Raw genomic sequence first — 55,069 nt, 5'->3', positions numbered from 1 at the left:
CCGAGGCCCTGACCGAACTGCTGCGCATTGCACGACCCGGGGCGCAGTTTGCCCTGTCGATCAACGCCAAGCATTTCGCGACCAAGGGGTTTGCCGAAAAGCTGGACACGCTGGTGCAGGACGCACGGATCGCACAGCCCTCGCTGGTCGAGGTTCGCATCTTCGGCGATCTGGCCACCGGCGAGAACAAGGACGACACCGCGTTCATCGCATTGTTCGAAAAAGCCTAACGCCCCTTCCAGACCGGATCGCGTTTCTCGGCAAAGGCGCGGGCGCCTTCCATCTGGTCTTCGGAGGCATAAAGCGTATCGACACTGCGTAGCTGCCGCTGGGTGATTCGGTTCATGGCGTCCTGAAACTTCGCGTCTTCGGCATCGCGCACGATCTCTTTTATCGCGGCGTAAACCAGCGGCGGGCCACTGGCGAGCAGTTGCGCCAGTTCGCGGGCCCGATCCATCAGCTGATCGGCGGCGGTGATTTCATTCACCAGACCCCAGCGATGCGCCTCTTCCACGTCGAACCAACGCCCGGTCAGCAGCAACTCCATCGCGATGTGATAGGGGATGCGCTTGGGCAGTTTCACGCTGGCGGCATCCGCGACGGTTCCGGACCGGATTTCGGGCAAGGCAAAGCTGGCGTGATCCGCCGCCAGTATCATGTCGGCGCTCAGCGCCAGTTCCAGACCGCCGCCGCAGGCAATACCGTTGACCGCCGCGATCACCGGCTTGTTCATGTCGCGCAGTTCCTGCAACCCGCCAAAGCCGCCGACGCCATAGTCGCCATCGACCGCATCGCCATCGGCAGCCGCCTTCAGATCCCAACCGGGGCAGAAAAACTTGTCACCGCCGCCGGTCAGGATGGCGACCCGCAGGTCGGGGTCGTCGCGGAAATCGCGAAACACCTCGCCCATGATCCGGCTGGTCGCAAGGTCGATCGCATTGGCCTTGGGGCGGTCCAGCGTAACCTCGAGAACAGGGCCATCGCGCTGTGTTTTGACCGGTGTATCACTCATCCTTCACTCCTTCTGCCGCAGCAAAATATCCGCCGCTACTGCATCGTCCGGCGTGCAGATCAACGGATTGACCTCGATCTCTTCCAGATCATTCTGGTGGCACTCGACATACTCACAAATCGCGTGAATTGCCTGTATCAGAGCCTGTTTATCAGCACCTGCCTGCCCGCGATAGCCTGCGATCACCTGGCTGATGCACAACCTGTCCAGCGCTGCCACAATCATGTCGTCACTTGCAGGCAGAAGCAGTGTCACGCTGTCTTGCAGCAGCTCGGTCAGCACACCGCCCGCCGCCAGCGTCAGGACAAAGCCATGCGCCGGGTCGCGCAGCACACCAACCAGCAGTTCGGCAACGCCTCCGGTGATCATTTCCTCGACCAGAAAGCGCGTGGCGGGCATCTGGGCTGCGGTTTCTGCAACCGCATCGGGGGCTCCGAGGTTCAGTGCCACGGCGCCCGCTTCGGTCTTATGCGCCACGCCTTCGCCCTTCAGAACTACCGGAAAGCCAATGCGTTCTGCGGCTAGTATTGTGGCGGCCGCACTATCACAGCGTTCTGATCCCGGCACGCGCAACCCGTGCTGTGCCAGCCGATGCTTGGCCTCGGCTTCGGGGATCAGGACCACGTCCCGCGCCGGGCCGGGCAGCAGGATAGGCGCAGGTTTTGTCGGGCGCGGACGGCTGGCAGCCTCGCACGCGGCGAGCGCCTCATCCAACCCGTGAAACGCGACGATTTCATGCGCTCTCAGGCGTTCGGCAACCTCCTCGGGCATCAGCTCGGGCAGGGTCGCCACCATGGCAATCGGCAGGCCGCTCCGACCCTGCGCGCCGATCACCGCCTCGATGGCACAGTCCCAGTCCCGAGCCGAGCAGCGATCATCGCGAGGGAAGTCCACGACCAGCAGCGTCATCGCCAGACCGGGGTCCAGCATCGCCGCAAAGGCTGCCGTCATTGCCGGGACGTCGCGCCAGACATAGGTGTGATAATCCAGCGGATTGGCCAGCGCCACCATTGGCCCAAGCGCGGCCCGTAGATCGCAGCGCTGACGGTCGTTGAGCGGCGGGAACACCAGATCGCGGCCAAGCGCACTGTCAGCGGCAAGGCTCGCCTCGCCCCCCGAGCAACTGATGGTCGCGATGGTATTAGAGGGCAGCCAGCCGGTCACGTGCAGCAGCTTCAACGTTTCCAGAAACTCGGGCAGAGAGTTCAGGCGCGGGATACCAAGACGCGCCAGCAAAGCCGCCGCCCCCGCATCACCACCTGCCAGCGACGCTGTGTGGGACACCGTCGCGGCACGCGCCTGCGCCGACTTTCCAACCTTGAGCGCCACAACGGGTTTGCCCAATTCCACCGCGCGTGCGGCCATCGCCTCGAACCCGCGCAGATCACCGAAACCTTCGATATGCAGGCCCAGCGCGGTCACCCGGTCGTCTTCCAGCAACGCCGTGGCCATCTCGGCCAATCCGGTCTGCGCCTGATTGCCCGCCGTGACCATATAAGCCAGCGGCAACCCGCGTTTCTGCATGGTCAGGTTGATCGCGATGTTCGAACTTTGGGTCAGGATCGCGACGCCCCGATCCACCGGCTGCATCCCGTGCTGGTCGGGCCAAATGGCCACACGATCCAGCGCGTTGACGAAGCCATAGCAATTCGGCCCGAGGATCGGCATGCCTCCCGCAGCCTTGACCAGCGCGGATTGCAGGTCGGAACCCGACCGATCTTCCGCCACCGCTTCGGTAAAGCCGGATGCGAAACAGATGGCACCCCCCGCACCGCGCGCGTTGAGCGCACTCACGATGTCGATCGTCGCGTGGCGATTGACACCCACAAAGGCCGCATCAATCGGGCCAGGATAGTCTTCAATCCGGCGATAGGAGGGCAACCCCGCAATCTCTTTGCCCGAAGGATGCACGGGAAAGACATCGCCCTCGAAACCGATCCGGCGGGCAGCCTCGACGATCGACGCGCACCACGCACCGCCGCCGATCACCGCAATCGAGGACGGGTTGAGCAAACGGGACAGGTCGCGCACCATCTCCGCCTCTAGGTCCTGTCGAGGTGACCCAGATCGCGCTCGGGTGCGATCCTGTCGCGCAGGCGAGACTTAAGCTCGCGCGCATCCGGGAAGCCGCCATCGCGCTTGCGCTTCCACAGCAGGTGGTCATCGACGCTGATCTCGAACGCACCGCCCGAGGCGTCGGGGATCAGCGTGACCGAACCCAGATCATCACCGAAAGTCGAGAGCAGTTCCTGCGCCATCCAGGACGCGCGCAGCATCCAGTTGCAGCCGGTGCAATAGGTGATGCGGATGTTTGGTTTGGCCATTATGCCCCCAGAGGCCGCAACAGATCGCGGCTGATAATGTGGCGTTGAATTTCCGAGGTACCATCCCAGATCCGCTCGACCCGCGCATCGCGCCAGAACCGTTCGATCGGGAAATCATCCATCAATCCCATGCCACCGAAGATCTGCAATGTCGTGTCGGTCACCCGCGCCAGCGCTTCCGAGGCGTAAAGCTTGGCCGAGGCGATCTCTCGGTTCGAGGGCAGGTCCTGATCCAGCCGCCAGGCGGCGGCCAGCGTCAGCCAGTCCGCCGCGTCAATTTCGGTGATCATGTCGGCGATCTGGAAACCCACGCCCTGAAACTTGCCGATGGGTTGGCCGAACTGCTTGCGCTCGGCGGCATAGTTCAGCGCATAATCGAAACAGCGCCGCGCCCGTCCCACGCTGAAGGCCGCAACCGTCAATCGCGTTGCGTAGAGCCACTTATTCATCACCGCAAAGCCACCATCGACCTCGCCCAAAACCTGCGCGTCCGGCAGTCGGCAATTGTCGAAATAGAGGATGTAGTTCTTGTAGCCCTTGTGGCTGACAGAGTTATACCCCTCGCGCACCTCGAACCCAGGCGTGCCACGATCCACAAGGAATGTGGTGATCCGTTTTTTTGGCCCTTTGGGAGTCTCATCCACCCCGGTGGCGATGAAGACGATGAAGAAATCGGCGTGCTCCGCCCCCGAGATGAAGTGTTTCGAGCCGTTGATCACCCAGTCACCACCATCGCGCTGCGCCTGACATTTCATGCCGCGCACATCCGATCCTGCATCGGGTTCGGTCATGGCAAGCGCATCCATCCGCTCGCCCCGCACGGCGGGCAGCAGGTAGCGGTCGCGCTGTTCACTGTTGCAGGCCATCAGGATGTTCTGCGGGCGGCCAAAGAAATGCGTCAGCGCCATCGACCCGCGGCCCAGCTCGCGTTCCACCAGCGTGAAATCCAGATGACTCAGCCCGGCACCGCCGACCTCTTCGGGGAAATTGCAGGCGTAAAAGCCCAGATCGATGACTTTCTGCTTGATCGCCTCGCCGAGCGCGTGGGGCACCTGTCCGGTGCGTTCGACCTCGGCCTCATGCGGGTAAATCTCGTTTTCCACAAAGCTGCGGACGGTCGAGACGATCATTTCCTGCTCGTCACTCAGGCCAAACTGCATAACACGCTCCGAAAATCCGTTTAGGGGATGGTCGCGTGTCTTGCTGTTGGCATCATGCAGAGTTAGACGTTTTCCATGCAGGAATGGCAAAAATCATCACCACGTTGTCAATCTTTCGGTGTTCTGCTGTTTGATGGCTTTTCCAACCATTGTCTGGCGAACAGTATCGAGCCGTTGCGCGCGGCGAACATGCTGTCGGGCAAGCCGCTTTATGAGTGGCGGTTCCTGTCATTGGATGCCGGACCGGTGACCTCCTCCAGCGGGTTGCGCGTCGCGCCGCATGCGCGGTTGCGCGATGAGGGCGGCGATATGCTGATGGTGATGCCGTCATACGGGTTTCGGAACTACCTGAACTGGCCCATCGGGGCGGCCCTACGCAGCGCGGCAGGCCGGTATTCCGTGCTGGCCGGTCTGGACACGGGCAGCTGGCTATTGGCCGAGGCGGGCCTGCTGAGCGATTGCAAGGCCACCATTCACTGGGAAGAACTGACCGGTTTCGCCGAGCGGTTTCCGGAGACCGCCGTGCTGCGCGAGCGCTTTGTGATTGATGGTAACCGCATCACCTGTTCCGGCGCGATGGCGGCTTTTGATCTGGTCATGCATCTGATCGGGCGTGATCACGGGCAGGCGCTGGCGCTGGAAGTGGCGCAGCTGTTCATGACCCGCGACTCGGCGCGGTCTCATGCGGGCAGCGGCACCAGTGGGCCGGTCAATCGGGCGTTGGCCGCGATGCAGGCCAATCTGGAGCACCCTTTGTCGATCCCGGTCATCGCCGACGCAGCGCAGCTGACGCAGAAAGCGCTTGAGACGCGCATGAAGGCCGAACTGGGCGCAGGACCGGCGCAGGTCTATCGCCGGATGCGGCTGAATCTGGCACGCAAACTGGTCGGCGAAACCGATCTGCCGGTGTCCGAGATTGCTGTGCGCGCGGGTTATGAGAATGCCAGCGCCATGACTCGGGCATTTGGCGGCGAGTTTGGTCAATCGCCGAGCGAGATGCGCAAGATTAGGCACTAATAATGCTATTCAGCCAAACATCCGCTTCTTGCGGGCGCGGGTTTCGGCAGTGGCTTCGGGCGAGCCATTGTGGAAGGTGCCGAACCAGCGGTCCCAGGGCATTTCCTGATTGCCGTAATTGCACTCGTAGTAGCGGTGGTGCAGTTGATGATAGAACGTGCCCAGCGCCAGCCTCCGCTTGTCCCTGATCAGCAGGTCCTCATAGCCGGTGTGGGTCATCGCCGCGCCCGGCCCCTGAAACACGATATGGAAATAGAGGTGAATGGGGTGGCTGGGTACAATCCAATGAATGCACAGCGTGGTGAGATACAGCAGATGCTCGATAGGATGCATCGAAAATCCTGACCACGGGCCGATATTGACGTTGCGGTGATGCAAGGAGTGGACGCGGGCGTAAAGGAAGGGCTGATGCAGCAGTCGATGCACCCAGTAGAAATGAAAGGCCGACCAGATCGGCAGCAGGATCAACCACAGCACGAACCAGATCGGATGCTCGGCAAAGGTGATCACGGGCGCATAGCCGTTGGCCATCATCCACATGGTCACAACCTGAAACCCGGTCAGCTGCAGCACGCCTGACCCCAGCGACCAGAACATGTTGTCATGCACCTGATCGTTGAAATCCCACAGCTTGTTCTTCGTACCCATCGCGCGCCGTTCGAACCTGAGCTTTTTGCCTTGCGCCTTGCGCATGTAGAAATACCAGTGCAGCCCGCCCGAGACGGCAAAGATCATCGCGAAATTCACCAGCCAGACCTTAAAGACCCAACCGAACGCAAATGTGCGGGCAGTTTCGAGCGACGGATAGAAGAACGCCCAAAGCGCAACGGCCAGGGCCAGCATCAGTACGCGCTCGCTGAGCGTCAGCCAGTTCTTGACCAGCCAGCGCGCCAGAAAATCGGGATCAAGTGGCCAGCGAAAGATCGAGGGGTTATGCAGCGGCAAGTCCGGGTGGTAGTTCCACTCGCGGCTCATCTCTTCTTGCTGTGGCGTGCCCGTCATGGCGGTCAACTCGCGTAGGTGGAGCTTTCGCTATCAAGGATGGCCTTGATCTCGCGCAGATGCGCCTCGGCCTGATTGGGATAATCCTCCAGCTCTTGCGCGGTCTTCTCGGCAATCTCGTCGGACAGCACGCGCAGCGTCTGACCGGTTTGCAGCGCACGGATATAGGTTTCTGCCGCGCGTTCGAAATAGTAGAGCCTGTTAAAGGCGTCTGCCACGTCGCGCCCGATCACCAGCACGCCATGATTGCCCATGATCATGACCTGCTTTTTCGGATCGCCGAGCATCGAGGCACAGCGTTCGCCTTCGCTTTCGAAGGCCAGCCCACCAAATTCCTCATCCACCACGTAACGGTTATAGAAGGTAGCGGTATTCTGGTCGATCGGCGGCAGGGAACTGTCGGCCATCGAAGCCAGAACAGTGGCAAAGATCGAATGCACATGCATCACGCAGCGTGCATGTGGGCAGTGGCGGTGGATCGACCCGTGCAGCCCCCAGGCGGTCGGGTCCGGCGCGCCGGGCAGCGCCATCGTCTCGGGATCATTGGCATCCAGCAGCAGCAGGTCCGAGGCTCGGATGCGTCCGAAATGCATCTGGTTGGGGTTCATCAGGAATTGTGTGCCGTCCTCGTTCACCGCAAGGCTGAAATGGTTGGCCACGCCCTCATGCATGTTCAGCCGCACGGTCCAGCGGAATGCGGCGGCCAGATCCACGCGCTCGGGCCAATGATCCATGTTTGGTCGCAGATTGGTAACGCTCATGTCGGTTCTCCCTGTCTTGTCAGAAAGCCTGACCGCGGCGCACAGGTTTGACCAACGAAAAAATCGAACCTATGGCAGTAGCAAAACTTATGGCAAGATTATGCGATGAAGACCGCCCTCCCCCCGCTCGGCTGGCTGCGCACGTTCGAGGCGGCGGCCCGACACCTGTCTTTTACCGGCGCCGCGCGCGATCTGAACATGACCCAAAGCGCGGTCAGCCAGCAGATCAAATCGCTGGAAGGGTATCTGGGCCAGCCGCTGTTTCACCGCAGGCCGCGCGCGCTGGAACTGACCGAAGCAGGCATTACCTATCTGCCCGTGGTGCGCGAGGCGTTTCGCACTTTGCTGCAAGGAACCCGCGCGGTCACCGGCGATCAGCACAACACGGTGCAGGTGCAGAGCAACATCACCTTCGCGGCCAATTGGCTGGCCCCGCGCCTGCCCGATTTTCGCGCCCGCCACCCGCAGGTCCGGCTGAACATCTTCACCGAGTTGTGGGAGCCACGCGAAATGGCCGAGGGTGCCTCGGTCGAGATCAGGTATTCCCTGCGCCCGGCCGATACCGTGCGCACCGAGTTGCTGCGCACCGATCACTATTATCCGGTCTGTGCGCCGGGCTATCCGGTGACGCTGGATACCCTGGCGGATCAGCCGCTGTATGATTGTTCAAATCTGCTGTCGAACTGGGCAAGCTGGGCCGAGGCGAGCGGGCTGCCCTGGCCCGACCCGCCCATCACCTATGCCACCACCTATCTGGTCAGCCTGTCGGTTGCCATGGCAGGCGGAGGTCTATGCATCGCCCATGACACGATCGTCCGGCACCTGATCGACGAGGGCCGCCTTGTTACCCCGTTTGAACACCGCGAACCAATGCCCGAGGCCTATTACCTGCTGCTTTCGCCACAAGCCGAAGAAACGCCGGGCGCACTTGCTTTCGCCGATTGGATACGCCAGGAAATCGCTGCGGAAGCTGGGTGAAAGATCAATCCTTGGGGCGGCTCGGCACCCAGGCATAGCCGTTTTCGCACAGGATATAGGCCTCGCGCAGGCCATGCGGTTTGTCGGCGGGGGGTTGCAGCACCATCGCGCCCTGCGCCTCGGCCCGGCGGGTCGCCGCGTCAGGATCGCTGTCATACAGGTGAATCTCCACCCCCGCACCGCGCGGCGGAGATTCCGGCAAAAGCCCGAGCAGCGGGTGCGCATGATAGGTGCCGTCGCTATGCAGCTGAAACACCTGATTGCCATAGGTGACGATGGCAAAATCGGCGGTTACCTGATGGGAGGCCATGCCAAAAACGGTCTCTAAAAAGGCGCATTCCGCTTTCACGTCGCGCACAAGAAGGTTCAGGCCGATACCGCGCAGCGACCGTCCGAACCCGTCAGCATCTATCGTGTCATAGTCCATATCCCCACCCTCATCACGCACCCTGCACTGGTCAAGCACGATCTGGCACCGTGAAACTTTGGTGACGCGCCCGGTGTGGGGGTTGCGCAGGTCGGGGCTTTGGGAAAGTGTAGCTTATGCAGACCTGTCTTGCCGCACCCCTGTTCCGATCCCGTTCGACGCACGCGCCCGTTTGCGCCGCGCCCTCCGGGATCAGAACGCGCGAGTTGACAGGCAAGCCGAAGACCCCCTGAAAGCGACCAGATGACAAGAACAATAACACCGGACGCCCCCAAGCCCGAAGAATTCACCGACCCCGCCGCCGCCGTGCAACGGCTGGAGGAGCTATACGATCTGGCGACCACTTTCCTGTGCGAACGCTTTGCCGATGTGATGCGCAATGGCGCGACCGGCATTCACCATCGCGCCTTTTACCCCGAGATCCGCATCAGGACCCGCAGCTATGCGCAGGTGGACAGCCGGCTCAGCTATGGTCATGTCTCGCATCCCGGCACGCATGCCACGTCGATCACCCGACCGGACCTGTTCCGGTCTTACCTGACGCAGCAGATCGGTCTGCTGATCCGCAATCACGGGCAACCCGTGACCATCGGCAGTTCGGACACGCCAATGCCGGTTCATTTCGCGGTTGCCAACCGATCCGATATGGTGGTGCCGCAGGAAGGCGCCGCTGGCTTTACCCTGCGCGACGTGTTCGATGTGCCGGATCTGGCGACCACCAATGACGACATCGTAAACGGCACCTATGCTGCGCCCGACGGCACCGGCCCGCTGGCATTGTTCACCGCGCAGCGGGTCGACTACTCGCTGGCGCGGCTGGCCCATTACACAGCGACCGATGCCGAGCATTTCCAGAACCACGTTCTGTTCACCAACTACCAGTTCTATGTGTCCGAGTTCGAGGCTTATGCGCGGGCACAGCTTGCGGACCCGGACAGCGGGTATACCAGCTTCGTCAGCACCGGGAACACCGAGATCACGCAGGCCGACGAACCGCTGGAACAGGTCGCGAAACTGCCGCAGATGCCGACCTATCACCTGAAACGCCCGGACGGGGCGGGGGTCACGCTGGTCAATATCGGCGTCGGGCCCTCGAATGCAAAAACCGCTACCGATCACATCGCTGTGCTGCGCCCGCATGCCTGGCTGATGGTCGGTCACTGCGCGGGCTTGCGCAATACGCAGGCACTGGGCGATTTCGTGCTGGCGCATGGTTATCTGCGCGAGGATCACGTGCTGGATGACGACCTGCCGGTCTGGGTTCCGATCCCAGCACTGGCCGAGGTTCAGATCGCGCTGGAACAGGCGGTGGCCGAGGTCACCCAGCTTGAGGGCTACGACCTGAAACGCATCATGCGCACCGGCACTGTGGCCACGATCGACAACCGCAACTGGGAGCTTCGCGATCAATCCGGCCCGGTGCAGCGGCTTAGCCAGTCCCGCGCCATCGCACTGGATATGGAAAGCGCCACCATCGCCGCAAACGGCTATCGGTTCCGGGTGCCCTATGGCACGCTGCTCTGTGTGTCCGACAAACCGTTGCATGGCGAATTGAAGTTGCCCGGCATGGCGTCAGAGTTCTATACGACCCAGGTTCAACGCCATCTGGCGATCGGAATCCGGGCCATGGAAATGGTGCGCGGGATGCCTCTGGAGCGTCTGCACAGCCGGAAATTGCGCTCATTTGACGAAACAGCCTTTCTGTGATGCAAAAAAGCCCCAGAATTCGCCTGTTTTTATGGTTTTCTACGCTACTATTCGTTGTGTTGTCCCACTAGATGCCGTTATTGTTACGCAGTGAGGCCCAAGAGTTCGGGCACTGTAAGGAGACCAAGAAATGGCAAAGCCTATGACCAAAACCCAGCTCGTCACAGCACTTGCTGAAGAAATGGGTACTGACAAGAAATCCGCCGGCGCCGCGCTGGAGGCCATCACCGGCCTGATCACCCGCGAAGTGTCGGGCGGTGGCGCCGTGACCCTGCCGGGCGTCGGCAAGATCTACTGCCGCGAACGCCCCGAGCGTCAGGTCCGCAACCCGGCCACTGGTGAAACCTTCACCAAAGAAGCCGACAAGGTTGTCAAGATGACCATCGCAAAAGCGCTGAAAGACAGCGTGAACGGCTGATATCCTTCAGCACGTGGTATCGAGGGCTGCCATCCGGCGGCCCTTTTTCTTTGGATTGATGAGAGTCCGGTTCTCGGCATAACAGACTGCCGGGGTTGTTTGCGGGAGAATCTCCAACCCACAAAGAGAGGTGAATGGCGGCAATGAGCCCAAAATCACAAATGCTGCGCATTGTTCGAACGGCTGCTTTATGAGATAGGCCTCGACAGTCATCAGCCACTGTTATACCGGCTGAGTTTCTGGAATTTGCAAGAAAGCTCGTTTTAGACCATTGGCACGGCGTCTTCGTAACCCACCCAAAATAAGCAAACCAAGAATTGGTGAGTTTCCAACTCTTTGGTCAAAGGCTGTGGGGATTAAATGCCCGGAATGTGGTCGCTCGCAATCACCAAGAAAGATGGCTTCAACCAATCCTCATCGCGGATACAATCGGACTGACTTCCTCAAGTGCGGTGGCTGCGGCTCACTGCTCTATTTGACTGGCGAGCGACGTCTCAGGAGGTTCTTCTTGCTGGCTTTGCCAACATTTCTTTTAGTCGGCAACTTTGGATTTGCTCTTCTTAGAAATGTCGATGGACTAAACATATACCGTGAAGCTAGGGAAACCTACGAACCTAATTTCGTGGGTTTTCTACTGATCTGCGCTGCCATCTACATTAGCGTGAGTTTGCTGGGGCGATTTGAAATCGTCCGCATCGCGGCCTCATCAGACATGGAAGAAAAAGAAGCGGAATCCAGCTCCTGAACGCAGTCGCGCTGTAGGTCAACAAACTGCTGCAAACTCTTGCCCATCGTTATGGTATCGGAACGCATAACCGACCTTCGCGCAGCCGCAGCGAAAGCTCGCTAAGTCCCGCATTGCCGTCGCTCAAAACCTCGGGTCGAAGGCCAGCTTGCGCAATTCTTGGGTGCCGCTCTCGCACATAGGTGTTCTGTTCCATCAAGTGTGAAACAAGCTCTCCTTCTGCAAGATCATCTTTGCAGACACGCGGCGCTCGCCTATACATCCCTCATGGCGAAACAGGCAGCCCGCAAGTCAGGCAAAAAATCGAGCAAATCGCGCCAGAAAACACGCAAACCCCTCCTCAAGCGACTGGGGTCTTATGTGGTTCGTGGCTGTCTTATCGTGGTCGCGCTGGTCACGGCGTTGATCTTTCTCTTTGCCTTCGTGAACCCGCCCGTCACCCACACGATCTGGTCGGAATGGCGGCGGCTGGGGTCCGTGGATCGCGAATGGGTGGCGTTCGAACAAATCTCACCGGTCATGGCCCGCTCGGTCGTGGCCGCCGAAGATGCCAATTTCTGCCAGCACTGGGGCTTCGACGTCGAGGCAATCCGGGACGCGATTGAAGATGGCAGCACCCGGGGCGCCTCGACCCTGTCGCAGCAAGTGGTCAAGAACGTCTTTCTCTGGCAGGGCCGCAGCTGGGTCCGCAAGGCGATGGAAACCGCGCTCACACCCGCGGTCGAGGCGATCTGGTCAAAGCAGCGTATCGTCGAGGTCTATTTGAATGTGGCCGAGATGGATGAGGGCGTGTTCGGTGTGCAGGCGGCGGCGCAAGCCTATTTCAAGGTAGATGCGCAGGATTTGACCCCGCTGCAGGCCGCGCGGATCGCGGCAGTGCTGCCCGCGCCCAAGACACGTTCAGCCTCGAAGCCGACCAGTTTTGTGCGCCGCCGCACCGCCTCGATCATGGATGGGGCGGCCACGATTCGCGCAGACGGGCGCGCCGTGTGTTTCGAGGATTGAAAAACTCTTCGCGGCAAGGCATCTCTGGACCACCCTGTTATCTTTGAAATTGGAATATCATGGCGCGTCTGTTTCATGTTCCCCTCTCGCCCTTTTGTCGGAAAGTCCGCCTGTCGCTGGCGGAAAAGAAGATTGAGGTCGAGCTGATCGAAGAGCGCTATTGGGAGCGTGATCCCGATTTCATGCGTCGCAACCCGGCGGGCAAGGTTCCGGTGCTGAAACTGGATGGCCGGATGATGGCTGAAAGTGCGGCGATCTGCGAGTACATCGAGGAAACCCGCCCGGAACCGCCGTTGATGCCAAAAACCGCCGAGGGCCGCTATGAGGTCCGGCGGCTGATCAACTGGTTCGACGACAAGTTTCATCACGAGGTGACCGCCAAACTGCTTTATGAACGGGTAAACAAGAAAGTCACCAAGGCAGGCTATCCCGACAGCCGCAATGTCAAGGATGGTGCCAAGGCGATCAAATATCACCTCGACTACATGACCTGGTTGCTGGATCACCGCCGCTGGCTGGCTGGCGACGCCATGTCACTGGCCGATTTTGCCGCCGCTGCACATCTGTCGTCGCTGGATTATATCTCGGATGTGGACTGGCACCGCAGCCAGCCGGTCAAGGACTGGTACGCCAAGATCAAATCGCGTCCCGCCTTCCGGTCAATCCTGGCCGATCAGATCCCCGGTTTCCGCCCGCCCGCCCATTACGCCGATCTGGATTTCTGAAAGTAGACGGCAATAGGGACCGCCTGCGCCTTTATCTGAAGTGGTGACAGCATGGGCTGTTCAACCCTTTCGCCTTGGGCCCAAATTTTGCATTGTGTCGCTCGATGCGCATACCCGCTCGACATGCCAGGACAGGATTTCTCTGAATCGATCTGCCGCTTCGTTGGGCTTGTGGGTCTTCGGCAACAACAAGCCAAATGTCATCCACCTCTCGGGCTCAATGGGAACTGCAGCGATCCGGTCGCGGAATTGATGGGCGACCATCTCGTCTGCAATCGTGATCCCCGCGCCCTCGGCGACCAGAGCACAGGCCAATTGCGACGATGACACTTCGTGCGTTTTGTGCGGTGTCACGCCGACCGAGTTGAACGTGTCGTCAAGTTGATCGCGCAGCAGCAGCCCGTGCATCAGACGGATGATCGTGTCATTGGCGAGCTGATCGGCGGTCACATGATCCGCGTCTGACAATGGATGGCTTTTAGGCAGAAGCACCAAGGCCCTGACACGGACAAGAGGAGCCGTCCGAATATCCGGATGGCTGACCGGCAGGGCTGCGATGCCGATATCATATTCCTGCCCGGCCAGCCATTTTCCCGCCTCGCGACGGGCCCGCACATCGAGGGTCACGTTGACGTCTGGCTGGTCTTGGATGAATTGCGCGACGGCAGGGGCCGACAGGAACTGGGCGATCCTTGGCATCGTCACGATTCTGAGGCTCTCGGTTCGACCTGCCCGGATTTCCCCTGCAATCCGGGGAATCTCGTCGAGATTGTCGAGGATGCGACCGGCTTCCCGGTAGAATGCGATCCCCTCAGTCGTAGGAGAGAGGCTGCGCCCGCTGCGATCGAAGAGCTTGAGCTTCAGCGCGGCCTCCAAACCGCCGATCAATCTGCTGATGGCAGGCTGACTTAGATGCATGACTTCGGAAGCCGCGGCAACAGAGCCTTCGGAAAAGACATGACGAAAGGCCCGAAGAGCTTTGATGTTCATGGTCACGACTCTTTACTATTTTGCATCATTAGATGCTATATTTGCAGAAACCACAATCTCATCACCTGCTAGAAAGGCTGCGTCACTATTTTGGAGGAGCCCAAATGAAACGCAGAGCATTCCTTGGTGCAATAACGGCGGCAGCTGCGCTGGTTGCGACGACGGCCACCGGTTACGCGGCTGATTGGCCCAAACGCCCCATCAACCTGGTCGTGCCTTATAAAGCCGGGGGCGGAACTGACGCCTATGCGCGCGCGATCTCCGCCGCCGCAGAAGGTGTGTTGGACGTGCCGGTCGTCGTCGTGAACAAGCCCGGTTCGGGTGGCCTCAACGGCGCCAATGCCGTGGTCGGGGCCCGGCCCGACGGATACACGATGATGATGACCTCGGGGGGATCATTCCTGCTTTCGACCATGACACGCGACACCAAGATCGACGCGCTGGACAGCTTCGACTTCGTCGCGCAGGTCGGTCAGTTGCGTACCTCGCTGATGGTGCCGGTCAACAGCCCCTATCAGTCCGTGCAAGATGTCATTGACGCGGCAAAAGCCGACCCCGGTTCGCTGCGTTGGGCCCATTCCGGTCGGGGCGGGTTCCATCACGTGGGCGGTCTGGGATTTCTGGCCAACAATGGGATCGAGGCGCAGGATGTCCCCTTCAAGGGTGGCGGCCCGACCCGCGCCGCGCTGATCGGTGAACAGGCCGATTTCGGGTTCCTCGGTGTTCAGCAGCTTCGGGGCTTTGAAGAGCAGCTGCGCGCCTTGGCCGTCAACAGTGCCGACCGTGATACCATCATGTCCGATGTTCCGTCCTTCGGAGAATTGGGCGTTCCCTTCGCTGCTGTTTCGTCGCCGGTGATCGTATTCGCGCCCAAGGGAACACCGGCCGAGGTCATTTCTGCCATGGAAACGGCGCTGGCCGAGATCGCCGCAAAACCCGAGTTTGCAGAGCTTTTGGCCGAACGCGGCACCGGGCCGATCTTTGCCAACGGGGCTGATGCAAGGGCCGCATTGAACGCGATGCAAGCGGATGCCGCGCCGTTGGTTCAGAACCTGAACAACTGAACCGAATGATGGGTGGGCCGGTTTCAGACCCCGGCCAACCCAACTCATCGCACTTATTTCCCAGGGAGGACGCCATGCGGGATGTGGTCGAAGGAATCGTACTCGCCTTTTTGTCTTTAGCCGCGATCTGGGGTGCCTGGCAGGTGCCAGCTGCAAGCCCCGGCGACACGTGGGCTGGGATTGTGCCTTTCGCAGCCTCGGTTGCCTTGCTGGCACTGTCAGGCTTACTCCTGCTGGGTGGGTTGCGCGCCTCGGATACAGGACACGATCTCGCCGAAGGAGGTGACACTGGTACCCTGGATATCCTGGTCCTGTTTGCAATTGCACTGATCTATCAGCAATCCTTCCGATGGTTTGGCTATGTCCTGCCCACGGCCATCGTTGCGCCGGTGGTCCTTTATATCTTCGGCGTCCGCAACTGGATCGGGCTGGCTGTATCCGTGATCGCCTGCCCGCTTATCTTCCACATCATTTTCTTCGAGCTGCTCGGTGTCTTCCCGCCTTATGGCGAAGTGTTCGACCTGCTCGACTGGTTCCGGGGGTAAATTCCATGGAGATCTTTCCCGCCCTGCTGTCGGTCATCACCGATCCGACGCTTCTGTTCGCCATCGTCCTGGCTGCCGCTGTCGGCATGATCGTTGGTGCCACGCCCGGGCTGACCGCATCCGCCGCCATTGCGATGCTGCTGCCCATCACGTTCTACATGCCACCCCTTTTTGCGCTGGCATTTCTATACGTGATCGGAAAATCCGGGCGTTACGGCGGTTCGGTTGCCGCGATCCTGTTCAACACGCCGGGAACGGCGGCAAGTGCTGCAACGCAGATCGACGGCTATCCGCTGGCCCGCGCCGGCAAGGCCGGAAAGGCGATGAAGGTGGCGACGATCTCGTCGGTCATCGGCGACTTCATGGGTGACATCATGCTTGTGGTCGGCGTCGGATTCATCGCCTCCATCGCGTTGAAGCTTGGCCCGCCCGAGACTTTCGCCATCTATTTCGCGGCTTTCGTTGTGATCGGGTCGGTGATCGGCAAATCCATCACCAAAGGCCTGATCTCGGCCCTGCTCGGCATCCTTGTGGCGATGGTCGGCCTCGACCCGATCTCGAGCGAGGAACGCTACACATTCGGGTCATTCGAATTGTCCAACGGCATCGGACTGGTGCCTTTGATGATTGGTGTTTTCGTTCTGGGCGAGGTTTTTGCGCAACTCGAAGAACGTAAGAAAGCCAAGGGCGAGGTCAGGGAAAACGAAAGCGATCCAAGCGGTCACACCCTCACGTACGAGGAATACAAACCCTGCATTCCGCATGCCATCCGGGGCGGGTTCATCGGTGCCGGTATCGGCGTTCTGCCGGGGCTCGGCTCTGCCATCGCGGCGTTCATCTCCTACGGCGAGGGCAAGCGGCGCGCCAAGAACCCCGAACAATGGGGCAAGGGCGCTTTGGAAGGCGTTGCCGCGCCCGAGGCCGCCAACAACGCGGTTTCAGGCCCGTCGATGGCACCGCTTCTGACCCTCGGCATCCCGGGCTCGACCATCGGAGCCATCCTGCTTGGAGTCTTTCTGATCCACGGCATTCAGGTCGGCCCCACCCTGTTCCTCACGGACAAGGAACTGGTCTATCAACTCTTTGCCTGCGGGATGCTGGGTATCTTCGCCTATGGGATCATCGGCTATTTCGGCGCCACGCAGGTCGCGCGCCTGATCCTGAAAGTTCCGGTGAACGTGTTGTACCCGTTGATCTTCCTGACCGCCTTTGTCGCTGCATATTCCGCCCGAGGGTCGATGTTCGACGTCACCGTCATGACTGTGGCCGGGTTCGTCGGCTGGCTGATGCGCAAGTTCGACTTCAATGTCGCGGCCTTCGTGATCTCGTTCGTGCTGGCCAAAGGGGCCGAGGAAACATTCCGTCAGTCCTTGCTGATGTCCGATGGCGGCGCGCTGATCTTCGTTGAACGCCCCATCGCCGCCGGTTTCCTGCTGCTCGGACTTGCCGCCATGGGCTTTCGCATCCGATCGATCATGAAAGAACGCCGGATCGCCGAGGGAGGGCTGGGCGATGCTTGACTACCGTATCTACCGAAACTGCTTCTCTTCCGCAGAGATGCGGATGATCTGGTCCGAACACGCAACCCTCTCCGCCTGGCTGAAAGTCGAACAGACCCTTGCCCGCTGTCAGGCCGATCTGGCTCTGATCCCATCGGATGCGGCGGCCGCCGTCGAAACGGTCAGCATCTCTGATCTGGACATAGACGCGCTGGCCGCCGAGATGGTGCTTGTCGGGCGGCCCATCGTTGGACTGGTGAAACAGCTTCGGGCACTGGTGGGAGAGCATGGATGCCACGTGCACCACAAGGCGACCACGCAGGACATCATGGACACCGCGATGGTCATGCAGATGAACCTCGGCCTGACCGATATAGGGACCTGCACGGGTCAATTGATCGGTCTGCTGGACAGCCATATGCGCGCCCACCCGTCGACCATGCTAATCGGGCGCACGAATGGACAGCACGCTGTCCCCATGCAACTGACAACCAAACTGGCTGTGTGGCGTTCGGAACTGGTACGGCGCGTTGAGGCCTTGGAACAGGCGGCCAACCGTGGTCTTAACGTTCAGGTCGGCGGCCCGGTGGGTGATCTGCGTGGCTATGAGGACGGGTCAGGAGAACGGGTCAAAGCCGCAATTGCGGCACGGCTCGGGCTTGGTGTTGTCGCGCCCCATTGGCAAAATGCGCGGGACGGTATTGCAGATGTAGTGACTGCTTTGGGTGCCCTGTGCGCCACACTCTGCAAGATCGCCCACAACGTGAATCTGTTGTCGTCATCCGATATTGCCGAAGCTTCGGAGAAGCCCGCAAACGGCAAGGGCGCGTCCTCGTCCATGCACCACAAACGCAATCAGCGCGCCTCTGAGTTCATGGAAGCGGTTTCCCGTCTTGGTCGACAGAAAGCCGAACAGATCGGAGAGTTCACCTTGCATGAACACGAAAGGTCCGGCGGCGCATGGATCGGAGAATGGGTGATCATACCCGAGGTGTTCCTGCTGACCTCCGGAGCCTTGCACTGGGCGCAGATTTTGTTCGAGGGGCTGACCTTTCATCCCCAAAAAATGGCAGAGCGCTGCGATGCTTCCGTGACAGCGGCAGCCAGCTAGGTGTGCTGGTGCAGTGCGTGCCTTTCAAGCAATAAACTGTCGCTATTGACAATCAATATGTGTATGCCTAAATGCTGTCATGGTTGACAACTTAAGGTGACTTGATGCGATCTTTCAAACTCCACTCACTCACGGCTCTTGCCGCTGCTGCCGGGTGCGCAGCCTTCGCCCAAGCAGTTGAAACCGCGCCGCTTTCGGTAACCGTTGACGGGATTCGCAATGGGGATGGCGCGGTGATCGTGGCGGCCTTTGATCAGGCCGCCGCCTTTGAGGCGATGGACGTGAGCAAAGCTGTCGCGCTGGCCCAAATTCCGGCTGCCGGCACGAAGGTTTCGGTCACCTTTCACGACCTGCCCCACGGAACTTATGCCTTTGCCGCCCTGCATGACGAAGATCTGGACGGCGATCTGGGTATGAATGGCGAGGTGCCGACCGAGGGCTATGCCTTTGCCGCTATGGGCCGCCGTGGTCTGCCGTCAAAATTCGAGGACGCGGCTGTCGCCAACGGTGAGACGGCTGGGTCGACGTTGCGGCTGAAATACTGGAACTGAGATGGCTGGGCGTCCTTCAAACCGTGATGAACGCTATGCGCAAGTGATGCAGGCATTGGTTCGATGTGTGGCGCGCTTTGGGTTGGAGGGCGCCTCTCTGACCCAGATTGCGGCCGAGGCCGGGCTGACCCGGCCATTGATCCGGCATCATCTGGGCAACCGGGAAGACATGATCGCGGCGCTGCAGGATCATGTTCTGCACAGCTTTGCCGAACAGACCGAGGCGTTGATCGCCGCCTTGCCCGGGGACGCGCCCGCAGCGGCCTTGGTGGAATATCTGTTTGCAGACACGACCGGGTCGTCACCGGACATGGTGCTGGCCTTCGCGGCGCTGACGGCACGTGCTGCCGAAGACGCGGACCTGCGCACCGCTTGTCGCGAGTCCCTGCTGGGGTTCGAGGCGGCAATCGCCAGAGTTCTGCGTCAAGACAACCCGCAAGCCGACGATCACGCCGTCAATGCCGCGGCCCATGGCATCGTAGCGCTTTATCTGAATGTGGCGTCTCTTGCGCCATTGGATATGCCGCAAGGCTGGACCCAAACCGCGCAAACCATCGCGCATAAGCTGCTGGAAGGATTGGACGGTGGGTCATGACGCAGGCCCGTTCTCTCAACTACTTGACCTTCGCGGCGCTGATGATCGCTACGGCGTTGGGCTATCAGTCGCTCTGGGGGCTTCTGTTCCTCTACTGGACGATCCCGAACTTCCGCTCGGGCCATGCCTTCCTGATTTCCGACGTGACACGCGGCGAGGACCCGATCCTGTTCTGGCTGATCCAGATCGCCTGGATCGTGCTGGGCCTGATGCTTGTCACCCTTGATTTCTTTCCAGTTCCGGCCTGATCCGGCCACCTGAGGAGCACCCAAATGACCCGAATGCTGCATCTGCTGCCTGTCGAGGCCTATACCTCGCAGCAGTGGTTCGATCACGAAATGCGCGACATCTTCTCGAAAACCTGGCGCTATGCGGGTTTTATGGAGGACATCAGCGAACCCGGACAGTTCATCACCGTTCAGGCCGGGTTGAACAACATCTTCATCGTGATGGGCCGCGACCGCCGCCTGCGCGCCTTCCACAACATCTGCCGCCACCGGGGCACGCAGTTGATCCGCGCCGTCGGCAAGACGCAAAAGGCACTGACCTGCCCTTATCACGACTGGACCTATGATCTGGAAGGCAACCTGATCTCGGTGCCCGAAGAGCATGAAGAGTTTGGTCGGATCGACAAATCCTGTCTGGGCCTGAAACCCGCCAAGGTCGACATATGGAAATCGATGATTTTTGTTCACCCTGACCCCGATGCCCCGGCCATCACTGAATGGTTCGGGCCGGTGGAACCGCATATCGGTCCGCATGTTCCCGAAGACCTGATCGAATACGAAGAGCTGAACAACAGCTACGAAATCAAGGCCAACTGGAAGGTGGTGGTCGAGAACTATATCGACGTCTACCACCTGAGCCACCTGCATTCGAACACGCTGCAGATGTATGATCACAAGGCGGCAAAATACCATTGGGAAGGTCCCCACTATGTGTTTTGGGAACCACCAGTGGGCGCATTTCTGAAGGATCAGGAAAGCAAGCTGATTGCGCCACGGGTGATCCCCAAGGATATGAACGGCGCCTGGGTGCCGATGCTGTTCCCCGGCATCGGGCTGGCCGGATCAGAGGACGGCTGGAACATTTTCATCATCGAACCGCTTGGCCCGGAACTGACCCGTGTCAGCAACCGGGGGCGGGTCTCGAACAGGTCCGGCTGGGAGTTTTCCAGGCAATCGATGAAATCCTCGATGTTCTGGACCAAGTTTGGCCTCAGCGGGAAGTACGAAGACCATGACGCGATGAGCAAGGACGACCCGATGGTCGCGGGCGACTTCACCGGCGAGGACGTCTATGCCTGTGAACAACAGCAGAAATCGCTGAAGTCCCCCTATTTCGAAACCGGCCCCGCTGCCGTCGGCGAAAGCCCGGTCATCGACCATCAGAAGGTCGTTCTGAAATGGCTTGGAGACGGGAAATGACTCCGCGCGATTTCCACCCGCTGACCGTTCTGGACACCCGCAACGAAATCGGCGGCATGGCCAAGACGGTCATGTTCGATGTGCCTGACGCGCTGCGCAACACCTTCGCCTGGCGAGCCGGCCAGCATCTGTCGTTCCGATTCTCGGTAAACGGAGAGGAACAGCGCCGCAGCTATTCGATTTCTTCGTCGCCCTTTTCCGGTGATCCGCTGCGGATCACCGTGAAGCGTGTCGGGGGTGGCGTGATCAGCAACCACATCAATGACAATGTGCAAAAAGGTGACGTGATCGACGTGATGCCGCCCTTTGGCGGATTTTGCCTTGATCCCGGCGCAACGGCGCGACGCACGCATTACTTCTTTGGCGCGGGTTCGGGCATCACGCCGCTCTTTGCGATGCTCAGTTCGGTCATGGCGGCAGAGCCCAACTCCTTCGCTCATCTGGCCTATGGCAACACCAATGAAAAATCCATTCTGTTGCAGGATGAGTTGAGCGCCATCCGGGGTATGAACCCCGACCGGTTGACGATCCACCACATCTTTTCCAAACCCGGCTTCTGGTCTTCTGCCGACTACTGGCGCAAGGGCATCATCGACAAACCGGCGATTGAGGCGCTGATCGCCGAAAATCCGCCCTATGCGCAGGACGCGCAATATTACATCTGCGGGCCGGGCGGGATGAACTTGGCGGTGAAGACCGCACTGATCTCGCTCGACGTGCCCGCAACCCGCATCCACATGGAAAGCTACGGCGGCGTGGCAGAGCTTGACTCCAGCGTCGAAGGCATGGCCGCAACGGCAGAGATCACGCTGGGCGGCTCTCAACATTCAATCAATGTGGCCAAGGGGAAAACGGTTCTGGAAGCGGTCAAATCCGCAGGTCTGAAACCCCCTTTTTCCTGCCAGTCCGGGGTTTGCGGTGCCTGTCGCGCCAAATTGACCAAAGGCGAAATCCACATGCGTGCCCGTATGGCGCTGGAGGACGCAGACATTGAGAACGGCGCAATCCTGACCTGCCAGTCACTGCCAATTTCGCGAACCCTGTCGCTCAGCTATGACTGACTGTTTCCAAACAGATGAAGCACTCGAATGGCCGGTGAGAAATAGCGCATTATCGTCCACGAAACCGGAGGGGGTTCCACATTGCGCGCGCTGGCCTTGGAACCAGGTGTTGACCAAGGCAAAACGGCAGATATTTTAGCCAGATGAAAATCGGATCCGGGTTAAAGGCGAAACTGGTGCAACAGGCCCGGACCGAGGGGTTCGTCTCCTGCCGGCTTTGTCGGCCAGGGGATGTGCCCGAAGTGCCGGGGCGTTTGGCGCGGTTTGTCGAGGCCGGGTATCACGGGCAGATGGGCTGGATGGCCGAGCGAACACATTGGCGCGGCGATCCGCAGGCTTTGTGGCCCGAGGCGAAAACCGTGATCATGCTGGCCGAAAGCTATGCCCCGGATCACGATCCGCGCGCCATTCTAAAGCGGCGGGGCAAGGGCGCGATCTCGGTCTATGCGCAGAACAAGGACTACCACGATCTGGTCAAGAAGCGGCTCAAGCGGTTGGCGCGGTGGCTGATTGGCGAGGCAGGAGGCGAGGTAAAGGTGTTTGTCGATACCGCACCAGTGCCCGAGAAGGCATTGGGTCAAGCTGCCGGGCTGGGCTGGCAGGGCAAGCACACAAATCTTGTCAGCCGGGATTGGGGCAACTGGGCCTTCATAGGCTCTGTTTTTACTACGCTTGACCTGCCCACCGATCTGGCCGAACCGGACCGATGCGGGTCCTGCCGCGCCTGTCTGGACGCCTGCCCGACCGACGCGTTTCCCGCGCCCTACCAGTTGGATGCGCGGCGCTGCATTTCTTATCTGACGATCGAGCACAAGGGGCCGGTCGACGCGAGCTTGCGCGGGAAGTTGGGCAACCGGATTTATGGCTGCGACGACTGCCTTGCCGCCTGCCCCTGGAACAAGTTTGCAGTCGCGGCCAGCGATCTGCGCTACGCTGCGCGTAACGATCTGCTGGCCCCCAATCTGGCGGAACTTGCCATGCTGGATGATGCCGGATTTCGCGCAAAATTCTCGGGTTCGCCAATCAAGCGGATCGGGCGCAACCGTTTTGTGCGCAACGTGCTCTATGCCATCGGCAATTCGGATGATGCCGCGTTGAAGCCGGTCGCACAGGCCTTGCTGAATGACCCGGATGAAGCGGTTTCGGACGCGGCGTCCTGGGCTGTCGGACGTTTGCCATAGATGACGCAAACAGGCTGGATGTTTCAGGCCTCGCACTCTACCTCTCGGGTCGCAATATGCAGGAGGCAAGCATGACCCTGGCTTTGGGGGTGGACACGGGTGGCACTTATACCGACGCGGTGCTGGTTCGGGACGAGACCGAGGTGGTGGCAAGCGCCAAGGCGCTGACCACCCGGTCCGATCTGGCCATCGGCGTCGGCGCTGCCGTACGTGCGGTGCTGGACAGTGCGGGTGTGGGCGCGGATCAGATCTCGATGGCGTCTTTGTCGACCACCCTTGCCACCAATGCTCTGGTCGAGGGTCAGGGCGGGCGGGTCGCCCTGATCTATGTCGGGTTCCGCGAAAGCGATCTGGATCGGCATGGCTTGCGTGACGCCCTGAAAGGCGATCCGGCGCTGGTTGTTGCGGGCGGGCACAGCCATGCGGGAAATGAGGCCAAGGAATTCGACAAGGCGGCGCTTCTTGCCTTTTTAGAGACTGAAAGTGGCGTGTCCGGCTATGCGGTCGCGGCGCAGTTCGCCACCCGAAACCCGGCGCATGAGCTGGAGGCGGCACGCATCATTCGCGAATACACCGGCGCGCCGGTGACATGTTCGCACCAGCTATCGGCCAAGCTGAACGGGCCGAAACGGGCGGTGACCGCAGTTTTGAATGCGCGGCTGATCGGCATGATCGACCGGTTGATCGGGCGGGCGCAGGATGTGCTGGGCGAGTTGGGCATCACCGCGCCGATGATGGTGGTGCGCGGCGATGGCGCACTGATGTCGGCTGAACAGGCACGGGCACGGCCGATCGAAACCATTCTCAGCGGGCCAGCAGCCTCGATCGTGGGCGCGCGCTGGCTGACCGGCGCGCAGGATGCGTTGGTTTCGGATATTGGCGGTACGACCACGGATGTGGCCCTGATCCGCGACGGCAAGCCCGCGATTGACCCGGCAGGCGCGCGTGTGGGCGGATTCCGCACCATGGTCGAGGCGGTTGCGATGCGCACATCCGGCTTGGGCGGGGACAGTCAGGTTCACGTTCAGGCCGAAGGGCTGCGCGGGGGCGTGCAGCTCGGTCCGCGCCGGGTGTTGCCGGTTGCGCTCATTGCCCGTGAAGCCCCCGAACTGGTGCATGACAGCCTTGAGGTTCAGCTACGGGCGACCACACCGGGCGAACATGACGCCCGCTTTGTCCGCGCCGTGCCGGGTGTGGATACCGGTGGTCTGGGCGGACGGGAACAGGCTCTGATGGACCGGATCGGTGAGGCGGTGCACCCGATGGCGGCGCTGCTGCGGACGCGGATGGATCATGCGGCGCTTAACAGATTGGTGGATCGCGGAGTGGCACAGGTTGCTGGCGTGACGCCCTCGGATGCCTGCCATCTGCTTGGCACGCTGTCTTCCTGGGACAAAGAAGCGGCGGAAAAGGCGCTGACGCTGTTTGCGCGCAAGCGGGTTGGCTCGGGCAAATGGCTGGCGGAAAGCGCGCACGATCTGGCCCGGATGATCGTCGATCAATTGACCGGGCAGACAGTGGAAACCTTGCTGGAGGCCGCTTTTGCCGAAGAAGAGGCAGAATTTGGCATCCCGGCCAGCGTGTTGGCCCGCCATGCCCTGACCCGCAAAGGGCTGTCGGCGCATCGTGGGTTGCTGGCGCTTGATACCGCGCTGAACGTCGATGTGATCGGGTTGGGTGCCTCGGCCCCGACCTATTATCCGGCAGTCGGCACGCGCCTGCGCTGCCGGATGGTGCTTCCGGAACATGCGGGTGTTGCGAATGCAATCGGCGCGGTGGTGGGTCGCGTCACCTTTCGCCGCAGCGGTGTCGTCACCGCACCGTCAGAGGGCAAATACCGGGTACATCTGGACAGCGGTCCGCGTGACTTTGGCGACCCAGATGCGGCCATGACGATGCTGGAAGACACGCTGCGAGACATTGCCGAGGCTGAAGCGCGCGCGGCGGGTGCCGAGGATATCCGCCTGCTGACCGCGCGAGATATCCGCACCGCCCGCGTCGAAGCGCGCGATGTGTTTGTCGAGGCGACGCTCACGGTCGAGGCCAGCGGACGACCCCGCGTGGCAACGGGCTAAGACAGAGCCTATTCAGCGGCATTCATCCGTTTCGGCAGCACCCAGCCGGGGCGCGGGAAGTGGCAGGTATAGCCGTTGGGAACACGTTCCAGATAGTCCTGATGCTCTGGCTCGGCGTCCCAGAAATCGCCCACCGGCTCCACTTCGGTCACCACCGTACCGGGCCACAGACCCGAGGCGTTCACATCAGCAATGGTGTCGTTCGCGGTCTGACTCTGCGCCTCGTCCACATAATAGATCGCCGAGCGATAGCTGAGGCCCCGATCATTGCCCTGCCGGTTCGCCGTGGTGGGGTCGTGGATCTGAAAGAAGAAGGCCAGCAGATCGCGATAGCTGATCACGGCAGGATCAAAGACAATCTCGATCCCCTCGGCATGGGTACCATGATTGCGATAGGTGGCGTTGGGCACATCCCCGCCGGTGTATCCCACGCGGGTGTTGGACACTCCGGGCAGTTTGCGGATCAGGTCCTGCATTCCCCAGAAACATCCGCCCGCCAGTACGGCGCGTTCGGTCGTCATGCGATATCCTCCACTTGGTCCAGGTAGTCCCCATAGCCCTCTGCCTCCATCTCATCACGATGGATGAAACGCAGCGAGGCCGAGTTGATACAGTAGCGCAGCCCGCCATGTTCGCGCGGTCCGTCCGGAAAGACATGGCCCAGATGGCTGTCGCCATGGGTCGAGCGGACCTCGGTACGGATCATGCCGAGACCGCGGTCTTCGAGTTCCTGTACATGGGCAGGTTCGATGGGTTTGGTGAAACTCGGCCAGCCGCAGCCGGATTCGTATTTATGCGCCGAGGCAAACAGCGGCTCGCCCGACACGATGCAGACATAGATGCCGGGATCTTTGTTGCCCAGATGCTTGCCAGTGCCGGGGCGTTCGGTGCCACTGCGTTGGGTGACGTGGAATTCTTCGGGCGAAAGCGCGGCAATCGCGTCCGGGTCTTTGAAAAATCGGCTCATGGTACCCCCGATGTGGTGTCTGATTTGACTAACAAATGGGGCGCATTTGCGCAAAGCAAAGAGTTGTTTCGTCCCGCTCGCAAGGACGTGTGCTGCACAATCTAGCGCAGCATCGCCGCCAGCGCGTGGTAAGAGGCCTTGGGCGTGCGCGTCAGGGTCTCGAAATCCACATGCACCAGACCGAAACGTTTTTCATATCCCAGTGCCCATTCGTAATTGTCCAGCAGCGACCAGATCATGTAGCCCGCGACCGGAACACCCTCCGCGATGGCGGATCTGACCGCGTCCAGATGGTCGTTCAGATAGTCGATCCGCATCTGATCCGGCACCGCGCCATCCTTGAGGCTGTCGTCATTGGCCATGCCGTTTTCGGTCACGTAGATCGGCAGGTCACCGGTATAGTCGCGCGCCGTGCGCTTGAGGAAGTCAAAGAGGCCCTGCGGATAGATCTCCCACCCCATCTGGGTTTTGGGCAGCGGTCCAGGTGCCTCATGATGATGCGGCCAAGGTCCATCATCGGGTGCGATGAGCTTGCGGGTGTAGTAGTTAATGCCGCACCAGTCGACCGGCGTGCCGATGGTATCGAAATCATCTTGCCAGTTCTTGGGCATATGCGGCCCCAGCCCGGCGAGCACATTCTCGGGGTAGCATTTTTTGAACACGCCACTCAGGAAGAAGCGGTTGTAATAGCCGTCATAGAGATCCGCAGCCTGCCGCGCTTCGGGCGAGCTATCGGCAGGGTCGGCCCATTCCAGATTGAACACCGCGCCCAGGTTGTCCATGCCGAGCGCCCGCATCGCCTGGATGGCGCGCCCATGGGCCAGCATCACATGATGCATCGCGCGGGCAGTGGCGCGGATGTCGCGCAGGCCGGGCGCATGATGACCAAGGAAGTGGCTCAGCCATCCCACGCACCATGGCTCGTTGATCGGCGCGACCGAGTGCACGCGATCGCCGATCCGGCCCATGATGATCTCGGCAAAATCAGCGAACCAGCCAGCGATGTCGCGATTGCGCCAGCCGCCCAGATCAGCCAGCGGTGACGGCAGTTCCCAGTGATAAAGCGTGGCAAGCGGCTTGATCCCGCGCGCCAGCATCGCATCCACCAGCCGGTCATAAAAATCCAGACCCTCCTGGTTCGCCACGCCGCGTCCTTCGGGCAGCACCCGCGCCCAGCTGGTGGAAAACCGATAGGCGTCGAACCCGGCAGCTGCGACCAGATCAAGGTCTTCTTCATAGCGCAGATAGTGCTCGCAGGCGCGCGCGCCGTTTTCCGCGCGCACCACATTGCCGGGTGTGGCGGCGAAACTGTCCCAGTGAGTTCGCCCCGCGCCGCCCAGCGCGTGGCCCTCGATCTGATAGGCCGAAGTGGCCGTCCCAAAGGTAAAGCCGGGCGGAAAATCCTGCCGCGCGTGGCGCATCATCGTCTTGTCTCCGGTGCTGGCCCTGTCGAGCGGCCGACCACCAGCTCGGCCTCGAGCATGTGGTTTCGGTTGGGCGCATCCGGCTGTTCGATCTTTTCAATCAGCATCCGCGACAGGATTTCTCCGGCCTGCTGCACCGAGGACCGCGTGGCGGTGAAGATCGGAACGTCCGAGCCGTTGCGCAGATAAGACAGGTCATCGTCGTGGGTGATGACAGACACATCGCGCGCCAGTGTCAGCCCGGCCTCGTCGATGGCCCGGCGCACGCCGATGGCCGAGATCATCGATGCGGCAAGGATCGCGGTTGGCGGTTCCTCCATCTTCAGCATCGCGCGGGTCTCATGGTGGCCGTAAACCTCGGTCATCTCGGCGCTGCGCATCAAGGTCGGATCAGGCTCTATTCCAGCCGTTTTCAGCGCTTCGACGTAACCTTCCCGGCGGCGATGGGCGAAGTCCATGTCTTCCAACCCGTTGATCAGCGCAATCCGCTTATGCCCCAGATCAATCAGAAATTCCGTCGCCCGCTGGAACGAGCGTTTGTTGTTCACGTCCACCCAGCAATAGTTCTCCTCGATCCCCGACGAGCGGCCATGCACGATAAAGGGCAATCCAATGCGGTTGAGCAGCGGAATGCGGACGTCGTTGACCCGTGGACCCTGCAGGATAACCCCGTCGACCGAGCCCTTCGCCGCCAGAGCATGATAGATCTGTTCCTCATCCCCATCATCGACGCGGGTGAACATCATGTCATAGCCGTATGTGGCATAGGCGCGTGAGGCCCCGGCGACGAAATCACCAAAGACAGGGTTGAGCATTTCGTGCTGGGTCGAGGCCGGGATTACATGGCCGATCACCATCGCGCGCCCGGTAGCCAATCCCTTGGCGCGGCTGTTGGGTCGATAGTTGTGCTCGCGCGCCGCTTCTTCCACACGCCGTCGTGTCGCCTCGCTTACCTCGGGATAGCCGTTCAGTGCGCGGCTAACGGTGGTCTGCGACAGCTGCAGCTTCCTGGCGAGGGTTTTCAGGTTCATGGGGCGTTCAAAGCGCTTTCAATTTTCATGGGTAATTTGTGAAAGGAATAGCGCGTTGCGTCAATCGTTTTTGGGTCATGGGCGGAAGACCACCTAATTTCACTCCTTTTCCTGCGGCTTTCATACTAAGTGTTGACAGAATCTCTTCCGTAACGTCACAAAGGGAAATCCAAAGCGCTTTGGAAAGCGCCTGATTCACGGCACCGCACCCCACGCGGATGAGAGGAGAAACAATGAACAACAGATTGCTCGCGGGCACCGCAGCACTGGCACTGGTCGCTGGCGCGGCGCATGCTCAGGACGCATTCATCCACCCTGTTGGGGAGGGTAACTTCAACTGGGACGGGTATCAGGCCTTTGCCGCCTCGACAGATCTGCCCGGCGAAAAGCTGACAATATTCGGGCCGTGGCTGGCTGGCGAGGGAAAAGCATTTGAGAACCTTGTCGCATATTTCGACGAGGCCACTGGAGCGGACTCCAGTTATGTCGGCTCCGATTCTCTGGAACAACAGATCCTTATTGATGCCGCTGCAGGGTCAGCGCCAAACCTAACTGTTTTCCCCCAGCCGGGGCTTGCGGCAAACATGGCCAAAAACGGATACCTAACGCCACTTCCAACAGGCTCAGACGATTGGATCAAAGAAAATTTTGCCGCCGGTCAATCCTGGGTCGATCTGGGAACATTTGACAATGGTAATGGTGCCAGCGACTTCTATGGCTTCTTCTTCAACGTGAACGTCAAATCACTCGTTTGGTATGTTCCTGAAAATTTCGAGGATTTCGGGTACGAAGTTCCAAATACCATGGAGGAGTTCAGGGCGCTCATGGACCAAATGGTTGCTGATGGCGAGACGCCGCTATGCGTCGGCTTGGCCTCAGGCGGAGCAACTGGCTGGCCTGCGACGGACTGGGTCGAAGATCTGATGCTGCGCACTCAGCCGCCAGAGGTCTATGACGCATGGGTATCCAATGAAATGAAGTTTGACGACCCGCGTGTCGTTGCAGCCATCGAAGAATATGGCAGCTTTGCACGCAACGATGATTATGTCTCGGGAAGTGCGGACGATACCGCCGCGATCGATTTCCGAGACAGCCCCAAAGGTTTGTTCGAAAGCCCCCCAACCTGCATGATGCATCGGCAGGCCTCCTTCATTCCAGCCTATTTCCCTGAAGGCACTGAGTTGGGCGCAGATGCCGATTTCTTTTACTTCCCGGCCTATTCGGAAAAAGATCTAGGGACACCGGTTCTTGGGGCAGGCACGCTGTTCACAATTACGAACCCGAGCCCCGCAGCCGAAGCTTTCGTTGAGTTCCTCAAAACACCATTTGCCCATGAGATCATGATGTCTCAGGACGGTTTTCTTACGCCGCATCTGGGCGCCAATCCCAAAAACTATGCGAATGATACCCAACGAGGACAGGGTGAAATTCTCACCAACGCTACCACCTTTCGTTTCGACGGCTCTGACCTGATGCCAGGTGCCGTTGGCGCTGGGGCGTTCTGGACTGGAATGGTCGACTATTCGTCTGGGGCGAAGGATGCGGCAACTGTTGCCCGAGAAATCCAGTCCTCCTGGGACGCATTGCAATAACCCCCACTCACTCACGAGCAGGGACAATCCGGGTTTCCTCGGGCTGCCCCACCCCTTTCCCCTTCCCGGAGCATGAGAGATGAGCCCAGCGCTGCAGGGTCTTATGACCATCGTGATCGGAGTGGTCGGTTGTGTCGGCTATTTCTACCTCTCCAACCAGTTTCTCGACAAGGTTCTCTACCCCCCGCGCGGTCCCAATGCGGGCCGCAACATCAACCGCGCGAACCTGATCCGGCCCTGGCTGTTTCTGTTTCCCGCGCTTTTGGCGCTGGGGCTTTATCTGGCCTATCCGGTTGTCGAAACCCTGCGCCTTTCGCTGACCGATCGGGTGCCCGGAGGCGGCTATAAATGGGTCGGGCTGCAGAACTACCAGCAGATGATGCAGGAGCCCAAGTTCTGGGAGGCCATGCGCAACAACATGCTGTGGCTGATCGTGGTGCCAGCCATGTCCACCGGTTTTGGCCTGCTGGCCGCGCAGCTGACCGACCGGATCAGATGGGGCAATTTGGCGAAATCGCTGATCTTCATGCCGATGGCGATCTCGTTTGTCGGCGCGGCAGTGATCTGGAAGCTGGTCTATGACACACGCCCCCTCGAACAGGACCAGATCGGCGTGTTGAACGCCATCTACATCGCGTTGGGTGGGGCCGAGCCGCAAACCTGGTTAACCACCCCGTTCTGGAATTCTTTCTTCCTGATGATCGTGCTGATCTGGATTCAGACCGGCTTTGCCATGGTCATCCTGTCCGCCGCTCTGCGCGGCATCCCTGAGGAAACCGTCGAGGCGGCGATTGTCGACGGGGCCAACCCGTTCCAGATCTTCTTCAAGATCAAGGTGCCGCAGATCAAGAACACCATTCTGGTGGTCTGGACCACAATCACTATCACCGTGCTCAAGGTCTTTGACATCGTCTTTGCCATGACCAACGGCCAATGGGAGACGCAGGTTCTCGCCAACTACATGTACGACAAGCTGTTTCGCGCTGATGACTGGGGTATCGGATCGGCCTCGGCCATCGTGATCATGATCCTGGTGATGCCAATCCTGGTCTGGAATGTGCGCAATGCGCGCGCCGAGATGAAATAGGGAGTGCCGAGATGAACAATATCGCTGGCTCAAGATCGGCGCTGGTCTGGATCGTCAATCTCTGCGTGCTGGGCCTTGTCTGCCTCTGGCTGTTTCCGACATTTGGTCTGTTCGTGTCCTCTTTCCGTACCGCGGACCAGATCGCGACAAGCGGCTGGTGGCGGGCGGTGTTTGCTTCGGAACAGAACCTGACTCTGCGCACCGCACCGCCGGAAACTCAGGTTCAGCAAGGCGACATGTACGTGATCGAGGGCAATCTCTTTGGCGAGAACCCCGACGCCGTAATCTCGGTCTGGGGCGTGTCTTCGCGCGATATCGACGCCTATACGCCCGGTGACACCGCCGAGCTGCGCCGTGGAGGAGAGATCACCGTGCAAGCAGATGGCGCCTATCGTCTGGTGAACAGCGAGGCGTTCGAGGGCAAACGCGGCCCGCGCGTCTTTGTCACCGCAACCGCACCGCCTGAACTGACCTTCCAGAACTACAAGAACATCCTGTTCGACCCGGCCAATGTCGACGGGATGGCCAAGGCGTTCTTCAACACGCTGACGGTCACGATCCCGGCCACGATCATTCCCATTCTGGTGGCCGCCTTTGCCGCCTATGCGCTGGCTTGGATGGATTTTCCCGGCCGCGCGCTGCTGATCGCGGCGGTGGTGGGCCTGCTGGTGGTGCCATTGCAACTGGCGTTGATCCCGCTCTTGAAACTGCATCTGAGCATCGGGATCGGCAAAAGCTATCTGGGTATCTGGTTGGCCCATACCGGGTTCGGGCTGCCGCTGGCGATCTACCTTCTCAGGAATTACATGGCCGGTCTGCCACGCGACATCATCGAGAATGCGCGGGTCGATGGCGCCACGGATTTCCAGATCTTCACCAAGATCATCCTGCCGCTCAGCTTCCCGGCGCTGGCCTCATTCGCGATCTTCCAGTTCCTGTGGACCTGGAACGACCTGCTGGTCGCCAAGGTGTTCCTGATCGACGCCTCGGGCCAGACCACGGTGATGACCGCCCAGATTGTCGAGTTGATGGGCACGCGCGGCGGCAATTGGGAAATCCTTGCCACGGCGGCTTTCGTGTCGATTGCCGTGCCGCTGCTGGTCTTCTTCGCAATGCAAAAATATCTGGTCCGCGGATTGCTGGCCGGCTCTGTCAAATAGGGTAAATTCATGAACGCTCAAATGGCTCCACAACCGGGCGCCCCAGTCGAATCCGCCGCAGATTGGTGGCGCGGCGGGGTGATCTATCAAATCTATCCGCGCAGCTTTCAGGACAGCAATGGTGACGGCATCGGGGATCTGGCCGGGATCACACAGCGGCTGGACTACGTGGCCTCGCTGGGCGTCGATGCGATCTGGATTTCGCCTTTCTTCAAATCTCCGATGAAGGATTTCGGCTATGACGTCAGCGATTACCGCGATGTCGATCCGATGTTCGGTACGCTCGCGGATTTCGACGCATTGCTGGCCCGCGCCCATGAACTTGGGCTGAAGGTGATGATTGATCTGGTGCTGTCCCATACCTCGGATCAACACCCCTGGTTTACCGAGAGCCGGGCCTCGCGCGACAACCCGAAATCCGATTGGTATGTCTGGGCAGACCCGAAACCCGACGGCACCCCGCCAAATAACTGGCTGGCGATCTTTGGCGGTTCAGCCTGGCACTGGGACGCGCGGCGGCAGCAATATTACCTGCACAACTTTCTGTCCTCGCAGCCCGACCTCAATTTCCATGATCCCCAGGTTCAGGAGGCGCTGCTGGACGTGGCGCGGTTCTGGCTGGATCGCGGGGTCGACGGATTCCGGCTGGACACGATCAACTTCTATTTCCACGACAAAGAGTTGCGCGACAACCCGCCACTGCCGCAGGAGGCGCGCAATGACTCCATCGCGCCGCAGGTGAACCCCTATAACCATCAGGACCACCTCTATTCCAAAAGCCAACCCGAAAACCTGGCATTTCTGGAACGGCTGCGGGCGCTGACCGACGCCTATGACGCCCGCGCCTGTCTGGGCGAGATCGGCGATGCACAACGCGGGCTTGAGATCATGGGTCAGTACACCGAGGGCGAGGCGCGCATGCATATGTGCTACGCATTCGAGTTTCTCGAAGGTCGCCGCGCCACGGCAGAGCGTATCGTCGAGGTATTCCGGGACCTGGAGGCCGCCGCGCCCGATGGCTGGCCGTGCTGGGCCTTTTCAAACCACGACGTGCAGCGCCATGCCAGCCGCTGGGGGTTAAGCGACGAGGCGCTGCGCTGCTATACCACGCTGATGATGTGCCTGCGCGGCTCGGTCTGCCTGTATCAGGGAGAGGAACTGGGCCTGCCCGAAGCGGATGTCGCTTTCGAGGACTTGCAAGACCCTTACGGCATCGAATTCTGGCCCGAATTCAAGGGCCGCGACGGATGCCGCACGCCGATGGCCTGGCAGACGCAGGCAGAGAACGCCGGTTTCGGCAGCGGAAAAAGCTGGCTTCCGGTCAGCCCGGTTCATGCCGAGGCGGCGGTGGACCGGCAGGAGCAGGACCCCGACGCGATGCTGCATCATTACCGGCAAGCCATCGCGCTGCGCGGCGCTCATACCGCTTTGCAGACCGGTGCGCAAAGCGACCTGCGCACTGATGGCGATGTGCTGAGCTTCACCCGCTCAGACGCAACCGAAACGCTGTTCTGCGCCTTCAACCTTGGTGGCGACGCGGTCGAGGTCACACTGCCCAACGGACTCTGGCAGGAGGAGCGCCTCGGGGCGAAACTAGAAGGACAGCGCGCCGCGCTCGGGGCCTGGGACTATCTGATCGTGAAACAGGTGAGGAACTGACATCATGGCCGATCTGAAACTCACCAATGTCGAAAAGACCTATGCCGAAAACGTCAATGTTCTCAACAATATAAACCTCGACATCACGACCGGCGAACTGATCGTTTTTGTCGGCCCCTCGGGCTGCGGCAAGTCGACCTTGCTGCGGATGATCGCGGGGCTGGAAAAGATCACCGGCGGCGAGCTGACCATTGACGGCGAGATGATGAACGACGTGCCACCGGCGCAGCGTGGAATCGCGATGGTGTTCCAGTCTTACGCGCTCTACCCGCATATGACGGTGCGCGACAACATGGCCTTTGCCCTGAAGATCGCCAAGAAATCGAAGGCCGAGATCGACGCGGCGGTCGATAAAGCGGCCAAAGTCCTTCAGTTAGAGCCGTATCTGGATCGTCTGCCCAAGGCGCTGTCCGGCGGGCAGCGCCAGCGCGTGGCCATTGGCCGGTCGATCGTGCGCGATCCCAAAGTGTACCTCTTCGACGAACCGCTCTCGAATCTCGACGCCGCTTTGCGCGTCGCCACGCGGATCGAGATCGCGCGGCTGAAAGAGGCGATGCCGGATCGCACCATGATCTATGTGACCCATGATCAGGTCGAGGCGATGACGCTGGCCAGCCGCATCGTGGTTTTGGCCAACAAGGGTATCGCTCAGGTCGGAACCCCGCTGGAACTGTATGAGACACCCGAGAACGAGTTTGTCGCTCAGTTCATCGGGTCACCCGCGATGAACCTGCTGCCCGGCAAGATCACCGGCACGGGGGCCCGGACCATTGTGACGCTGGATGGTGGCGGCAGCGCGATCTCGGACATCCGGACCAGCGATGGTGACAGCGGCAAGGCGGTCAATATCGGCGTCCGGCCCGAGGATATGAGGCCGACAGACAGCGAATATCTGTTCAAGGGCAAGGTCGATATCACCGAAGCTCTGGGTGAGGTCACGCTGCTTTATTTTGAGCCCGTCGCCGGGGCCGATCCGGTCATTGCCAAACTGCCGGGCATCCAGCGCGACCTGCGCGGCAGCGATGTCACCCTGACCGCCGATCCGGCCAAGGTGCATCTTTTTCACGAAGGGCAGTCCATGCGCCCCAAAACCTAAGAAAGGGGCGCGGCGATCAGGTGGCGGGTCGGGGTTCGGCCCCCGGTGTGTCAGACGGTTGAACTTCGCCATCCAGAATGGTTGCATCCTCGGGCGCGTCCTCGATCTCATCGGATTTGTCCTCCAGCGCGCCCAGGATCAAGGGCAACATCTGCGCCCCGGTTGCGGTTGCGACCTCTTGTTTTGTCGGCGCGGTCCAGGTCAGCGTATCGAAACTGTGACAATTGCCGCAGGTCGGCGCCCATTCGGGCTGGATGTCGTGGCAATTGTCGCAGACCCATTGCGGCCCGCGTGGCGCGGTGAGCGCCTTTGCCAGCCAGCCCTGAACCACCGCATCCGTTGCGCCCTCGCCCCGTTCGACCGCAGCCATCAAGGTAAAGACGCGCGCATCCGCATCTTTCATTTCAACCAGATCGCCCAGCGCGCGGCGCGCTTCCGGGAAATCTTCGGCCACGATGTTCAGCTCGGCCATGACCAGACGGGTCTCGGCATCGTTGGGATGCAGCCGCGACAGGGCCGAGAACCGGCGGACCCGGTTTGCCGGCGTTTCGTCCGGCACAATTTCGGCAAAGGCGTGGGCCAGATCGGGATGCGGGCGGACCTCCCACGCTTTCTTGAGGATCTTGGTCGCGTTGCGCGGCTTACCCTTGGCGATATGCGCGCGCGCTGCCATGGCGGCAGCGGGCACCAGATCGGGTGACAGGCGATTGGCCTCGATCGCGCGTTCCTGCTGATCGACGGTTCCGTCCTCGTCCAGCAGCTCTTTTGCCTCGGACAGGGCCAGCACGGCATCGCGGCGCTTATAGATATCGCGCGGCAAGGCGCCGGATTTCAACTTGGCGGTCAGGGTCGAGCGGGCGCCCGCCCAGTCCTGCGCCTTGGTCTGAAGCGTCAGCAGCACATCTTGCGTTTCGGTGTGTTTCGGTTTCAGTTCCAGCGCCTTTTCCGCCAGCTTGCGTGCGGTATCATCATCGCCATCGGCCAGCTTCTGTTTCATGATCCCACGCACGCCGACAAAGCGGGTGGCGTCATTGGTCACCAGCTTTTTGTAGGTCTCGGCCGCGCGCTTGGTGTCACCGTTCAACTCGGCCGCCTGCGCCACCAGCAGATTAGTCAATTCAGGCTTTTGCAGCAGCTTTTCGGCCTTGCTGGCCTTTGCCATCGCCACGTTCCCCTCGCCCGAAGCCAGCGCCATCACACTATCGGCCAGCGCCTGATAGCCACGGCGTTCGCGACCCCGGTCGAAATAGCGCGACATCGCGGTTTCATCGCCATTGAGGAATTTCAGCGTCGCGATCAGTAGGCCCAGCAGCTTGAAGGCCAGCCAGACCAGGCAGACCAGTACGATCAGCGCCAGCACTGACTGCAGCGGGCCAAGTGTATATTCCGTGCCGGCGATCGTGACCTGCACGCCGCCCTGTGTATCCATCAGATACCCGGCACCCAGCCCCAGCAGCGCGATAATCGCCACCAGAACGAGAATTTTGAGCAGTGACCAAAGCATGGCGCGTCCTTCAGTTCGAGTTCAGGCTGGTTGCCAGGGCATCAGCGGCGCTGAGCGCCTCCTGACGAGAGGTCGCGCGCGCAATCCATTCGGACAGCGCCGCCTTGGCTGCATCAGGCAGCGCATCCAGATCGGTGAGCGTGGTCGAGACATCGCCCTGCGTCAGCGCCGCCTCGGCCCGGGACAGGACCGCATCGGCGTCCGAGCCTTCGCGCGGCGCGACCGAGCGTGCGCCTGTCTGGCGCTGAATGAAGGCCATCAAACCGGTGCCTTTCTCGGTCTCTCGCGCGTCAGCAAGTGCCACCCGCGCGGCAGGCGCAAAGCTTTCCTGCAAGACGCTTAGTGTTGCAACGCCATCTGTGGCCGATGCCGCCAGCGCGCCGGGGATGCTGACGCCCCCGGATCTGAGCGCATTCAACGTTTTGACATAGGGCGCGCCGCTTTCCAGCTCACCGCGCAACTGCGCGGCGGCGGTGCGGTTGGCAGCGGCCTGCGCATCGGCGCTGGCCTGCTCCTTGAGATCCTGCGCCTGTTTCATCATCGATTCGACCTCGGCGCGCTGGCTTGCCATCGTGTCCTTGAGCTTGGCCAGTTCCGCGTCATAGGCCGCCACCGCCTCTTTCGAAGCCCCTTCGGTGACAGGGCGTTTTTCCAGCTCACTCAGCCGTGTTTCCAGATTCGGCAGGGCTTTCGACAGGTCCTGAATCTGAGTGGTCAGGGTTCCCAGATCGCTTGTCACTGGATCGATCTGCGCTGTCAGCGCATCGATCTTGTCGCTCAGACCGGCAGAATCCGTTCCGCTGACTTTCTGGTCGAGCGCACCCAGCGCGTCGGTCTGCTGTTTCAGCTGCGTTTCAAGCGCGGTCACCTGTGCGGACAGCGCGCTCGTGTCCGAACCCGACCCGAACAGACCGGCCTGCCCCGCGACAAAGCCGATTGCGGCGGCCAGAACCCCGCCAATCAACGCAGGTGCAAATCCACCCGATTTCTTTTCCGGCTGGGCTGCAACGTGCTCCACATAATTCGGGGTGAAACTCATCTCGGCTTCGGCTTCGGCTTCGGCTTCGGCTTCGGCTTCGGCTTCGGCTTCGGCTTCGGCTTCGGCTTCGGCTTCGGCTTCGGCTTCGGCTTCGGCTTCGGCTTCGGCTTCGGCTTCGGCTTCGGAAGTCAGATCATCTGCCGCCTCATCCGCGTCAACAGCCTGATCGGCCTCACCCTCGGGCAACTCTGTAGCATCGGCATTTTCGGCTGCCTCCACCGGGTCAGACTCGGATGAGGTATCCTTGCTGATCTCAGTCTCTTTCTTACCGGCCACCGAGTATTTCCCCCGTGATTCTGAAAATTATTAAACACCAGACCCTTGCAAAGACTAATGCGCGTCCGGGCGGCCCTCAACCCGGTTCGCCCGTTTGAGGGACATTTCGACGCTTTTTCCCATCGCTGCGCTGTTCGGACCCCCGGCAATCGCCATATCCTGAAAGGGCAATGTTTCAAGGGGTTCCGCCACGGCTGGGCTGAGCGCGATCAGCCAAAGGGGCGCACACGGGTTGGCCGTATCGGCAAATTGTCGCGCCGTCCTTGGCGAAAAAAACGGCGCGATCACGGGCTCGGACCCGGCCAGAACCTCGACCGCTGCGTCGTTAAGGGGCCGCAGGGATTGATCGTAAATGGCTTGCTCGCCACACGGGACGCCCGCACGCGACAGTGTTTCGGCAACGTTTCCCCGCGCATGCACGCCCCGCAAGTGCATCAGTGGTCCAATGGGTTTTTCCTTTGTTAGGGTCCCAATCAACTGCTGCGCATTGTCACCTGATTGGGTCGCATGCCAGCCCGCGTTGCGCGCTGCTTCGGTGGTGGCAGGCCCGACGCAATGGCAGGCAAGGTCGCGGCTGCGGATATTTTCTGCTGCGACCGCAACCGCATTGGCCGAGGTGAAAACGAGTGCGCCAACGCCCGCCAGCTCAGGTACGACGTCCAATGGACGGATCTGAATCAGCGGCGAAAAGATAGGCGAGAGTTGGGCTGAAACCGCGACGGGCAACCCGTCGATGAACCGTTCCGCAGCGGCGCGTGGGCGTGTCATCAGCAGATGCATCTTGTCGTGACTTTCCGCCTCGGGATTGTTTGCCGGAACGCGGGATGTTACCCCGCAGCGGATATCCGATGCAATCCCGAGGATGCATGACACCACACCTGACCATATTGGGACTGGAAAGCAGTTGCGACGACACGGCAGCGGCGATCGTATGTCAGGCCGAGGGCCACAGACCCGAGATCCTGTCCTCGATCGTCTATGGCCAGGCCGAATTGCACGCGGATTTCGGCGGTGTCGTGCCCGAGATCGCGGCGCGCGCGCATGCCGAAAAGCTTGATGTCGCGGTTGCCGAGGCGCTGGCAGCGGCACAAATGACGCTTGCGGATCTGGACGCTGTTGCGGTGACCGCCGGGCCGGGGTTGATTGGCGGTGTGCTGTCCGGTGTGATGTGCGCCAAGGGGCTAAGCGCTGCGACCGGGCTGCCGCTGGTCGGCGTGAACCATCTGGCCGGCCACGCGCTGACACCGCGTTTGACCGATGCTGTCGCCTTTCCTTACCTGATGCTGCTCGTCTCGGGCGGGCATTGCCAATATCTGATTGTACGCGGTCCCGAAGAGTTCACCCGTCTGGGCGGCACCATCGACGACGCCCCGGGCGAAGCGTTCGACAAGACAGCGCGCCTGTTGGGGCTGGCTCAGCCCGGCGGCCCGGCGGTGGAGGCAGACGCCAAGACAGGCGATCCCAAACGGTTCCGCTTGCCGCGCCCGCTGCTGGACCGGCCCGATTGCAACCTGTCCTTCTCGGGGTTGAAGACGGCTGTGCTGCGCGCCCGGGATCAGATTGTCGCCGAAAAAGGCGGCCTGACCAGGCAGGACCGCGCCGACCTGTGCGCCGGGTTCCAACAGGCGGTCGCAGATACGCTGACCGAGAAGACCCGCCGTGCAATCAGGCTCTATATCAGGGAAAACCCGGCTGAGCCTGTGGTCGCCGTCGCGGGAGGCGTCGCAGCAAACGGGACGATCCGGGCAGGCTTGCAAGCGCTCTGCCAAGAGGCCGGAGCGCGTTTTCTGGCACCACCTCTCGCGCTATGTACCGACAATGCGGCGATGATCGCCTATGCGGGGATGGAGCGGTTCCGAGCGGGCGCACGCGACGGCATGGACCTTGCCGCGCGGCCCCGCTGGCCGCTGGACAAGACAAGCCCGGCCCTGCTGGGCAGCGGCAAGAAAGGGGCCAAGGCATGAACGTTTCGGTTCTGGGGGCAGGCGCGTTCGGCACCGCCTTGGCAGTGTCCCTTGCGGGGAACGGGCCGGTGACGCTCTGGGCCAGATCGCGCGACCAGGCGGATGCAATGCAACAGGCGCGCGAAAATACCGGACGCTTGCCGGGGGTGTCGCTGCCGGAAGCACTGAAGGTTACCGATGATTTTCAGATGGCGACGCAGAACCGGACGCTGTTGCTGGCGGTACCCATGCAGAAACTGCGGTCCTTTCTCAACGATCATTCTGACGCGCTGCAGGGCCGGGCGTTGGTCGCCTGCTGCAAGGGGATCGAGCTGCAGACCGGTCTGGGACCAATCGCGGTGATGTCTGACGTCTTGCCCGACGCCCGCACCGCGCTGCTGACGGGTCCTAGCTTTGCCGATGACATCGCGCGGGGCCTGCCTACGGCGCTTACTCTGGCCTGCGCCGGGACGGGTTTGGGCGAGTCGCTACAGCACGATCTGACCACCGCCAATCTGCGGCTTTACCGTACGACCGACACCATCGGCGCCGAGCTTGGCGGGGCGCTGAAAAACGTGATGGCCATCGCCTGCGGCACAGTGATGGGCGCAGGTTTGGGCGACAGTGCCCGCGCCGCCCTGATGACGCGCGGCTATGCCGAAATGCAACGTTTTGCGCTGGCCTGCGGGGCGCAGCCGGAAACCCTGGCCGGGCTCAGCGGCTTTGGCGATCTGACTTTGACCTGCACCTCTGACCTGTCGCGGAACTATCGCCTTGGCCTGTCGCTGGGCCGGTCCGAAGCGTTCGACCCGTCGGTCACGGTCGAGGGGGCGGCCACCGCCTATGCCGTTGTGGCGCGGGCCGAGGAGATGGCGATCGACATGCCGATCTCGCGCTGTGTGACCGGATTGCTGGACGGTGCCTTGACCCCGGACGCGGCAATGGCGCAACTTCTGGCACGACCGCTCAAGGAGGAATGACATGCCGATAGCCCTGATCGCACGCGACAAGGATGGCGCCCTGCAAACCCGTCTGGACAACCGCACGGCGCATCTGGCCTATATCGAAGAGACCGGCGTAGTTGCGCAGGCCGGTCCGTTGCTGGATGGCGAGCAGATGATCGGATCGCTGATCATTCTGGATGTGGCGGATATGGCGGCGGCGCAAGAATGGGCCGACAATGACCCCTATGCGAAGGCGGGGCTGTTCCAATCCGTCGAATTGATCGCGTGGAAGAAGGTAGTCGGGTGATGGCATATTGGTTGTTCAAATCCGAACCCTCGACCTGGAGCTGGGATCAGCAGGTCGCGAAGGGCGATGCGGGCGAGGAATGGGACGGCGTGCGCAACTATCAGGCCCGCAATTTCATGCGCGAGATGAAACTGGGCGATCGCGGCTTCTTCTACCACTCGCAAAAGGAAAAATCCGTGGTCGGCATCGTCGAGGTCTGCGCCGAGGCCCACCCCGACAGCACCACCGACGATCCGCGCTGGGAATGCGTGGATATCAAGGCGATCCGGCGCTTCACCGAACCCGTCTCTTTGAACGACATCAAGGCCGAAGAAGCACTGGCTGAGATGGTGCTGGTCAAGAACTCGCGCTTGTCGGTTCAGCCCGTGACCGAAGCGGAATGGCGCAAAATCTGCGCGCTGGGGCAGACAGAACCGGACTGATCGGGCATCCTCTGGGCAGACCTATAGCGGAGAATTCACATATGGAACTGCTTAACATCCTCGTCGCTGCGGTTGCGGCATTTGCGGTCGGGTCGGTCTGGTACATGAAGCTTGCCGAGCCGTGGATGGAAGCCTCGGGCGTGCCGCGCGGGCCGGATGGACAGCCCGAAGGCGGGATGAACCCCAAGATCTTTGCGCTTGGCTTTGTTCTGCAGCTGATCGTTGCCGGCATGATGAGCCATGTGTTCCGCATGAGCGGTATCACCTCACTTGGCGCAGGTCTGGTCAGTGGGATCGGGGTCGGGTTGTTCTTCATTTCGCCCTGGATCGCGCTGAACAACATGTACGCCATGCGACCGTTCAAGCTGACGCTGATCGATGGCGGCTATGCCACGCTTGCCTGCGGTATCATGGGCTTGGTTCTGGCGCTTTTCTGAGGGGTTTGACGGTAAATTGGGGAAGGTCCTGACGATACAGAACCTTCCCCGTCCCCACGTGCTCCCTACTCACCACACGCGAAAAAATTCGAAGGTTTGACCGTCCTGGTCCTTGGCTTGACTATCTGCCAAAACGCCGCTTTTGGCAAACTCAAAGCATTTCAGATTGAGTTAAAATGCGAAACGCCCACCTGTTCCCGATGGGCGCTTTCAGGTCTGCGGCGTCCTTATCCGTAGACCGATTCCTTGCCGAAATGCTTGGTCAGCATGTAGTAAACGACGGCGCGGTATTTGTTGCGTTCGGATTTGCCGTAGATGTCGACAACCGAATTGATGCCATCCATCAACTCGGGCCCGTCGGCAAGACCCAGTTTCTTGATGAGAAAATTCTTCCTGACCGTTTCCAGCTCGCTGTCCTGGCTGGAGGCAACGGTGGCGGCATCGGCGTCATAGATCGCCGGACCGCAGCCGATGGTCACCTTGGTCAACAGATCCATATCGGGGTCGATCCCGCATTTGCTTTTCAGATCATCTGCGTATTGCGCGACCAACTCGTCACGTTTTCCCATTGCAAGTCTCCCTTGGTTTGTGTGTGCGGGCCTGTCACTCCCGCCGCGCAGGCTAGTCAGCCAGCCAAACCGCTCAAAGGGAAAATTCCGCTCGGCTCCCCCTTACAGTGACTGCGCCGCGACCTGTTGTGATTCCGTGGATTTTATTTTACATTTTAGTTAAACAATATTCTGCACAGACTGCGAGGCCAAAAAAGTGACCGCATCTTTTCCCAATGAGACCCCCGCCTATCGCGACGCGCGCAACGCGTTGCTGCTCTCTGAACTGGAGCTGCGCCAGAAGACCGAAGAGGTCGCGGCGCTGCGGCGCGAATTGCCCAAGGGTGGGGCCATCGCCGAGGATTACAGCTTTGCCGCACTGGATGGCACTGCCGCGCCGCTGTCAACGTTGTTCGGCGATCACGACACGCTGGCGATCTATTCGCTGATGTATGGTCCAAACGCTGACGCGCCCTGTCCCGCCTGTTCGTCGCTTCTGGACGGGTTTTGTGGTCATGCCGCGCAACTGGCGCGGCGAATGTCGCTTGTCATCGTCGCGCAGAACACGCCGGAAAAACTGACCGCTTTGTCACAGCATATGGGCTGGCAGGCGTTGCCGATCTACTCGGCTTTGGGAACGACTTATCAGAGCGATTATCTGGCAGAGAGTTCCGAAGGCAATCAAATGCCGATGATGAATGTCTTTTGCCGCGACGGGAACGGCATTCATCATTTCTGGGGGTCCGAGATGCTGTTTGAACCCAGCCCCTGGCATCCACGGCATATGGATACGGTCTGGCCGCTCTGGAATGTTCTGGACATGACACCGCAGGGACGCGGCGATTTCATGCCGTCCTTGCGCTAAAGCGCAATCCGAAAGTTGGCAGCCGGTTTTCAGATAAGATTGCGCGTCAGAACACGTGTCGGGGAAAGAGGCCGGGCAGACGCGCCGCCCGGCCGCTGACCGGATCAATACCGGTAATGTTCAGGCTTGTAGGGACCCTCGGGTTTGACGCCGATATAGGCGGCCTGCTCACTGTCCATCTTGGTCAGCTTGACGCCGATCCGATCCAGATGCAGGCGGGCGACCTTTTCGTCCAGATGCTTGGGCAGGATATAGACCTCGTTGTCGTACTGATCGCCTTTGGTGAACAGCTCGATCTGGGCCAGGACCTGGTTGGTAAAGGACGCCGACATCACAAACGACGGATGGCCGGTGGCGTTGCCAAGGTTCAGCAAGCGGCCCTCCGACAGCAGGATGATGCGGCTGCCCGAAGGCATCTCGATCATGTCCACCTGTTCCTTGATGTTGGTCCATTTGTGGTTCTTCAGGTTCGCCACCTGAATTTCATTGTCGAAATGGCCGATATTGCCGACGATGGCCATGTCCTTCATCGCGCGCATATGCTCGATGCGGATCACGTCCTTGTTGCCGGTGGTGGTGATGAACACATCGGCGCTGGCAACTTCGTCTTCCAGCAGGGTCACTTCGAACCCGTCCATGGCGGCCTGCAGGGCGCAGATCGGGTCCACTTCGGTCACTTTCACACGGGCACCGGCACCGCGCAGCGACGCGGCGGAGCCTTTGCCCACATCGCCGTAACCGCAGACCACGGCAACCTTGCCGGCCATCATCGTGTCGGTGGCGCGGCGGATGCCGTCGACCAGCGATTCCTTGCAGCCGTATTTGTTGTCGAATTTCGACTTGGTGACACTGTCATTCACGTTGATCGCCGGGAAGGGCAGCTGACCCTCCTTGACCAGTTGGTACAGGCGGTTGACGCCGGTGGTGGTTTCCTCGGACACGCCCTGGATCTGGCCACGCATCTTGGTGAACCAGCCCGGCGAGGCCGCCATGCGCTTGGCGATCTGGGCCTTGATGGCCGCTTCCTCTTCCGAACCCGGCACAGGGATGATGTCCTCACCTGCTTCGGCGCGCGCACCCAGCAGGATATAGAGTGTCGCGTCGCCGCCATCATCAAGGATCATGTTGGGGCCGTCTTCGAACAGGAAGGATTTGTCGAGGTAGTCCCAGTGCTCCTCCAGGGTCTGGCCCTTGATGGCGAATACAGGGACACCGGCCGCGGCAATGGCTGCGGCGGCATGGTCCTGGGTCGAGAAGATGTTGCAGGACGCCCAGCGTACATCCGCGCCCAGCGCAACCAGCGTTTCGATCAGAACCGCCGTTTGAATGGTCATGTGCAAAGACCCGACAATCCGAGCGCCTTTCAGCGGCTTGGCCTCGCCATATTCCGCGCGAAGGGACATCAGCCCCGGCATCTCGGTTTCAGCAATATCCAGTTCCTTGCGGCCAAATTCGGCCAGCGAAATGTCTTTGACGACGTAGTCTGTGCTCATCACAATACTCCAGCTCATTTGAAAAAGCCCTCTATCATTCAAACAAGGGCCTCACAACGCGAATCCATATTGCCCGGTGGACTCAATTCTGAGATACCGTCGGCCACGCCAAATCTGACAGTTACTGGATCAGGATTTTCGATGGGATCGAACACACGAACGCCACAAGTGACGGCTTCGCGTCCTGCAAACGCGCGCAGGGCAATCATGTTCTGCTGCGATCAGAACTACCTCGTCTTCGCCGCGCACGCGATTTCGCAGATCGCCGCGCTGCATTCGGACCGAGATTTCGACATCTGCCTGTGCTACGGCGAGCGTCCGGTGACCATCCCTGAAAGCCTTGCGCATCTCGATATCCGGCTCTGCCAGGTACAGACCGGAGATCTGTTTCAGGGCCTGCGGCTGGACGCGGGCAAGTCCCATGACGTTTACTTGCGGCTTGCCCTGCCAGAGGCCTTTGCCGACGAATATGACCGCATCCTGTACCTGGACAGTGACATCTTCGTTCAGGGTGGGGATTTCGGCGCGTTGCTGAAGCTGGATTTCGCGCCCTACCCGATTGCCGCAGTTCGCGACAACATGCAGTGGCGAACACCCAACCGCAGGCCGAGGCAGTTCAAGATTCTCGACCTGCCGACCGCGCGGTATTTCAATGCGGGTGTCATTCTGATGGATGTGGCGCGCTACAATGCACAGGATCTGCTGAATCGCTGCGTCGCCCTGGGCAAGGCCAACGCCGAAATCATGATCCGCCACGACCAGAACCTGTATAATGCAACGCTGCAGGGGGAATGGGCCGAGCTCAATCCGGTCTGGAACTGGCAGTTCACCTGGTCTTCGCGCCTGTTTGCGATGCAGCAGGAACCCAATCTGGTACATTTCATCGGTGGCACAAAACCGTGGAAAGACCCGAAAGGCGAACTCAGCCCGAGATTCGCGAATGCGTTCAGACGGTTTGCCGCGCGCTATTTCCCGGACACCGATATCATCCGATCCGAGGCCGCCACCCTCGCGCCAAACAGCTGGAAAATGCGCAAGATGCTGATCCGGCACCTGGCATCAAGCAAGAAAACCGCGCAGTTCCTTGATCGCTTCCAGGGTGATCTGGACCTGCTGCGATAGGAACTCACACCCGCAGCGCTCAATGCGCAGCACGACCCACAGGATTGGGGCTCCGACCGCTTCGGCCTATGTTTGGGGGAGAGGGGGAGGGGACGCGTTCGCTAAAACTGGCCCCGGGTCAACTTGGCGTACCGTCCGGAACAACAGCTGGGACGGCTTCGAAAAAATCAGTGCCGGCGGCGACAATGCAGGAAATGCCGTTGGCCTGAGTCAGTAGAACGGTGAATGTGCCGGTTTCCGCAGAGGTCCAGATTTCCATCACCGAATGTGAGCCACGTACATTCTGAAGACCGCCGACCTTTAATTGCTCGGCATATTTGTCTTTCAGATTGGCGACAACACTGTCGCGGGCTCCGCAAGAGGCGGCAAAGGCAGGCGGCGCAGTGGCGGCCATACCGAAAGTCAGGGCAACACCCAACAAACGCTTGAACATGGCAAGCTCCTTTCGTTACAGGTTTCTGTCTGAGAGGGCCGCTTAGGGAGGAAAATATGCGTCCCCCTCGATTAATATATCGTGATCCCGTACCCGAATTTCAAACCACGGGCGCTCAATAATTTGTTCGCAATGCGTGATCAGGATAGAGAACATTGTGCGATCGAAATGTGGCAAAAACATGGCGAACATGAAAGGCTGTGGCTGAATGGCAACGCAAACACGGGCATGGCAGCGGATGTTATCGGGGCGGCGACTGGACTTACTGGATCCGACCCCGGTGGATATCGAGATCGAGGATATCGCCCACGGATTGGCCTTTGTGGCCCGCTGGAACGGCCAGACCAAGGGCGATTTCGCCTATTCCGTGGCTGAACATTCTTTGCTGGTTGAGGCGCTTTTTGGCCGGATTTCCCCCAAAGCGCCCGCGAAATGGCACCTTGCCGCCTTGCTGCACGATGCGCCGGAATACGTGATCGGCGACATGATCTCACCGGTGAAATCCGCCGTCGGGCCCGATTACGGTAAGCTCGATGACCGGCTGGCCGCCGCGATCCATATCCGCTTCGGCCTGCCTGCCGCCGTGCCCGCGACCGTGAAACGTCAGATCAAGAAGGCCGACAAGATCAGCGCCTGGATGGAGGCCACTCAGATCGCCGGGTTTTCTGAGGCCGAGGCCACCAAATTCTTCGGTCGCCCGGACAAAGCGGTGATGGAGGGGCTACAGATCACGCTGCGCCCTCCGGTGGAGGTGCGACGCGCCTATACGGACCGGCATTTGGCATTGATAAAAAATATGTGAACCTGCGTCTGGCAAAAAATGTCTATATCGAACCGCTACTCGCCAGATGTTGCGGGCAACGAGTGATACGTCACGTTTGCCAGACCATCAGGTCAACGCCTAACCAAAGACGTAAAAGCACAGTTTGTTGCCATCCAGATCACGCGCGTAACCGCCATAGAATCGGTCGGGAATACGCTGGCCGGGCGCGCCCTCATCGGTTGCGCCAAGGCTGATGGCTTTGTCGTACAACGCCTTGGCCTCGTCCTTGGAGGCAGCCGCAAAGGCAATCATGCCACCATTGCCATTCGAGCACTCCTCGCCATCGTAAGGCTCGCATACAGCCAGCATCGGCGCCGCAGGGTCATTTCCAATAAAGGCTATGCGCCCGGCATCGATGACGACTTTGGCCCCCTTTTCAGCAAACAGGTTGGTGTAGAAATTCTTTGCGCGATCCATGTCCGAAACGCCAACAGTCACATAGCCGATCATTGATCCATCCAGTTGTTGAGAAAGAGGGAGGGTAGTACCCCAACACTCCGGGACAGCGCTGCAAGTATCAAATCACTAAACCGTCAATTGATGCGCACGCCGTTCTTGACTACCGAGGGCTGCGTTTCGCCAATATCCGCTGCAATGTCCTGCGGTGCATGTTCAGACGTCGGGCGGTTTCGCTGACGTTGCGGTCGCACAGCTCATAGACGCGCTGGATATGTTCCCAACGCACCCGATCAGCGCTCATCGGGTTTTCCGGGGGCGGCGGCAGCTCATCGCTGCCTGCCAACAGCGCGTTCATGATGTCGGTGGCGTCTGCGGGTTTCGAGAGGTAGTCCGTCGCGCCGATTTTCACCGCCGCCACGGCGGTTGCGATCGCACCATAACCGGTCAGCACCACCACCCGGCAATCGGGGCGTTTCTCGCGCAGCACCTCGACCACGTCCAGACCGTTGCCATCCTCCAACCGCAGATCGACCACGGCATAGGCGGGCGGGCGGGCGGTGGCGATGGCGCGCCCTGCGGCGACGGAACCGGCGGTCTCAATCTCGAAGCCGCGCTTTTCCATCGCCTTGGCCAGACGTCTCAGAAACGACTCATCATCGTCAACCAGAAGAAGCGATTTGTCTGGCCCGATTTCAAGCTGCGGAGTGTCGACCATATTCGTTCATTCCATTGTTTTTCGGGGGTCTATGTGGCTGCACCGCAGTATTAACGGCCCAACCTGAAAGGTCAAACGTGGTTGCAGATGTCACGCTGCGTCCAGAAAGCAGCCAATCTGGTCGGCCATCTGCTCGGGCTCGATCTCGCGGCGGAAAAACTCCACAAACCCGTGTTCCGGCAGAACCAGATAGGTGAAGGTCGAATGGTCGACCAGATAGAACTCGTCGGATGCGTCCTGCGCCTTGTAATAGGTCTTGTACGCCTTGCTGGCCGCCTTGACCTGTTCGGGCGAGCCGGTCAGTCCGATCAGCCGCTCATGCAGGTTCTCGGCATAATCGCCGACCACCTCGGGGGTGTCGCGCCCCGGGTCGATCGAGATGAAGACGGGCGTCACCATCTGCCCCCGGCTTTCCAGAACATCCACCGCGTCGGCATTGCGCGCCATGTCGAAGGGGCAGACATCCGGGCAGAACGTATAACCGAAATACAGCAGCGTCGGTTCGGTGATCACATCGGTGTCGGTGACGGTTTCACCCTTGGCGTTGACCAGTTCGAACGGGCCGCCGATCGCCCCGGCCCCACCCGCGATCTGACTGGCGCGGCATTGCGCGAACTGGTCATCCGACGACCCGCCTCTCGTCATCAGCCAGGTTACGGCAAGCAACAGCAGCACAAAGACGGCGGCCAGAACGGCATAGAGACGGGGCATGGCGTTGAACCTCGAAGAATGAGATGTTGAACATATTGGCCGTGAGACCTATCAACTTGGTCGGCCTTTGCAACGGGACATAGTTGACCAATGGCAATTTCCAATAGCAGCCTCTGGCGCGGTCAGGAACGCAGCGGCTGGATTCGGCTGCGCACCCTGATCCTGCTGCGCTGGGTCGCGATCGTCGGCCAACTGGGGGCGATCACCGTTGCCCAGCGCGTCTATCACCTGCAGCTTGAGCTGACCTGGTGTTATCTGGCTGTCGGCATTTCGGTGATCGGCAACCTGATCTCGATCTTCATTTTCCCCGAGAACAAGCGCCTGTCCGAGTTCGAGAACTTCCTGATGGTGCTGTTTGATCTGTTGCAGCTGGGCTCGCTTCTGTACCTGACCGGGGGCCTCAACAACCCGTTTGCATTGCTGCTGCTGGGGCCTGTGACGATCTCGGCGAATGTGCTCGGACTGCGCTCGATCCTGATCATCGGGGGAACGGCCATCGTGCTGGTGACGTTGCTGTCCGAGTTCTACCTGCCGCTGCACACCGCAAGCGGTATGATCCTGCAGGACGCCGATATCTTCGTGTTCGGCAACTGGATCGCCATTGTGATCGCGATCGTCTTTCTGGGTCTCTATTCCCACCGAATCAGCACCGAGGCGCAATCCATGTCCCAGGCGCTGTCGGCGACCCATATGGCGCTGGCACGGGAACAGAAACTCACCGATCTGGGGGGCGTCGTCGCCGCCGCCGCGCATGAGCTGGGCACGCCGCTGGCCACTATCAAACTGACCAGCTCCGAGTTGATCGAAGAACTGGATGACCGCCCCGACCTGCGCGAGGATGCCGCCCTGATCCGTGAACAGGCAGACCGGTGCCGCGACATCCTTCGCAATATGGGCCGCGCCGGAAAAGATGATCTGCACCTGCGTCAGGCCCCGCTGTCGACCGTGATCCACGAAGCCGCCGAGCCGCATCTGCATCGCGGCAAAGAAGTGCATTTCAACGAGGGTCCCGGCGATGGTGGCGACATGCAGCAACCCTCGGTCCTGCGCCAGCCCGAGGTGATTCACGGGCTGCGCAACCTGATCCAGAACGGCGTGGATTTCGCTCGCAGCACTGTCTGGATCGAATCCGAATGGACCGAAGACCGGATCGTCATCCGCATCATGGATGACGGGCGCGGTTATCCCCCGCATCTGATCCGTCGGATCGGCGACCCGTTCATGCGGCGGCGCCGGGGTGAGAGCGAACAACTGACAAGGCCGGAATACGAGGGCATGGGGCTGGGACTGTTCATCGCCAAAACACTGCTCGAGCGCAGCGGCGCCTCGCTGTCCTTCGCCAATGGTTGGGACCCGAACCAGACGCTGAGCGCCTCGTCGGAACGGCTGGGCGCCATCGTTCAAGTGGTCTGGCCGCGCAGCAAGATCGACGCGCGCAGCGGTGAAAATCGCGTGCCCATCGGCAGAAACCAGCAGATTCCCATCTAGTTAAGCGGGTATTAACCTCTCTCGATCCAATGTCACGGACAGGGTTACGGCAAGGGGTCGGACATGGCGGCAGGCGACTGGATCACACTGGCAAGCATTTGTGTGCTATCTGCCATACTGGCCGCGCTTTGGATATCCCCAAGGCGGGCTCTGGCAGGTCCGGCCAGACATCTGCTGCGCTTCAACCCGCGCCGCAAGACGGTGTATCTGTTTGATGGCGAAGATCTGATAGGACTTTCCGACAATGGCCCTGACCCCCAGGACTCGGTGGCGGATTGGGATTCGTTGCACGTGCGGCTGTCAGTTGATTTTCCCGACTTTCCCGACAGCCCCGACACGGTCCGCAAACATGGCGAACTCCGGGTGACCCCGATCGACGGCAGCAGCCAGACCGAGGTATTCTGCGAATGGATCGACGGCGTGACGCGCGTGGAACTGCGCGCCGCCCGTCCCGACACAGCCTGCGCGGATGATGAAACCGCGCCGACGCAACGCGCCATGGACAAGGCCCCTTATCCGGTCTGGTATCTTGATGGCTTCAACCGGGTCAAATGGTGCAATACCGCCTATTCGATGCTGGCCCGCAAAGTGCGCGCCGACCGGCCCCGGCTTGAAGAGCCATTCTTTCCGGGCCCCCAGGATCTGGGCGCACTTGGCCGCAAGAAACGGCTGAGCATCGAAACCGAGGATGGCCAGCACAAGCTCTGGTATGATTTCACCGCGTTGAAGCAGCAGGGCGGCTATCTGTGTTACGCCGTAGATGCCCACGCCGTGGTCGAGGCAGAGGTCGCGCGGCGCGATTTCGTGCAAACCCTATCAAAAACCTTCGCGCAGCTGTCCACTGGATTGGCCATTTTCGACCGCAACCAGCAACTGGCATTGTTCAATCCCGCGCTCACCGACCTGACGGCGCTGCCCATCGATTTCCTCAGCGGGCGCCCGAGTATCGCCAGCTTTTTTGACCGGCTGCGCAACAACAACATGATGCCCGAACCCAAGAGCTATAGCAGCTGGCGCCAACAGATTGACGCATTGCTCGAGGCCGCTGCCGACGGGCGGTATCAGGAAACCTGGTCGCTGCCCTCCGGCTCGGTCTATTCGGTCAGCGGGCGGCCACATCCCGATGGCGCGGTGGCCTTCCTGTTCGAAGATATCACCGCCGAGATCACCCTCACCCGCCGCTTTCGCGCCGATATGGAATTGGGCCAAACCATCCTCGATCATCTGGACGAGGCCATCGCGGTCTTCTCCGCCGATGGCGCACTAAGCTATTGCAACCGGGCCTTCCGAACCCTCTGGGAGGTGGACCCGGACGAAAGCTTCGACCAGACCACGGTTCTGGATGCGACCCGGATCTGGCAGGAACGCTGCGCCGCCACGCCGATCTGGGGTGAGATTCGCGATTTTGTTGCCGCGCGCGAGCACCGTGGCGAATGGTGGGCGCAGGTCGAACTTCGCAAGGGGCACAAGCTTGCAGTCACGATCAGCCCCTTGCCGAACATGGCGACGATGGTGAGTTTCGCACATGAAAGCACCCCGGCGAGAACGGAGAACAAGCTGCTCGCCCGGGTCTGAACCGACTTGCAGCCGGATAGCGCCAACGTCATTGTGGCGCCATGAATTCGAGCAGGTCTTCGACACTCCGCAAGCATACGCGGTCACCCGCGGAAACTGCCGCGCTGGCGCAGGCAATTGGCCCGACGCTGGAGCCAGGGGATTGCCTGTTGCTTGTCGGGCCGATCGGCAGCGGCAAGACCCATTTCGCCCGGCATCTGATCCAGAACCTGATGACCGAGATCGAGGATGTGCCCTCGCCCACCTACACGCTTGTCCAAAGCTATGAGACCCGACGGGGCGAGCTGTGGCATGCGGACCTCTACCGTCTGACCGGCACCGGTGAAATCGAAGAGCTGGGGCTGACCGACGCGTTCGAGACCGCGATCTGCCTGATCGAATGGCCTGACCGTCTGGCTGAGCTGACGCCCGAGGCCGCCCTGCACATCACCTTCGACACCGACACTGACCCCGACCAGACCGAGGCTCGCAACCTGAGTTTTGCCTGGACCGACCCGAAATGGCAGACCCGGCTGGACAGTCTGGCATGAGCAATCGTGACACGATGCGCGCCACCTTTCTGCACCAACAGGGCTTGCGGGATGCAGAGGGGACGCCGCTGGCCGGGGATGCCTCGAACCGCCGCTACTTCAGGCTGACCGATCCGGCATCGGGCAACAGGGTGATCCTGATGGACGCGCCGCCGGAGAATGGCGAAGATATCAGACCGTTCAAGACCATCGCGACACATCTGCACCAAGCCGGGCTCAGCGCGCCCGAGATCCACGCCAGCGACCCCGAGGCTGGCTTTCTGCTGCTCGAAGATCTGGGCGACGATCTTTTCGCCCGCCTGATCGCGCATGACGCAAGCCATGAGCCTGAACTTTACCGGGCCGCAGCGGATGTCTTGATCGCGCTGCGCAACGTGCCCGCCCCGCCTGTGGCAAAACCCGACGCCGCCACGCTGGCGGATATGACCGCAATCGCGTTCCAGAAATACGCCGCGCCCCTCACCGGCCACGAACAGATGCCGGACAGCGCAGAGTTCCTGAACCGCATTCGCGACATCCTTGCCCACGCGCTCAACGGTCCCGCCGTTCTGGCGCTGCGTGACTATCACGCGGAAAACCTGATCTGGCTGCCCGACCGCAGCGGCCCCGCCCGTGTCGGTCTGCTGGATTTCCAGGATGCGTTTCTGTGCCATCCCGCCTATGATCTTGTGTCGCTTCTGCAGGATGCGCGGCGTGACGTGTCCGCCGAGACCGAGGCCGACACGATCCGCTATTACATCGCGCGAACCGGCGTCGACGCCAGCGCATTCACCACTGCCTATGCGGTCCTCGGCACCCAGCGCAACCTGCGCATTCTGGGCGTGTTCGGGCGGCTTTGCCGGGACTATGGCAAACCGCATTACGTCGACCTGATCCCGCGGGTCTGGGCCCATCTGATGCGCGACCTTGAACACCCCCAATTGCGACCCGTGGCGGGGCTGCTCCAAAACACCCTGCCTGCCCCCATCCCACAAAACCTGTCGAGGCTCCGGCGCATATGACCAATATCCTGCTATTCGCCGCCGGTTTCGGCACTCGGATGGGTGCCCTGACGCAGGATCGCCCCAAGCCGCTGATCCCGGTCGCGGGCCGAGCGCTGATCGACCATACGCTGGATCTGGCCCGCGCCGTTCAACCCGGCCTGATCGCCGCCAATCTGCACTACAAGGCCGACATGCTGGCCGCGCATCTAAAACCCCAAGGCGTGGCGCTGAACGTCGAGCAGCCCAATATCCTCGAAACCGGGGGTGGCCTGCGCGCGGCCCTGCCCGTGCTGGGGCCTGAGCCGGTGGTCACCATGAATACCGACGCGATCTGGTCCGGTCCCAACCCGGTTGCACAATTGCTCGACGCCTGGGACCCTGACCGGATGGACGCTCTGCTCATGTGTGTGCCTGTCGAACAGGCGCTTGGGCATAGCGGGCAGGGGGATTTCACCCGGGACGAAACCGGGCGCATCACTCGCGGCAGCGGCCTGATCTATGGTGGTGTGCAGATCCTCAAGACCGACCGGCTGGCCGGGATCGACGAACACGCCTTCTCGCTCAACCGGCTCTGGGACCTTATGCTGGCCGATCGCCGCCTCTATGCGCTGCGTTATCCCGGTCGCTGGTGTGACGTGGGCACGCCCGAAGGCATCACCCTGGCCGAAACACTGCTTACCGATGTTTGAAACGCAAGCCCCCCCGCGCGTCTTTGCCGTCCCGCCCGGCGCGGATTTTCCCAGAGCACTGGTCGAGGGCCTGCGCGCGCGGTCCACAGGCCACCCGCCCGAGGCTCTGGCACGCTGCGATCTGGTGGTGAACACCCGGCGCATGGCGCGGCGGGTGCGGGCGCTGTTTGATGCGGGTCCGCCCTGCCTGTTGCCCCGTTTGTCGCTGGTCACCGGATATGCCGATGCGGCCTGCAATCAGCCCCTGCCCCCGGCCCTGCCGACGCTGCGGCGGCGGCTGGAACTGACGCAACTGGTCGGCACATTGTTGGAACGGCAACCCGACCTGGCCCCGCGTGCAGCGCTGTTCGATCTGTCCGACAGCCTGGCCACGCTGCTGGACGAAATGCAGGGCGAAGGCGTGGCGCCCGAGGCAATCCGGTCGCTG

59 protein-coding genes (2 of these 59 running past the window's edge) are annotated in these 55,069 nt (G+C 60.7%); 38 read left to right on the top strand and 21 right to left on the bottom strand.

Annotated elements, in window-relative coordinates; genetic code table 11:
* Positions 1-230, top strand: the 3' portion of a protein-coding gene (locus M3P21_RS08485; RefSeq protein ID WP_249708952.1) for a class I SAM-dependent DNA methyltransferase. It extends 406 nt beyond the left edge of the window; 230 of the gene's 636 nt are visible here — the last part of the coding sequence; its start codon lies beyond the left edge, outside the window; its stop codon occupies positions 228-230.
* On the opposite strand, the gene M3P21_RS08480 is transcribed toward M3P21_RS08485, so the two are convergent.
* The 4 genes from M3P21_RS08480 to M3P21_RS08465 are packed head-to-tail and all read right to left on the bottom strand — an operon-like array spanning position 227 to position 4,496.
* Entirely contained in the window at positions 227-1,012 is a 786-nt protein-coding gene (locus M3P21_RS08480; protein ID WP_249708951.1) for a carnitinyl-CoA dehydratase, read from the bottom strand. The two genes, M3P21_RS08485 and M3P21_RS08480, sit on opposite strands and share 4 nt — an antisense overlap.
* Before the next feature lie 3 nt (positions 1,013-1,015).
* On the bottom strand, positions 1,016-3,046 hold the full coding sequence (locus M3P21_RS08475) for an acetate--CoA ligase family protein (protein ID WP_249708950.1): 2,031 nt from the start codon (positions 3,044-3,046) through the stop codon (positions 1,016-1,018).
* Between the two features lie 8 nt (positions 3,047-3,054).
* On the bottom strand, positions 3,055-3,336 hold the full coding sequence (locus M3P21_RS08470) for an Rdx family protein (RefSeq protein ID WP_249708949.1): 282 nt from the start codon (positions 3,334-3,336) through the stop codon (positions 3,055-3,057).
* A complete protein-coding gene (locus M3P21_RS08465) occupies positions 3,336-4,496 on the bottom strand; it encodes an acyl-CoA dehydrogenase family protein (protein ID WP_249708948.1) in 1,161 nt (386 codons plus the stop codon). The genes M3P21_RS08470 and M3P21_RS08465 overlap by 1 nt, the downstream gene beginning before the upstream one ends.
* Positions 4,497-4,670: 174 nt before the next feature.
* On the opposite strand from M3P21_RS08465, the gene M3P21_RS08460 reads away from it, so the two are divergent.
* Positions 4,671-5,513 (top strand): GlxA family transcriptional regulator, encoded by an 843-nt coding sequence (locus tag M3P21_RS08460; RefSeq protein ID WP_373319978.1) that lies wholly within the window; start codon positions 4,671-4,673, stop codon positions 5,511-5,513.
* Positions 5,514-5,522: 9 nt separating this feature from the next.
* Here the strand turns inward: M3P21_RS08460 and M3P21_RS08455 are convergent, their stop codons facing one another.
* Positions 5,523-6,515, bottom strand: coding sequence for a sterol desaturase family protein (locus M3P21_RS08455; protein ID WP_249708946.1), 993 nt, complete (start codon positions 6,513-6,515; stop codon positions 5,523-5,525).
* 5 nt (positions 6,516-6,520) lie between these two features.
* Positions 6,521-7,276 (bottom strand): class II aldolase and adducin N-terminal domain-containing protein, encoded by a 756-nt coding sequence (locus M3P21_RS08450; protein ID WP_249708945.1) that lies wholly within the window; start codon positions 7,274-7,276, stop codon positions 6,521-6,523.
* 105 nt (positions 7,277-7,381) lie between these two features.
* On the opposite strand from M3P21_RS08450, the gene M3P21_RS08445 reads away from it, so the two are divergent.
* The gene (locus tag M3P21_RS08445) at positions 7,382-8,254 is read left to right on the top strand and encodes a LysR substrate-binding domain-containing protein (RefSeq protein ID WP_249708944.1); all 873 of its coding nucleotides are present in this window, start codon (positions 7,382-7,384) and stop codon (positions 8,252-8,254) included.
* Between the two features lie 4 nt (positions 8,255-8,258).
* Here M3P21_RS08445 and M3P21_RS08440 read toward each other — a convergent pair whose 3' ends face one another.
* Positions 8,259-8,681, bottom strand: a complete 423-nt coding sequence (locus tag M3P21_RS08440; RefSeq protein ID WP_249708943.1) for a VOC family protein — start codon at positions 8,679-8,681, stop codon at positions 8,259-8,261.
* A gap of 243 nt (positions 8,682-8,924) precedes the next feature.
* On the opposite strand from M3P21_RS08440, the gene M3P21_RS08435 reads away from it, so the two are divergent.
* From M3P21_RS08435 to fzlA, 5 genes are all read left to right on the top strand, one after another.
* Positions 8,925-10,388: an AMP nucleosidase gene (locus tag M3P21_RS08435; RefSeq protein ID WP_249708942.1), complete on the top strand. Its 1,464-nt coding sequence runs from the start codon at positions 8,925-8,927 to the stop codon at positions 10,386-10,388.
* Between the two features lie 130 nt (positions 10,389-10,518).
* Positions 10,519-10,806 (top strand): HU family DNA-binding protein, encoded by a 288-nt coding sequence (locus M3P21_RS08430; protein ID WP_249708941.1) that lies wholly within the window; start codon positions 10,519-10,521, stop codon positions 10,804-10,806.
* A 508-nt stretch (positions 10,807-11,314) separates the two neighbouring features.
* Positions 11,315-11,551, top strand: a complete 237-nt coding sequence (locus tag M3P21_RS08425) for a hypothetical protein (protein ID WP_249708940.1) — start codon at positions 11,315-11,317, stop codon at positions 11,549-11,551.
* A 267-nt stretch (positions 11,552-11,818) separates the two neighbouring features.
* Positions 11,819-12,556 carry a monofunctional biosynthetic peptidoglycan transglycosylase gene (mtgA, locus tag M3P21_RS08420; protein WP_249708939.1) on the top strand — a complete coding sequence of 246 codons (738 nt, stop codon included), beginning with the start codon at positions 11,819-11,821 and terminating at the stop codon, positions 12,554-12,556.
* Positions 12,557-12,615: 59 nt separating this feature from the next.
* Positions 12,616-13,281, top strand: coding sequence for an FtsZ-binding protein FzlA (fzlA, locus tag M3P21_RS08415; protein ID WP_249708938.1), 666 nt, complete (start codon positions 12,616-12,618; stop codon positions 13,279-13,281).
* A 60-nt stretch (positions 13,282-13,341) separates the two neighbouring features.
* Here fzlA and M3P21_RS08410 read toward each other — a convergent pair whose 3' ends face one another.
* Positions 13,342-14,271, bottom strand: coding sequence for a LysR family transcriptional regulator (locus tag M3P21_RS08410; RefSeq protein WP_249708937.1), 930 nt, complete (start codon positions 14,269-14,271; stop codon positions 13,342-13,344).
* A 104-nt stretch (positions 14,272-14,375) separates the two neighbouring features.
* Between M3P21_RS08410 and M3P21_RS08405 the strand changes: the two genes are divergently transcribed.
* The 11 genes from M3P21_RS08405 (at position 14,376) to M3P21_RS08355 (ending at position 25,380) form a co-directional block, all read left to right on the top strand.
* Positions 14,376-15,335 carry a tripartite tricarboxylate transporter substrate binding protein gene (locus tag M3P21_RS08405; protein WP_249708936.1) on the top strand — a complete coding sequence of 320 codons (960 nt, stop codon included), beginning with the start codon at positions 14,376-14,378 and terminating at the stop codon, positions 15,333-15,335.
* Between the two features lie 74 nt (positions 15,336-15,409).
* On the top strand, positions 15,410-15,880 hold the full coding sequence (locus M3P21_RS08400; protein ID WP_249708935.1) for a tripartite tricarboxylate transporter TctB family protein: 471 nt from the start codon (positions 15,410-15,412) through the stop codon (positions 15,878-15,880).
* Positions 15,881-15,885: 5 nt separating this feature from the next.
* Entirely contained in the window at positions 15,886-17,400 is a 1,515-nt protein-coding gene (locus M3P21_RS08395; RefSeq protein WP_249708934.1) for a tripartite tricarboxylate transporter permease, read from the top strand.
* On the top strand, positions 17,393-18,490 hold the full coding sequence (locus M3P21_RS08390; RefSeq protein ID WP_249708933.1) for a lyase family protein: 1,098 nt from the start codon (positions 17,393-17,395) through the stop codon (positions 18,488-18,490). The genes M3P21_RS08395 and M3P21_RS08390 overlap by 8 nt, the downstream gene beginning before the upstream one ends.
* Before the next feature lie 104 nt (positions 18,491-18,594).
* A complete protein-coding gene (locus tag M3P21_RS08385; RefSeq protein ID WP_249708932.1) occupies positions 18,595-19,041 on the top strand; it encodes a DUF2141 domain-containing protein in 447 nt (148 codons plus the stop codon).
* A gap of 1 nt (position 19,042) precedes the next feature.
* The gene (locus M3P21_RS08380) at positions 19,043-19,636 is read left to right on the top strand and encodes a TetR/AcrR family transcriptional regulator (RefSeq protein ID WP_249708931.1); all 594 of its coding nucleotides are present in this window, start codon (positions 19,043-19,045) and stop codon (positions 19,634-19,636) included.
* Complete coding sequence (locus M3P21_RS08375; protein ID WP_249708930.1) at positions 19,633-19,884, top strand: hypothetical protein; 252 nt, start codon at positions 19,633-19,635, stop codon at positions 19,882-19,884. Before M3P21_RS08380 ends, M3P21_RS08375 begins: the two co-directional genes overlap by 4 nt.
* A gap of 24 nt (positions 19,885-19,908) precedes the next feature.
* Positions 19,909-21,063: an aromatic ring-hydroxylating oxygenase subunit alpha gene (locus M3P21_RS08370; protein ID WP_249708929.1), complete on the top strand. Its 1,155-nt coding sequence runs from the start codon at positions 19,909-19,911 to the stop codon at positions 21,061-21,063.
* Positions 21,060-22,124: a 2Fe-2S iron-sulfur cluster-binding protein gene (locus tag M3P21_RS08365; RefSeq protein ID WP_249708908.1), complete on the top strand. Its 1,065-nt coding sequence runs from the start codon at positions 21,060-21,062 to the stop codon at positions 22,122-22,124. Before M3P21_RS08370 ends, M3P21_RS08365 begins: the two co-directional genes overlap by 4 nt.
* Positions 22,125-22,267: 143 nt before the next feature.
* The gene (queG, locus tag M3P21_RS08360) at positions 22,268-23,305 is read left to right on the top strand and encodes a tRNA epoxyqueuosine(34) reductase QueG (protein ID WP_249708903.1); all 1,038 of its coding nucleotides are present in this window, start codon (positions 22,268-22,270) and stop codon (positions 23,303-23,305) included.
* Between the two features lie 71 nt (positions 23,306-23,376).
* Complete coding sequence (locus M3P21_RS08355; protein ID WP_249708902.1) at positions 23,377-25,380, top strand: hydantoinase/oxoprolinase N-terminal domain-containing protein; 2,004 nt, start codon at positions 23,377-23,379, stop codon at positions 25,378-25,380.
* Between the two features lie 8 nt (positions 25,381-25,388).
* Here the strand turns inward: M3P21_RS08355 and msrA are convergent, their stop codons facing one another.
* The 4 genes from msrA to M3P21_RS08335 form a co-directional block, all read right to left on the bottom strand.
* Positions 25,389-25,901 (bottom strand): peptide-methionine (S)-S-oxide reductase MsrA, encoded by a 513-nt coding sequence (msrA, locus tag M3P21_RS08350; RefSeq protein ID WP_249708900.1) that lies wholly within the window; start codon positions 25,899-25,901, stop codon positions 25,389-25,391.
* Positions 25,898-26,347, bottom strand: a complete 450-nt coding sequence (gene msrB / locus M3P21_RS08345; protein ID WP_249708898.1) for a peptide-methionine (R)-S-oxide reductase MsrB — start codon at positions 26,345-26,347, stop codon at positions 25,898-25,900. Before msrB ends, msrA begins: the two co-directional genes overlap by 4 nt.
* Before the next feature lie 101 nt (positions 26,348-26,448).
* Positions 26,449-27,771 (bottom strand): GH1 family beta-glucosidase, encoded by a 1,323-nt coding sequence (locus M3P21_RS08340; protein WP_249708895.1) that lies wholly within the window; start codon positions 27,769-27,771, stop codon positions 26,449-26,451.
* Positions 27,768-28,802: a LacI family DNA-binding transcriptional regulator gene (locus M3P21_RS08335; protein WP_249708892.1), complete on the bottom strand. Its 1,035-nt coding sequence runs from the start codon at positions 28,800-28,802 to the stop codon at positions 27,768-27,770. Before M3P21_RS08335 ends, M3P21_RS08340 begins: the two co-directional genes overlap by 4 nt.
* Before the next feature lie 233 nt (positions 28,803-29,035).
* Between M3P21_RS08335 and M3P21_RS08330 the strand changes: the two genes are divergently transcribed.
* The 5 genes from M3P21_RS08330 (at position 29,036) to M3P21_RS08310 (ending at position 35,396) form a co-directional block, all read left to right on the top strand.
* Positions 29,036-30,394 (top strand): ABC transporter substrate-binding protein, encoded by a 1,359-nt coding sequence (locus tag M3P21_RS08330; RefSeq protein ID WP_249708884.1) that lies wholly within the window; start codon positions 29,036-29,038, stop codon positions 30,392-30,394.
* 79 nt (positions 30,395-30,473) lie between these two features.
* Entirely contained in the window at positions 30,474-31,481 is a 1,008-nt protein-coding gene (locus M3P21_RS08325; protein WP_249708883.1) for a carbohydrate ABC transporter permease, read from the top strand.
* Positions 31,482-31,492: 11 nt separating this feature from the next.
* Positions 31,493-32,641 carry a carbohydrate ABC transporter permease gene (locus tag M3P21_RS08320; RefSeq protein WP_249708881.1) on the top strand — a complete coding sequence of 383 codons (1,149 nt, stop codon included), beginning with the start codon at positions 31,493-31,495 and terminating at the stop codon, positions 32,639-32,641.
* 9 nt (positions 32,642-32,650) lie between these two features.
* Positions 32,651-34,300 (top strand): alpha-glucosidase, encoded by a 1,650-nt coding sequence (locus tag M3P21_RS08315; protein ID WP_373319977.1) that lies wholly within the window; start codon positions 32,651-32,653, stop codon positions 34,298-34,300.
* 4 nt (positions 34,301-34,304) lie between these two features.
* On the top strand, positions 34,305-35,396 hold the full coding sequence (locus tag M3P21_RS08310; protein ID WP_249708877.1) for an ABC transporter ATP-binding protein: 1,092 nt from the start codon (positions 34,305-34,307) through the stop codon (positions 35,394-35,396).
* A 16-nt stretch (positions 35,397-35,412) separates the two neighbouring features.
* On the opposite strand, the gene M3P21_RS08305 is transcribed toward M3P21_RS08310, so the two are convergent.
* Genes M3P21_RS08305 through M3P21_RS08295 form a run of 3 tightly spaced genes read right to left on the bottom strand, consistent with a single transcriptional unit; the run spans position 35,413 to position 38,983 of the window.
* Positions 35,413-36,900, bottom strand: a complete 1,488-nt coding sequence (locus tag M3P21_RS08305; protein WP_249708875.1) for a heme biosynthesis protein HemY — start codon at positions 36,898-36,900, stop codon at positions 35,413-35,415.
* 10 nt (positions 36,901-36,910) lie between these two features.
* The gene (locus M3P21_RS08300; protein ID WP_249708866.1) at positions 36,911-38,215 is read right to left on the bottom strand and encodes a COG4223 family protein; all 1,305 of its coding nucleotides are present in this window, start codon (positions 38,213-38,215) and stop codon (positions 36,911-36,913) included.
* 54 nt (positions 38,216-38,269) lie between these two features.
* A complete protein-coding gene (locus M3P21_RS08295; protein WP_249708864.1) occupies positions 38,270-38,983 on the bottom strand; it encodes a uroporphyrinogen-III synthase in 714 nt (237 codons plus the stop codon).
* 98 nt (positions 38,984-39,081) lie between these two features.
* Here M3P21_RS08295 and tsaD point away from each other — a divergent pair, with 98 nt between their 5' ends.
* Genes tsaD through M3P21_RS08270 form a run of 5 tightly spaced genes read left to right on the top strand, consistent with a single transcriptional unit; the run spans position 39,082 to position 42,268 of the window.
* Entirely contained in the window at positions 39,082-40,179 is a 1,098-nt protein-coding gene (gene tsaD / locus M3P21_RS08290; protein WP_249708862.1) for a tRNA (adenosine(37)-N6)-threonylcarbamoyltransferase complex transferase subunit TsaD, read from the top strand.
* The gene (locus M3P21_RS08285; protein ID WP_249708861.1) at positions 40,176-41,138 is read left to right on the top strand and encodes an NAD(P)H-dependent glycerol-3-phosphate dehydrogenase; all 963 of its coding nucleotides are present in this window, start codon (positions 40,176-40,178) and stop codon (positions 41,136-41,138) included. Before tsaD ends, M3P21_RS08285 begins: the two co-directional genes overlap by 4 nt.
* A 1-nt stretch (position 41,139) precedes the next feature.
* A complete protein-coding gene (locus M3P21_RS08280) occupies positions 41,140-41,409 on the top strand; it encodes a YciI family protein (RefSeq protein ID WP_249708858.1) in 270 nt (89 codons plus the stop codon).
* Complete coding sequence (locus M3P21_RS08275; RefSeq protein ID WP_249708856.1) at positions 41,409-41,831, top strand: EVE domain-containing protein; 423 nt, start codon at positions 41,409-41,411, stop codon at positions 41,829-41,831. Before M3P21_RS08280 ends, M3P21_RS08275 begins: the two co-directional genes overlap by 1 nt.
* Before the next feature lie 41 nt (positions 41,832-41,872).
* Positions 41,873-42,268 carry a DUF1761 domain-containing protein gene (locus M3P21_RS08270; protein WP_249708854.1) on the top strand — a complete coding sequence of 132 codons (396 nt, stop codon included), beginning with the start codon at positions 41,873-41,875 and terminating at the stop codon, positions 42,266-42,268.
* 227 nt (positions 42,269-42,495) lie between these two features.
* On the opposite strand, the gene M3P21_RS08265 is transcribed toward M3P21_RS08270, so the two are convergent.
* Positions 42,496-42,837, bottom strand: coding sequence for a DUF2853 family protein (locus M3P21_RS08265; RefSeq protein WP_249708852.1), 342 nt, complete (start codon positions 42,835-42,837; stop codon positions 42,496-42,498).
* Between the two features lie 196 nt (positions 42,838-43,033).
* On the opposite strand from M3P21_RS08265, the gene M3P21_RS08260 reads away from it, so the two are divergent.
* Positions 43,034-43,681, top strand: a complete 648-nt coding sequence (locus tag M3P21_RS08260; RefSeq protein WP_249708850.1) for a DUF899 family protein — start codon at positions 43,034-43,036, stop codon at positions 43,679-43,681.
* A 104-nt stretch (positions 43,682-43,785) separates the two neighbouring features.
* Here the strand turns inward: M3P21_RS08260 and ahcY are convergent, their stop codons facing one another.
* Positions 43,786-45,174, bottom strand: coding sequence for an adenosylhomocysteinase (gene ahcY / locus M3P21_RS08255; protein ID WP_249708848.1), 1,389 nt, complete (start codon positions 45,172-45,174; stop codon positions 43,786-43,788).
* Positions 45,175-45,381: 207 nt separating this feature from the next.
* Here ahcY and M3P21_RS08250 point away from each other — a divergent pair, with 207 nt between their 5' ends.
* Positions 45,382-46,296, top strand: a complete 915-nt coding sequence (locus M3P21_RS08250; protein WP_249708846.1) for a glycosyltransferase family 8 protein — start codon at positions 45,382-45,384, stop codon at positions 46,294-46,296.
* Between the two features lie 118 nt (positions 46,297-46,414).
* Here the strand turns inward: M3P21_RS08250 and M3P21_RS08245 are convergent, their stop codons facing one another.
* A complete protein-coding gene (locus tag M3P21_RS08245) occupies positions 46,415-46,729 on the bottom strand; it encodes a hypothetical protein (RefSeq protein ID WP_249708844.1) in 315 nt (104 codons plus the stop codon).
* Positions 46,730-46,937: 208 nt separating this feature from the next.
* Here M3P21_RS08245 and M3P21_RS08240 point away from each other — a divergent pair, with 208 nt between their 5' ends.
* A complete protein-coding gene (locus M3P21_RS08240; RefSeq protein WP_249708842.1) occupies positions 46,938-47,531 on the top strand; it encodes an HD domain-containing protein in 594 nt (197 codons plus the stop codon).
* A gap of 99 nt (positions 47,532-47,630) precedes the next feature.
* On the opposite strand, the gene M3P21_RS08235 is transcribed toward M3P21_RS08240, so the two are convergent.
* The 3 genes from M3P21_RS08235 to M3P21_RS08225 form a co-directional block, all read right to left on the bottom strand.
* Positions 47,631-48,002, bottom strand: coding sequence for a VOC family protein (locus tag M3P21_RS08235; protein ID WP_249708832.1), 372 nt, complete (start codon positions 48,000-48,002; stop codon positions 47,631-47,633).
* A 109-nt stretch (positions 48,003-48,111) separates the two neighbouring features.
* Positions 48,112-48,666: an ActR/PrrA/RegA family redox response regulator transcription factor gene (locus M3P21_RS08230; RefSeq protein WP_249708830.1), complete on the bottom strand. Its 555-nt coding sequence runs from the start codon at positions 48,664-48,666 to the stop codon at positions 48,112-48,114.
* A 90-nt stretch (positions 48,667-48,756) separates the two neighbouring features.
* Positions 48,757-49,377 (bottom strand): SCO family protein, encoded by a 621-nt coding sequence (locus tag M3P21_RS08225; protein ID WP_249708808.1) that lies wholly within the window; start codon positions 49,375-49,377, stop codon positions 48,757-48,759.
* 90 nt (positions 49,378-49,467) lie between these two features.
* Between M3P21_RS08225 and regB the strand changes: the two genes are divergently transcribed.
* The 6 genes from regB to addB form a co-directional block, all read left to right on the top strand.
* Positions 49,468-50,865: a sensor histidine kinase RegB gene (gene regB, locus M3P21_RS08220; RefSeq protein ID WP_249708806.1), complete on the top strand. Its 1,398-nt coding sequence runs from the start codon at positions 49,468-49,470 to the stop codon at positions 50,863-50,865.
* A 63-nt stretch (positions 50,866-50,928) separates the two neighbouring features.
* Positions 50,929-52,440: a PAS-domain containing protein gene (locus M3P21_RS08215; RefSeq protein WP_249708796.1), complete on the top strand. Its 1,512-nt coding sequence runs from the start codon at positions 50,929-50,931 to the stop codon at positions 52,438-52,440.
* Between the two features lie 41 nt (positions 52,441-52,481).
* Positions 52,482-52,970: a tRNA (adenosine(37)-N6)-threonylcarbamoyltransferase complex ATPase subunit type 1 TsaE gene (gene tsaE, locus M3P21_RS08210; RefSeq protein WP_249708789.1), complete on the top strand. Its 489-nt coding sequence runs from the start codon at positions 52,482-52,484 to the stop codon at positions 52,968-52,970.
* On the top strand, positions 52,967-53,971 hold the full coding sequence (locus M3P21_RS08205; protein WP_249708780.1) for an aminoglycoside phosphotransferase family protein: 1,005 nt from the start codon (positions 52,967-52,969) through the stop codon (positions 53,969-53,971). Before tsaE ends, M3P21_RS08205 begins: the two co-directional genes overlap by 4 nt.
* The gene (locus tag M3P21_RS08200; RefSeq protein ID WP_249708778.1) at positions 53,968-54,642 is read left to right on the top strand and encodes a nucleotidyltransferase family protein; all 675 of its coding nucleotides are present in this window, start codon (positions 53,968-53,970) and stop codon (positions 54,640-54,642) included. The genes M3P21_RS08205 and M3P21_RS08200 overlap by 4 nt, the downstream gene beginning before the upstream one ends.
* A protein-coding gene (addB, locus tag M3P21_RS08195; RefSeq protein WP_249708767.1) for a double-strand break repair protein AddB crosses the window boundary here: on the top strand, positions 54,635-55,069 show its 5' portion. The gene runs 2,493 nt beyond the window's last position; 435 of the gene's 2,928 nt are visible here — the first part of the coding sequence; its start codon is at positions 54,635-54,637; its stop codon lies off the right edge, out of view. Before M3P21_RS08200 ends, addB begins: the two co-directional genes overlap by 8 nt.

It is taken from the genome of Ruegeria spongiae (assembly GCF_023502395.1).
GTDB classification, from domain to species: domain Bacteria; phylum Pseudomonadota; class Alphaproteobacteria; order Rhodobacterales; family Rhodobacteraceae; genus Ruegeria_C; species Ruegeria_C spongiae.
Note: the sequence above shows the minus strand (reverse complement) of the source record. Positions and strands in the feature narration are given on the sequence as shown.

Excerpts from the sequence above, each read along its gene's own strand:
- M3P21_RS08285 (WP_249708861.1), top strand. The coding sequence starts at position 40,176 with ATGAACGTTTCGGTTCTGGGGGCAGGCGCGTTCGGCACCGCCTTGGCA.
- M3P21_RS08445 (WP_249708944.1), top strand. The coding sequence starts at position 7,382 with ATGAAGACCGCCCTCCCCCCGCTCGGCTGGCTGCGCACGTTCGAGGCG.
- M3P21_RS08455 (WP_249708946.1), bottom strand. The coding sequence starts at position 6,515 with ATGACGGGCACGCCACAGCAAGAAGAGATGAGCCGCGAGTGGAACTAC.
- mtgA (WP_249708939.1), top strand. The coding sequence starts at position 11,819 with ATGGCGAAACAGGCAGCCCGCAAGTCAGGCAAAAAATCGAGCAAATCG.
- M3P21_RS08375 (WP_249708930.1), top strand. The coding sequence starts at position 19,633 with ATGACGCAGGCCCGTTCTCTCAACTACTTGACCTTCGCGGCGCTGATG.
- M3P21_RS08200 (WP_249708778.1), top strand. The coding sequence starts at position 53,968 with ATGACCAATATCCTGCTATTCGCCGCCGGTTTCGGCACTCGGATGGGT.
- M3P21_RS08315 (WP_373319977.1), top strand. The coding sequence starts at position 32,651 with ATGAACGCTCAAATGGCTCCACAACCGGGCGCCCCAGTCGAATCCGCC.
- M3P21_RS08365 (WP_249708908.1), top strand. The coding sequence starts at position 21,060 with ATGACTCCGCGCGATTTCCACCCGCTGACCGTTCTGGACACCCGCAAC.
- M3P21_RS08340 (WP_249708895.1), bottom strand. The coding sequence starts at position 27,771 with ATGATGCGCCACGCGCGGCAGGATTTTCCGCCCGGCTTTACCTTTGGG.
- msrA (WP_249708900.1), bottom strand. The coding sequence starts at position 25,901 with ATGACGACCGAACGCGCCGTACTGGCGGGCGGATGTTTCTGGGGAATG.
- M3P21_RS08435 (WP_249708942.1), top strand. The coding sequence starts at position 8,925 with ATGACAAGAACAATAACACCGGACGCCCCCAAGCCCGAAGAATTCACC.
- tsaE (WP_249708789.1), top strand. The coding sequence starts at position 52,482 with ATGAATTCGAGCAGGTCTTCGACACTCCGCAAGCATACGCGGTCACCC.
- M3P21_RS08325 (WP_249708883.1), top strand. The coding sequence starts at position 30,474 with ATGAGCCCAGCGCTGCAGGGTCTTATGACCATCGTGATCGGAGTGGTC.
- M3P21_RS08370 (WP_249708929.1), top strand. The coding sequence starts at position 19,909 with ATGACCCGAATGCTGCATCTGCTGCCTGTCGAGGCCTATACCTCGCAG.
- M3P21_RS08310 (WP_249708877.1), top strand. The coding sequence starts at position 34,305 with ATGGCCGATCTGAAACTCACCAATGTCGAAAAGACCTATGCCGAAAAC.
- M3P21_RS08235 (WP_249708832.1), bottom strand. The coding sequence starts at position 48,002 with ATGATCGGCTATGTGACTGTTGGCGTTTCGGACATGGATCGCGCAAAG.
- M3P21_RS08405 (WP_249708936.1), top strand. The coding sequence starts at position 14,376 with ATGAAACGCAGAGCATTCCTTGGTGCAATAACGGCGGCAGCTGCGCTG.
- queG (WP_249708903.1), top strand. The coding sequence starts at position 22,268 with ATGAAAATCGGATCCGGGTTAAAGGCGAAACTGGTGCAACAGGCCCGG.
- M3P21_RS08330 (WP_249708884.1), top strand. The coding sequence starts at position 29,036 with ATGAACAACAGATTGCTCGCGGGCACCGCAGCACTGGCACTGGTCGCT.
- M3P21_RS08305 (WP_249708875.1), bottom strand. The coding sequence starts at position 36,900 with ATGCTTTGGTCACTGCTCAAAATTCTCGTTCTGGTGGCGATTATCGCG.
- tsaD (WP_249708862.1), top strand. The coding sequence starts at position 39,082 with ATGACACCACACCTGACCATATTGGGACTGGAAAGCAGTTGCGACGAC.
- M3P21_RS08470 (WP_249708949.1), bottom strand. The coding sequence starts at position 3,336 with ATGGCCAAACCAAACATCCGCATCACCTATTGCACCGGCTGCAACTGG.
- M3P21_RS08240 (WP_249708842.1), top strand. The coding sequence starts at position 46,938 with ATGGCAACGCAAACACGGGCATGGCAGCGGATGTTATCGGGGCGGCGA.
- M3P21_RS08295 (WP_249708864.1), bottom strand. The coding sequence starts at position 38,983 with ATGACACGCCCACGCGCCGCTGCGGAACGGTTCATCGACGGGTTGCCC.
- M3P21_RS08225 (WP_249708808.1), bottom strand. The coding sequence starts at position 49,377 with ATGCCCCGTCTCTATGCCGTTCTGGCCGCCGTCTTTGTGCTGCTGTTG.
- M3P21_RS08390 (WP_249708933.1), top strand. The coding sequence starts at position 17,393 with ATGCTTGACTACCGTATCTACCGAAACTGCTTCTCTTCCGCAGAGATG.
- M3P21_RS08480 (WP_249708951.1), bottom strand. The coding sequence starts at position 1,012 with ATGAGTGATACACCGGTCAAAACACAGCGCGATGGCCCTGTTCTCGAG.
- M3P21_RS08395 (WP_249708934.1), top strand. The coding sequence starts at position 15,886 with ATGGAGATCTTTCCCGCCCTGCTGTCGGTCATCACCGATCCGACGCTT.
- M3P21_RS08465 (WP_249708948.1), bottom strand. The coding sequence starts at position 4,496 with ATGCAGTTTGGCCTGAGTGACGAGCAGGAAATGATCGTCTCGACCGTC.
- M3P21_RS08275 (WP_249708856.1), top strand. The coding sequence starts at position 41,409 with ATGGCATATTGGTTGTTCAAATCCGAACCCTCGACCTGGAGCTGGGAT.
- M3P21_RS08380 (WP_249708931.1), top strand. The coding sequence starts at position 19,043 with ATGGCTGGGCGTCCTTCAAACCGTGATGAACGCTATGCGCAAGTGATG.
- M3P21_RS08335 (WP_249708892.1), bottom strand. The coding sequence starts at position 28,802 with ATGAACCTGAAAACCCTCGCCAGGAAGCTGCAGCTGTCGCAGACCACC.
- M3P21_RS08430 (WP_249708941.1), top strand. The coding sequence starts at position 10,519 with ATGGCAAAGCCTATGACCAAAACCCAGCTCGTCACAGCACTTGCTGAA.
- ahcY (WP_249708848.1), bottom strand. The coding sequence starts at position 45,174 with ATGAGCACAGACTACGTCGTCAAAGACATTTCGCTGGCCGAATTTGGC.
- M3P21_RS08475 (WP_249708950.1), bottom strand. The coding sequence starts at position 3,046 with ATGGTGCGCGACCTGTCCCGTTTGCTCAACCCGTCCTCGATTGCGGTG.
- M3P21_RS08270 (WP_249708854.1), top strand. The coding sequence starts at position 41,873 with ATGGAACTGCTTAACATCCTCGTCGCTGCGGTTGCGGCATTTGCGGTC.
- M3P21_RS08265 (WP_249708852.1), bottom strand. The coding sequence starts at position 42,837 with ATGGGAAAACGTGACGAGTTGGTCGCGCAATACGCAGATGATCTGAAA.
- regB (WP_249708806.1), top strand. The coding sequence starts at position 49,468 with ATGGCAATTTCCAATAGCAGCCTCTGGCGCGGTCAGGAACGCAGCGGC.
- M3P21_RS08230 (WP_249708830.1), bottom strand. The coding sequence starts at position 48,666 with ATGGTCGACACTCCGCAGCTTGAAATCGGGCCAGACAAATCGCTTCTT.
- M3P21_RS08205 (WP_249708780.1), top strand. The coding sequence starts at position 52,967 with ATGAGCAATCGTGACACGATGCGCGCCACCTTTCTGCACCAACAGGGC.
- M3P21_RS08245 (WP_249708844.1), bottom strand. The coding sequence starts at position 46,729 with ATGTTCAAGCGTTTGTTGGGTGTTGCCCTGACTTTCGGTATGGCCGCC.
- M3P21_RS08400 (WP_249708935.1), top strand. The coding sequence starts at position 15,410 with ATGCGGGATGTGGTCGAAGGAATCGTACTCGCCTTTTTGTCTTTAGCC.
- M3P21_RS08215 (WP_249708796.1), top strand. The coding sequence starts at position 50,929 with ATGGCGGCAGGCGACTGGATCACACTGGCAAGCATTTGTGTGCTATCT.
- M3P21_RS08440 (WP_249708943.1), bottom strand. The coding sequence starts at position 8,681 with ATGGACTATGACACGATAGATGCTGACGGGTTCGGACGGTCGCTGCGC.
- M3P21_RS08250 (WP_249708846.1), top strand. The coding sequence starts at position 45,382 with ATGTTCTGCTGCGATCAGAACTACCTCGTCTTCGCCGCGCACGCGATT.
- M3P21_RS08410 (WP_249708937.1), bottom strand. The coding sequence starts at position 14,271 with ATGAACATCAAAGCTCTTCGGGCCTTTCGTCATGTCTTTTCCGAAGGC.
- fzlA (WP_249708938.1), top strand. The coding sequence starts at position 12,616 with ATGGCGCGTCTGTTTCATGTTCCCCTCTCGCCCTTTTGTCGGAAAGTC.
- M3P21_RS08320 (WP_249708881.1), top strand. The coding sequence starts at position 31,493 with ATGAACAATATCGCTGGCTCAAGATCGGCGCTGGTCTGGATCGTCAAT.
- M3P21_RS08385 (WP_249708932.1), top strand. The coding sequence starts at position 18,595 with ATGCGATCTTTCAAACTCCACTCACTCACGGCTCTTGCCGCTGCTGCC.
- M3P21_RS08280 (WP_249708858.1), top strand. The coding sequence starts at position 41,140 with ATGCCGATAGCCCTGATCGCACGCGACAAGGATGGCGCCCTGCAAACC.
- msrB (WP_249708898.1), bottom strand. The coding sequence starts at position 26,347 with ATGAGCCGATTTTTCAAAGACCCGGACGCGATTGCCGCGCTTTCGCCC.
- M3P21_RS08450 (WP_249708945.1), bottom strand. The coding sequence starts at position 7,276 with ATGAGCGTTACCAATCTGCGACCAAACATGGATCATTGGCCCGAGCGC.
- M3P21_RS08355 (WP_249708902.1), top strand. The coding sequence starts at position 23,377 with ATGACCCTGGCTTTGGGGGTGGACACGGGTGGCACTTATACCGACGCG.